General features: G+C 41.6%; 50 protein-coding genes (2 of these 50 only partly in view). 37 read left to right on the top strand and 13 right to left on the bottom strand.

The annotated features are described in order from the left end of the window. A protein-coding gene (locus FLP08_RS01185) for a SusC/RagA family TonB-linked outer membrane protein (protein WP_238388426.1) crosses the window boundary here: on the bottom strand, positions 1 to 326 show its start. Its footprint begins 2596 nt before the window's first position; only the first 326 of its 2922 coding nucleotides appear in the window; the start codon lies at positions 324 to 326; its stop codon lies off the left edge, out of view. 224 nt (positions 327 to 550) lie between these two features. Here FLP08_RS01185 and FLP08_RS01180 point away from each other — a divergent pair, with 224 nt between their 5' ends. The 34 genes from FLP08_RS01180 to argH all read left to right on the top strand — a co-directional run bounded on the left by FLP08_RS01180 (position 551) and on the right by argH (position 42318). Beyond that, the gene (locus FLP08_RS01180) at positions 551 to 1579 is read left to right on the top strand and encodes a LacI family DNA-binding transcriptional regulator (protein ID WP_156273206.1); all 1029 of its coding nucleotides are present in this window, start codon (positions 551 to 553) and stop codon (positions 1577 to 1579) included. A gap of 127 nt (positions 1580 to 1706) precedes the next feature. After that, on the top strand, positions 1707 to 3227 hold the full coding sequence (locus FLP08_RS01175) for an MFS transporter (RefSeq protein ID WP_156273204.1): 1521 nt from the start codon (positions 1707 to 1709) through the stop codon (positions 3225 to 3227). Then, complete coding sequence (gene pgmB / locus FLP08_RS01170; RefSeq protein ID WP_156273202.1) at positions 3214 to 3879, top strand: beta-phosphoglucomutase; 666 nt, start codon at positions 3214 to 3216, stop codon at positions 3877 to 3879. Before FLP08_RS01175 ends, pgmB begins: the two co-directional genes overlap by 14 nt. Further along, positions 3879 to 6185 carry a glycoside hydrolase family 65 protein gene (locus tag FLP08_RS01165; protein ID WP_156273200.1) on the top strand — a complete coding sequence of 769 codons (2307 nt, stop codon included), beginning with the start codon at positions 3879 to 3881 and terminating at the stop codon, positions 6183 to 6185. The genes pgmB and FLP08_RS01165 overlap by 1 nt, the downstream gene beginning before the upstream one ends. A 54-nt stretch (positions 6186 to 6239) precedes the next feature. Next, the gene (locus FLP08_RS01160; protein WP_156273198.1) at positions 6240 to 8099 is read left to right on the top strand and encodes a glycoside hydrolase family 13 protein; all 1860 of its coding nucleotides are present in this window, start codon (positions 6240 to 6242) and stop codon (positions 8097 to 8099) included. A gap of 27 nt (positions 8100 to 8126) precedes the next feature. Next, the gene (locus FLP08_RS01155) at positions 8127 to 9572 is read left to right on the top strand and encodes an alpha-amylase family glycosyl hydrolase (RefSeq protein WP_156273196.1); all 1446 of its coding nucleotides are present in this window, start codon (positions 8127 to 8129) and stop codon (positions 9570 to 9572) included. 125 nt (positions 9573 to 9697) lie between these two features. Continuing rightward, positions 9698 to 10684 (top strand): 6-phosphofructokinase, encoded by a 987-nt coding sequence (pfkA, locus tag FLP08_RS01150; RefSeq protein ID WP_156273194.1) that lies wholly within the window; start codon positions 9698 to 9700, stop codon positions 10682 to 10684. Positions 10685 to 10699: 15 nt separating this feature from the next. Next, on the top strand, positions 10700 to 11698 hold the full coding sequence (gap, locus tag FLP08_RS01145; protein WP_156273192.1) for a type I glyceraldehyde-3-phosphate dehydrogenase: 999 nt from the start codon (positions 10700 to 10702) through the stop codon (positions 11696 to 11698). A 98-nt stretch (positions 11699 to 11796) separates the two neighbouring features. Next, positions 11797 to 12657, top strand: coding sequence for a BadF/BadG/BcrA/BcrD ATPase family protein (locus FLP08_RS01140; RefSeq protein WP_156273190.1), 861 nt, complete (start codon positions 11797 to 11799; stop codon positions 12655 to 12657). 196 nt (positions 12658 to 12853) lie between these two features. Next, the gene (locus FLP08_RS01135) at positions 12854 to 13951 is read left to right on the top strand and encodes a sensor histidine kinase (RefSeq protein WP_162430871.1); all 1098 of its coding nucleotides are present in this window, start codon (positions 12854 to 12856) and stop codon (positions 13949 to 13951) included. An 86-nt stretch (positions 13952 to 14037) separates the two neighbouring features. Continuing rightward, positions 14038 to 15576 carry a YifB family Mg chelatase-like AAA ATPase gene (locus FLP08_RS01130; RefSeq protein ID WP_156273186.1) on the top strand — a complete coding sequence of 513 codons (1539 nt, stop codon included), beginning with the start codon at positions 14038 to 14040 and terminating at the stop codon, positions 15574 to 15576. A gap of 456 nt (positions 15577 to 16032) precedes the next feature. Continuing rightward, on the top strand, positions 16033 to 17196 hold the full coding sequence (locus tag FLP08_RS01125) for a DUF2891 domain-containing protein (protein ID WP_156273184.1): 1164 nt from the start codon (positions 16033 to 16035) through the stop codon (positions 17194 to 17196). Continuing rightward, positions 17193 to 18413 (top strand): Nramp family divalent metal transporter, encoded by a 1221-nt coding sequence (locus tag FLP08_RS01120; protein ID WP_162430869.1) that lies wholly within the window; start codon positions 17193 to 17195, stop codon positions 18411 to 18413. The genes FLP08_RS01125 and FLP08_RS01120 overlap by 4 nt, the downstream gene beginning before the upstream one ends. Beyond that, the gene (pxpA, locus tag FLP08_RS01115; RefSeq protein ID WP_156273182.1) at positions 18413 to 19153 is read left to right on the top strand and encodes a 5-oxoprolinase subunit PxpA; all 741 of its coding nucleotides are present in this window, start codon (positions 18413 to 18415) and stop codon (positions 19151 to 19153) included. Before FLP08_RS01120 ends, pxpA begins: the two co-directional genes overlap by 1 nt. Beyond that, the gene (pxpB, locus tag FLP08_RS01110; RefSeq protein ID WP_156273180.1) at positions 19153 to 19884 is read left to right on the top strand and encodes a 5-oxoprolinase subunit PxpB; all 732 of its coding nucleotides are present in this window, start codon (positions 19153 to 19155) and stop codon (positions 19882 to 19884) included. Before pxpA ends, pxpB begins: the two co-directional genes overlap by 1 nt. Then, positions 19874 to 20743, top strand: a complete 870-nt coding sequence (locus tag FLP08_RS01105) for a 5-oxoprolinase subunit C family protein (protein ID WP_156273176.1) — start codon at positions 19874 to 19876, stop codon at positions 20741 to 20743. Before pxpB ends, FLP08_RS01105 begins: the two co-directional genes overlap by 11 nt. Positions 20744 to 21388: 645 nt before the next feature. Further along, positions 21389 to 21985: a hypothetical protein gene (locus FLP08_RS01100; protein WP_156273174.1), complete on the top strand. Its 597-nt coding sequence runs from the start codon at positions 21389 to 21391 to the stop codon at positions 21983 to 21985. A gap of 59 nt (positions 21986 to 22044) precedes the next feature. Beyond that, positions 22045 to 22851 (top strand): sensor histidine kinase, encoded by an 807-nt coding sequence (locus FLP08_RS01095; protein ID WP_156273172.1) that lies wholly within the window; start codon positions 22045 to 22047, stop codon positions 22849 to 22851. Beyond that, the gene (locus FLP08_RS01090; RefSeq protein ID WP_156273170.1) at positions 22826 to 23458 is read left to right on the top strand and encodes a response regulator transcription factor; all 633 of its coding nucleotides are present in this window, start codon (positions 22826 to 22828) and stop codon (positions 23456 to 23458) included. Before FLP08_RS01095 ends, FLP08_RS01090 begins: the two co-directional genes overlap by 26 nt. Before the next feature lie 85 nt (positions 23459 to 23543). Further along, complete coding sequence (locus FLP08_RS01085; RefSeq protein WP_162430867.1) at positions 23544 to 25067, top strand: GNAT family N-acetyltransferase; 1524 nt, start codon at positions 23544 to 23546, stop codon at positions 25065 to 25067. 740 nt (positions 25068 to 25807) lie between these two features. Then, the gene (gene ilvD, locus FLP08_RS01080; RefSeq protein WP_156273168.1) at positions 25808 to 27481 is read left to right on the top strand and encodes a dihydroxy-acid dehydratase; all 1674 of its coding nucleotides are present in this window, start codon (positions 25808 to 25810) and stop codon (positions 27479 to 27481) included. Between the two features lie 11 nt (positions 27482 to 27492). Continuing rightward, complete coding sequence (ilvB, locus tag FLP08_RS01075; protein ID WP_156273166.1) at positions 27493 to 29226, top strand: biosynthetic-type acetolactate synthase large subunit; 1734 nt, start codon at positions 27493 to 27495, stop codon at positions 29224 to 29226. Further along, entirely contained in the window at positions 29226 to 29765 is a 540-nt protein-coding gene (gene ilvN, locus FLP08_RS01070) for an acetolactate synthase small subunit (RefSeq protein ID WP_156273164.1), read from the top strand. Before ilvB ends, ilvN begins: the two co-directional genes overlap by 1 nt. After that, positions 29762 to 31231 carry a ketol-acid reductoisomerase gene (gene ilvC, locus FLP08_RS01065; RefSeq protein ID WP_156273162.1) on the top strand — a complete coding sequence of 490 codons (1470 nt, stop codon included), beginning with the start codon at positions 29762 to 29764 and terminating at the stop codon, positions 31229 to 31231. Before ilvN ends, ilvC begins: the two co-directional genes overlap by 4 nt. Continuing rightward, positions 31231 to 32505 carry a threonine ammonia-lyase IlvA gene (gene ilvA, locus FLP08_RS01060; protein ID WP_156273160.1) on the top strand — a complete coding sequence of 425 codons (1275 nt, stop codon included), beginning with the start codon at positions 31231 to 31233 and terminating at the stop codon, positions 32503 to 32505. The genes ilvC and ilvA overlap by 1 nt, the downstream gene beginning before the upstream one ends. Positions 32506 to 32963: 458 nt before the next feature. Beyond that, the gene (locus FLP08_RS01055; RefSeq protein ID WP_156273158.1) at positions 32964 to 33605 is read left to right on the top strand and encodes a GNAT family N-acetyltransferase; all 642 of its coding nucleotides are present in this window, start codon (positions 32964 to 32966) and stop codon (positions 33603 to 33605) included. An 89-nt stretch (positions 33606 to 33694) separates the two neighbouring features. Continuing rightward, positions 33695 to 34882 (top strand): argininosuccinate synthase, encoded by a 1188-nt coding sequence (argG, locus tag FLP08_RS01050; RefSeq protein WP_156273156.1) that lies wholly within the window; start codon positions 33695 to 33697, stop codon positions 34880 to 34882. Further along, positions 34879 to 35844 (top strand): N-acetyl-gamma-glutamyl-phosphate reductase, encoded by a 966-nt coding sequence (argC, locus tag FLP08_RS01045; protein WP_156273154.1) that lies wholly within the window; start codon positions 34879 to 34881, stop codon positions 35842 to 35844. Before argG ends, argC begins: the two co-directional genes overlap by 4 nt. 80 nt (positions 35845 to 35924) lie before the next feature. Next, on the top strand, positions 35925 to 36719 hold the full coding sequence (proC, locus tag FLP08_RS01040; protein ID WP_156273152.1) for a pyrroline-5-carboxylate reductase: 795 nt from the start codon (positions 35925 to 35927) through the stop codon (positions 36717 to 36719). A gap of 2 nt (positions 36720 to 36721) precedes the next feature. After that, positions 36722 to 37867 (top strand): aspartate aminotransferase family protein, encoded by a 1146-nt coding sequence (locus tag FLP08_RS01035; RefSeq protein ID WP_156273150.1) that lies wholly within the window; start codon positions 36722 to 36724, stop codon positions 37865 to 37867. 167 nt (positions 37868 to 38034) lie between these two features. After that, on the top strand, positions 38035 to 38985 hold the full coding sequence (locus FLP08_RS01030) for an N-acetylornithine carbamoyltransferase (RefSeq protein WP_156273148.1): 951 nt from the start codon (positions 38035 to 38037) through the stop codon (positions 38983 to 38985). A gap of 89 nt (positions 38986 to 39074) precedes the next feature. After that, positions 39075 to 39851 (top strand): acetylglutamate kinase, encoded by a 777-nt coding sequence (gene argB, locus FLP08_RS01025; RefSeq protein WP_156273146.1) that lies wholly within the window; start codon positions 39075 to 39077, stop codon positions 39849 to 39851. Next, positions 39851 to 40918, top strand: coding sequence for a M20 family metallo-hydrolase (locus tag FLP08_RS01020; RefSeq protein WP_156273144.1), 1068 nt, complete (start codon positions 39851 to 39853; stop codon positions 40916 to 40918). Before argB ends, FLP08_RS01020 begins: the two co-directional genes overlap by 1 nt. A 122-nt stretch (positions 40919 to 41040) precedes the next feature. Then, positions 41041 to 42318: an argininosuccinate lyase gene (argH, locus tag FLP08_RS01015; RefSeq protein ID WP_156273142.1), complete on the top strand. Its 1278-nt coding sequence runs from the start codon at positions 41041 to 41043 to the stop codon at positions 42316 to 42318. 273 nt (positions 42319 to 42591) lie between these two features. Here the strand turns inward: argH and leuB are convergent, their stop codons facing one another. Genes leuB through FLP08_RS00995 form a run of 4 tightly spaced genes read right to left on the bottom strand, consistent with a single transcriptional unit; the run spans position 42592 to position 46898 of the window. After that, on the bottom strand, positions 42592 to 43707 hold the full coding sequence (leuB, locus tag FLP08_RS01010) for a 3-isopropylmalate dehydrogenase (RefSeq protein WP_156273140.1): 1116 nt from the start codon (positions 43705 to 43707) through the stop codon (positions 42592 to 42594). Then, positions 43704 to 44336 carry a 3-isopropylmalate dehydratase small subunit gene (leuD, locus tag FLP08_RS01005; RefSeq protein ID WP_156273138.1) on the bottom strand — a complete coding sequence of 211 codons (633 nt, stop codon included), beginning with the start codon at positions 44334 to 44336 and terminating at the stop codon, positions 43704 to 43706. Before leuD ends, leuB begins: the two co-directional genes overlap by 4 nt. Further along, complete coding sequence (leuC, locus tag FLP08_RS01000; protein WP_156273136.1) at positions 44337 to 45719, bottom strand: 3-isopropylmalate dehydratase large subunit; 1383 nt, start codon at positions 45717 to 45719, stop codon at positions 44337 to 44339. Positions 45720 to 45725: 6 nt separating this feature from the next. Next, the gene (locus FLP08_RS00995) at positions 45726 to 46898 is read right to left on the bottom strand and encodes a 2-isopropylmalate synthase (RefSeq protein WP_156273134.1); all 1173 of its coding nucleotides are present in this window, start codon (positions 46896 to 46898) and stop codon (positions 45726 to 45728) included. Positions 46899 to 47046: 148 nt separating this feature from the next. Between FLP08_RS00995 and FLP08_RS00990 the strand changes: the two genes are divergently transcribed. Both FLP08_RS00990 and FLP08_RS00985 read left to right on the top strand, forming a co-directional pair. Beyond that, the gene (locus FLP08_RS00990; RefSeq protein WP_156273132.1) at positions 47047 to 48591 is read left to right on the top strand and encodes a hypothetical protein; all 1545 of its coding nucleotides are present in this window, start codon (positions 47047 to 47049) and stop codon (positions 48589 to 48591) included. A 10-nt stretch (positions 48592 to 48601) separates the two neighbouring features. Then, positions 48602 to 49477: a DMT family transporter gene (locus FLP08_RS00985; RefSeq protein ID WP_156273130.1), complete on the top strand. Its 876-nt coding sequence runs from the start codon at positions 48602 to 48604 to the stop codon at positions 49475 to 49477. Here the strand turns inward: FLP08_RS00985 and FLP08_RS00980 are convergent. The 4 genes from FLP08_RS00980 to panB all read right to left on the bottom strand — a co-directional run bounded on the left by FLP08_RS00980 (position 49474) and on the right by panB (position 52982). Continuing rightward, on the bottom strand, positions 49474 to 50214 hold the full coding sequence (locus tag FLP08_RS00980) for an energy transducer TonB (RefSeq protein ID WP_162430865.1): 741 nt from the start codon (positions 50212 to 50214) through the stop codon (positions 49474 to 49476). The two genes, FLP08_RS00985 and FLP08_RS00980, sit on opposite strands and share 4 nt — an antisense overlap. Positions 50215 to 50440: 226 nt before the next feature. Then, positions 50441 to 51283: a KPN_02809 family neutral zinc metallopeptidase gene (gene ypfJ, locus FLP08_RS00975; RefSeq protein ID WP_156273126.1), complete on the bottom strand. Its 843-nt coding sequence runs from the start codon at positions 51281 to 51283 to the stop codon at positions 50441 to 50443. A gap of 68 nt (positions 51284 to 51351) precedes the next feature. Next, positions 51352 to 52053, bottom strand: coding sequence for an RluA family pseudouridine synthase (locus tag FLP08_RS00970; RefSeq protein WP_156273124.1), 702 nt, complete (start codon positions 52051 to 52053; stop codon positions 51352 to 51354). Between the two features lie 110 nt (positions 52054 to 52163). After that, positions 52164 to 52982, bottom strand: coding sequence for a 3-methyl-2-oxobutanoate hydroxymethyltransferase (gene panB / locus FLP08_RS00965; RefSeq protein WP_156273122.1), 819 nt, complete (start codon positions 52980 to 52982; stop codon positions 52164 to 52166). 64 nt (positions 52983 to 53046) lie between these two features. On the opposite strand from panB, the gene FLP08_RS00960 reads away from it, so the two are divergent. Continuing rightward, entirely contained in the window at positions 53047 to 53505 is a 459-nt protein-coding gene (locus FLP08_RS00960) for a nuclear transport factor 2 family protein (protein ID WP_156273120.1), read from the top strand. Here FLP08_RS00960 and FLP08_RS00955 read toward each other — a convergent pair. The 4 genes from FLP08_RS00955 to FLP08_RS00940 form a co-directional block, all read right to left on the bottom strand. Further along, a complete protein-coding gene (locus FLP08_RS00955; protein ID WP_156273118.1) occupies positions 53502 to 54536 on the bottom strand; it encodes a formylglycine-generating enzyme family protein in 1035 nt (344 codons plus the stop codon). The genes FLP08_RS00960 and FLP08_RS00955 overlap by 4 nt on opposite strands. A gap of 92 nt (positions 54537 to 54628) precedes the next feature. Beyond that, entirely contained in the window at positions 54629 to 55633 is a 1005-nt protein-coding gene (locus FLP08_RS00950; RefSeq protein WP_156273116.1) for an alcohol dehydrogenase, read from the bottom strand. A gap of 128 nt (positions 55634 to 55761) precedes the next feature. Next, positions 55762 to 56457 (bottom strand): CPBP family glutamic-type intramembrane protease, encoded by a 696-nt coding sequence (locus tag FLP08_RS00945; RefSeq protein WP_156273113.1) that lies wholly within the window; start codon positions 56455 to 56457, stop codon positions 55762 to 55764. 14 nt (positions 56458 to 56471) lie between these two features. Next, positions 56472 to 57671: the 3' portion of an L-serine ammonia-lyase gene (locus tag FLP08_RS00940; protein WP_156273111.1), read on the bottom strand. Its footprint extends 234 nt past the window's final position; only the last 1200 of its 1434 coding nucleotides appear in the window; the start codon falls outside the window, past its right edge; its stop codon occupies positions 56472 to 56474.

The raw sequence follows: 57671 nt of genomic DNA, 5'->3' as shown, positions 1-57671 counted from the left end.
CCTATCACCAGGACTTCTTCAAGTGCAGAAGAATCTTCCTCCAGCTGAACATTGATTGTGGACTGGCCTGTGTAGGTAATTTCCTGGTTGGCGAATCCTAAAAAGGAGAAGGTTAATACATCACCTTCTGAAATATTATCGATGGTATAATTACCATCAAAATCTGTTGTGGTACCATTAGAGGTACCCTGAACAATGACATTTGCACCTGGAATCGGCAGATCTGTGCCTGCTTCGGTCACAGTACCGCTAACGGTGTTTTGGGCAAAAAAGCTCATTGGCAGCAGTAATAGCAGATACAATGTGCTTTTAAATAAAGTTCTCATAAATTTTCTATTGGTTTTTACTAAGATTTAACCTTATATTTTTACTTCCTCGAGGTTAAATGTATGTAAATTGTTTCCCAATATTCGGCGAAATCCCGCCAGCACTGCGACGAAAACGTTTTCGTGTTGAAAACTTTTTGTAGTTGCGACATCAATAACATAAATATGGTAAATTTGATGGATTCAAAATTTGAGCTACCCTAAATACAGAATATCGGAACTAAATGAAGCCAAAACTTACCCTAAAAAAGATTGCGAAAGAATTAGATGTTTCCATATCTACTGTTTCAAAAGCACTGCGCGATAGTCCCGAAATTGGGGAGGAAACCCGCGAAAAGATCAAGGCTTTTGCCAAACACTACAATTACAAACCCAATAATATTGCCCTTAGCCTTAAGAACCGGAAGACCAAGACCATAGGGATCATTATCCCGGAGATCGTACATCACTTTTTTACCACCGTTATTAGTGGTGTAGAAAAGGTTGCTAATGAAATGGGCTATAATGTACTGGTGTGTCTTTCAGATAACTCCTTCGATAAAGAAGTACTGAACATGGAAATGCTGGCCAACGGGAGTACAGATGGATTCATTTTGTCCCTGGCAAAAGAAACCATGCAAAAGGAGGATTACCATCATTTGCTGGAAGCGATCAACCAGGGAATGCCGCTTGTGCTTTTCGATAGGGTGATAGACCAGATCGCCTGTGATAAGGTGATCATAGATGATGTGACCGGTGCGAAAAAAGCCGTGCAATACCTAGTAGACCTTGGCTGTAAAAATATCGCCCTGATTTCTACTGTAGACTACGTAAGTGTTGGGAAACTCAGGACCAAGGGTTACAGAGAAACCCTTGAGGAAAATAATATCCCGGTGAACGAGGATCTTATTTTAAAGATCGAGGAGATGGAAGACTCAGAAACCGAGATCAAGGATTTCCTAAAGAATAAGGAGATCGACGGTATTTTCGCGGTGAACGAACATTTCGCCATTTCGGCCATTAAAAGTATACAGGAGCAGGGCAAAAAAGTACCAGAAGATGTATCTGTAATTGGTTTTACAGATGGGGAGCTGTCCAAACGTTTTATCCCGAGTTTGACCACGGTAAGCCAGCACGGAATGAGGATAGGAGAAGAGTCGGCGCGTCTGCTCATCGAGAAACTGGAAAGAACCCCTACAGAAGAAGATTATTATAAAACGATCATAGTAGAAACAGGCCTGGTAGTGAGAAACTCAACTAAATCAAAGAAATAGACGGTTCATTTTAAAAAAATTTTATATTTGCCCCAGTTAAAATTTATCAGAACTTATATTTTTACTTCCTACCTGTTTTAAGTTTTGATAAGTCTTAGTGCTTATCGTGATCATTAAAATTTACGATATGCGTAAACGTACCTTAAGCTTTTGGGAGATCTGGAACATGAGTTTTGGATTCCTGGGGATCCAGTTCGGGTTCGCCCTTCAGAATGCTAATACTTCAAGAATCTTTGAAACCCTTGGTGCAAGCGTCGAGGAGATCCCTATTTTATGGATCGCGGCTCCTGTAACAGGTCTGGTCGTGCAGCCAATTATTGGTTATTTCAGCGATCGTACCTGGACCAGACTGGGAAGAAGAAGACCTTATTTTCTCATTGGAGCCATCCTGTCTTCCATAGCCTTATTCATTATGCCTAATTCACCCACTTTATGGGTGGCTGCGGGTACTCTATGGATCATGGATGCCTCTATCAATATTTCTATGGAACCTTTCAGGGCCTTCGTGGGGGATAACTTGCCAGACCGGCAGCGTACCCTGGGATTTGCCATGCAAAGTTTTTTCATTGGAGTAGGAGCTGTAGTGGGATCCTTATTACCTTATATGTTCACCAATTGGTTCGGTATAAGCAATACCGCGCCTGAAGGCGTGATCCCAGATTCTGTAAAGTGGTCTTTCTATGTAGGGGGCGTGGTCTTTTTCCTGGCAGTATTATGGACGGTGATCCGGTCCCGGGAATATTCACCTGAAGAACTGGAGGCCTTCGAAAAGGAGAAGCTTAAGAACAAACCTGAAAGAGTTGAGGTTGTAGACAAGTCTAAAAATATCAGGAACCAGTTCATTGCCGGTGCAGTGATGGCTGCGGTAGGAGTTATCGTTTCTTTCCTGATCTATGAAAACGGACTTACCAAGGAACTTTATATTCTCTTTGTAGGCCTTATCGTGGCCGGACTGCTATTCATGATCGTTTCTTCCCTTCGAAAGAAGGAGGTGCGTAACGGCTTTACCGTTATAATCACAGATATGATGAACATGCCCCCGGCGATGAAGCAATTGGCCTGGGTGCAATTCTTTTCCTGGTTCGCCCTTTTTTCTATGTGGATCTATACCACTCCGGCAGTGACCGGGCATGTATTTGGTACCAATGATACCACTTCAGAATTATATAACGATGCGGCAGACTGGGTTACGGTAATGTTCACCGTTTATAACGGGGTTGCCGCGGCGGTAGCTTTCCTGTTGCCTGTAATAGCAAGAAGGACCAGTAATAAGGTAACGCATTTACTTGCCTTAACCATGGGTGGTCTGGGTCTTATCTCGGTCTATTTCCTTGGAGATAAAGTAGGATTACTCCTGGCGATGGTTGGCGTTGGTGTGGCCTGGGCAAGTATATTGTCCATTCCTTACGCCATGCTTTCCGGAGCCTTGCCTTCAGCAAAAATGGGTTACTATATGGGAGTTTTTAACTTCTTTATCGTGATCCCACAAATCGTGGCCGCTACTATCCTCGGGTTTCTGGTAAAGGAACTATTTAATGGAGAACCTATCTACGCTTTGATCGTGGGAGGTTGTTCCATGATCTTATCGGGACTTTTAACTTTAAGAGTTCAAACAAACAAAAGAATAAATATAGATGAGCAATCATAAAGCATTCATATTCGACCTTGACGGTGTAATTGTAGATACGGCGAAATTTCATTTTCTGGCCTGGAGAAAACTGGCCAATGATCTTGGGTTCGATTTTACTGAAGAGCAGAATGAGCAGTTAAAAGGAGTAAGCAGAGTAGATTCTTTAAAAAAGATCCTCGAATGGGGAAATATGGAGCTTTCTGAAGAGGAGTTTCAAAGGCAGATGGCCATGAAAAATGAAAATTACTTATCTTATGTGGATAAGATGGATGCCAGCGAGATCCTTCCGGGAGTAGAAAAGATACTGGATTACCTTACAGAACAACAGGTGCCTTACGCCCTGGGTTCGGCCAGTAAGAATGCCCGCCCTATCTTAAAAAAAATAGATCTGTACCACAGGTTCGATGCCATAGTTGATGGGACAGATGTGAGCAAAGCCAAGCCCGATCCTGAGGTTTTCCTGATCGCGGCAGATAAGCTTAACGCACAACCAAAGGAGTGCGTAGTGTTTGAAGATTCGGTAGCCGGAGTACAGGCGGCCAATATCGGAAAAATGACCAGTGTTGGAATTGGAGAGAAAAATGTGCTTGGTGAAGCAGATTATGTTTTTCCAGATTTCACTGAAATAGATTTAAAGTTTATAGACAAATTATTGAATAACGAGAAGTAATGAATCAAGATTATATTAAACCTGATGCGTGGTCGATCATAGAAGAAGAGTTTGACCCGGGACGAGTAAAATCTTCTGAAAGTTTATTCAGTATTGGTAACGGGGCCATGGGGCAGCGTGCCAATTTTGAGGAACACTATTCGGGGCCCAGTTTCCAGGGAAGTTATATTGGAGGAGTGTTTTACCCAGACAAGACCAAAGTGGGCTGGTGGAAGAACGGTTATCCAGAATATTTCGCAAAAGTGCTTAATGCACCAAACTGGATTGGTATTAATATTTATGTGAATGGCGAAGCTCTGGACCTCCATACCTGCACCAAGGTGGATAATTTCAGAAGGGAGCTTAATATGAAAGAAGGTTTCCTGGCCAGGTCTTTTGAAGCTAAAATGCCAAATGGAATTGAGGTTGAGGTAAAGGCGATTCGTTTTCTTTCTATAGTGCAGGATGAACTGGGAGCCATCAAGTTCGAGGTGACTCCTATGAATCAGGATGCGCAGATAAAATTTGATCCTTACCTGGATGCGGGGATCACTAATACAGACGCGAACTGGGAAGAAAGGTTCTGGAAGACCTTGGAAGTAAAAGCCGATAAGGGACGCGGCTATGTGGTTTCTAAAACCCTGAAAACCGAATTCCATGTAGGAACTTATATGCAGTCTGAGATCTTTAAATCTGGTGAAAAACTGCAACTATCTCCTGAAGTTGCAACCACAGACGATAAAATTACCTTCTCTTACGTGCTTGATGCCAAAAAAGGTGAGACAGCCGGAATTGTGAAATACGCCGGGTATGTAACCGATATGAATCATAAACGTTCAGACCTTGTACAGGCAGCTTCGATGGTACTGGATAGGGCGGTGAAAAAAGGTTTTGATCAGCTTAAGCAGGAACAAAAAGACGCCTGGGCGGCTATCTGGGAGATGGCAGATATTACTATTTCTGGAGATGTAAAGGCACAGCAGGGAATCAGGTTCAATATTTTCCAGCTTAACCAGACCTATCTTGGTAAGGACGAAAGGCTGAACATAGGGCCTAAAGGATTTACCGGTGAGAAATACGGAGGTAGTACTTACTGGGATACTGAGGCTTACTGTATTCCCTTCTATATGGCGACCAAAGACCAGAACGTCGCGAGGAAGCTACTTACCTATAGATATAACCATTTGGAAAAGGCCAAGGAGAATGCTGCCAAATTAGGATTTTCTAATGGAGCAGCCCTGTATCCTATGGTGACCATGAACGGAGAGGAAAGCCATAACGAATGGGAGATCACTTTTGAGGAGATTCACAGGAATGGAGCCATGGTATTTGCCATATATAATTATGTAAGGTTTACCGGAGACTTCAGCTATATCCCGGAGAAAGGCCTGGAAGTTATGATCGCTATTGCCAGGTTCTGGCATCAGCGCGCTAACTTCAGTAAGGCAAAGAACAAATATGTCATCCTTGGGGTTACCGGGCCTAACGAATATGAAAATAACGTAAACAATAACTGGTATACTAACTATATCGCCAAGTGGTGCATTGAGTATTGCCTTGAAATGATAGACAAGGTAAAGGATGCTTACCAGGAGGATTATACCCGTGTGATGGGCTTGACCTCACTTAATGAGGGAGAGATGTCTGACTGGAGAGAGGTAGCCGAAGGCATGTACTTCCCACATTCTGAAGAGCACGGAGTATACCTGCAGCAGGACGGATTCCTGGATAAGGAGATCATACCGGTTTCCCAGCTGGACAAAAAGCAACGCCCTATCAACCAGAAATGGAGCTGGGACAGGATCCTTAGATCTTGTTATATCAAGCAGGCAGATGTGCTGCAGGGATTCTATTTCTTTGCAGATCATTTCAGCAAGGAGGAGCTTAAGAAACATTTCGATTTCTACGAGCCACTAACGGTTCATGAGTCTTCTCTTTCTCCTTGTGTTCACAGCATACAGGCTGCTTTGCTAGGTAGAATGGAGCAGGCTTACCAATTTTACCTGAGAACTTCCAGGCTGGATCTGGACGATTATAATAAAGAGGTAGAAGAAGGTTGCCATATTACCAGTATGGCCGGTACCTGGATGAGTATCGTAGAAGGTTTCGGCGGAATGAGGGTTGAGAACGACCAGCTTTCGTTCAAGCCGCAGATCCCGGAACAATGGAAGGCCTACTCTTTTAAAGTAAATTTCCGTGACAGGATACTTAAGGTGAATGTATCTGCAGATAAGACTGAGTTCTCTATGGAAGGCAGTGACTCCCTGGAGATCCTGGTAAATGGTAAAGCGGTTGAAGTGTTACCAGATTCAACAGTAAGCGCCTAAATAGTATGGGCTTTCTGATCTTTCAGAAAGCCCTTTTTTTGTAAAAGACCTCAAATGAAAAAAATATTTTTCCTTTTAATTTTTCTGCTTGGTTTGAATGCTTTTTCTCAAATAGAACGGGTGGAACCACCTAATTGGTGGGTGGGATTCGAAGAACCGGGGCTTCAGCTCATGGTTTATGGCAAGGACATTAGTAAAGCTGTACCTGCCCTGGATTATGAAGGAGTAAGCATAGTGAAAACTCATAAAGCCGATTCCCCCAATTATTTATTCATAAACCTGCATATCTCGGCAAATGTAAAACCAGGTACTTTCAAACTCAATTTTGAGATGCCTGATGGATCTACTGAAACTTATGACTATGAATTAAAAAAACGATCAAAGCCAGCGGAAGAATATGTAGGTTTTGATAATACTGATGCGATCTACCTGATCACTCCAGATCGTTTCGCAAATGGAGATACCTCCAACGATATAGATGAAAGCCTGAACGAAAAGACCATTAACCGTGAGGATCATTATGCCCGCCACGGGGGTGATATTAAAGGTATCATAGATCACCTGGATTATATAGATGAAATGGGTTTTACCGCCATCTGGTCTTCTCCCTTGCTCATTAACGACATGAAAAATCAATCCTATCACGGGTATGCCATGACCGATTTTTACAGGGTAGACCCTAGGTTCGGAACCCTGGAAGAGTATAAGGAACTGGCCGATAAAGCCGGTGAAAGGAATATAAAAATTATCATGGACCAGGTAGCCAATCACATTGGGCTGGAACACTGGTGGATGGAGGACCTTCCATTTAGCGACTGGATCAACTACCAGCAGCGCTACGAGAATGGGGAGAAAATGATCTTTTCGAACCATAAAAGAACCACTAATCAAGATCTTTATGCTTCAGAATACGACAAAAAGAGGATGAGCGATGGCTGGTTCGTAGATACGATGCCAGATCTTAATCAGCGCAATCCCTTTATGGCTAGATACCTTATCCAGAATAGCATCTGGTGGATTGAGACCCTTGGCCTTGGCGGGATTCGCCAGGACACCTATCCTTATCCCAACAAGACTTTTATGAGCGACTGGGCCGGGGCGATCATGAAGGAATATCCTAAATTCAATATCGTTGGCGAGGAGTGGAGTTACAATCCCTTGCTTATTAGATACTGGCAGGATGGAGTGGAAAATGGTTATGATTCTAACCAGAAAAGCACCATGGATTTTGCCCTGCAGGCCAAGATCGTGGAAGGGCTCAATGAAGATGAAGGCTGGGAAAAAGGCCTGCATAAATTGTACGAGGGCCTTTCAAATGATTTCTCCTACGAATCTCCCGAGAATATTCTGATCTTCCCGGATAACCACGATATGAGCAGGATCTACACTCAGCTTAAGGAGGATATTCCTAATACGAAAATGGCGATCAGCTATATATCGGTTTTGCCGAGGATACTTCAGATCTACTACGGAACTGCGATCTTAATGGATGATTCTGAAAAGCCAGGAGACCATGGCCTGATTCGTACAGATTTCCCTGGAGGCTGGAAAGATTCGAAGGTGAATGCCTTTACCGGGGAAGGACTTTCCGTGGAACAGAAGGATATGCAGAAATTCATGAAAAACATCCTGAACTACCGTAAAAATTCTGAAGCTATAAAGCGAGGCAAAACCATTCATTTTGCCCCGGAAGATGGAGTTTATCTTACTTCCAGGATCTCGGGCGATGAAAAGGTCGTGCTTATCCTGAACAAAAATGAAAAGCTTTTTGACCTTCATCTTAAAAGATTCGAGGAACTGGACCTAAAAGGCACTACAATGAAGAATCTTATTTCCGGAGAAAAAATAGAGTGGAAAGATAAAATACGACTACCCGAGAGAGGTCCATATTTCTTCACCACTAAAATGAATTAAAAACTTAGATAACCTAAATAAATACAAATGAAAAAGATTGCCCTGATTTTAATGCTGATCAGTTTTCTGGTCTCCTGTAAAAATGAACCTAAAAATGACCCGGAACAGGAAACTAAAAAAGATAGTTTAAGCCTGGCCCCGGTGAGCAATGAAATGCTCGAATCTGCCGTGATCTACGAGGCAAATATCAGGCAGTATTCGCCTGAAGGTAGCTTTGATGCTTTTACCAAGGATATTCCACAGCTTAAGGAACTTGGAGTGAAGGTGATCTGGTTAATGCCTATGTACCCTATTTCTGAAAAGAACCGTAAAGCGACCGGGGACAAGGATGTGGAAGATATTAAGGATCCCGAGGAAAGAAAGAAGTATTTAGGAAGCTATTATTCCATTTCAGATTACTCTGCGGTGAATCCGGAGCATGGGAATATGGAAGATTTCGATGAGCTGGTACAAACCGCCCACGAGAATGGGATGTATGTGATCCTTGATTGGGTGGCCAACCATACGGGCTGGGACCATGAATGGATCACCGAGCACCCGGAATACTATACCAAGGATAAGAATGGCGAGATCACAGATCCTATTAACGACGAAACGGGGGAGCCGTGGGGCTGGACAGATGTTGCCGATCTTAATTTCGACAACCAGGAGATGCGCCAGAAAATGATAGAAGAAATGCTTTTCTGGGTTAAGGAGCATGACGTAGATGGTTTCAGGGCAGATGCCGCACACTCGGTACCAACAGATTTCTGGGAAACCGCTGCCTCCGAAATTAGAAAGGAAAAGCCTGTATTCATGCTGGCTGAAGCCGATAATCCGAAAGACCTTTTTCACAATGCTTTCGAAATGGGGTACAACTGGGAAGGTCATCACTTAATGAACAGCATTGCCAAAGGTGAAAAGAATGCGAAAGACTGGGATGATTATATGAAGAAGATCGATACCAGCTTTCAGGATGATGATTACCTGATGAATTTTGTGACCAACCATGATGAGAATTCCTGGGCCGGTACGGTAAGAGAGCGAATGGGAGAGGCTTCAGAAGCCATGCTTGCACTTACCTATACCCTGCCGGGGATGCCACTGATTTACAGCGGGCAGGAATACGATTTGGATAAGAGGTTATTGTTCTTCGAAAAAGATACCATCCCAAAAACCAAGGGCAAGGTATACCCGCTTTTAGAAAAACTGGGTAGGCTAAAAAATTCAAATCCAGCATTGCATGGCGGTAAGAAGGCTGCCACATATACTGATGTAAAGACTTCAGCTGAAGAAAAGGTTCTTGCCTTTAAAAGAGAGAAGAATGGACAGGCACTATATTATATCGCCAACATGACGAATCAACCTGTTTCATTTAAGGTGGAAGCAGAAGGAGATTTTAAAGATTATATGAACGATTCCAACTTTTCTATTTACAAAGATCAGCAGGTGCAGTTTAAGCCCTGGGAGTATAAAATTTTGATAAATAATTAATTAAAGTCATAAATATTTGCAAAAAGCCACTTTATAGTGGCTTTTTTTATTAGTTATTAACCGAAAACGTTTTAGTTTTTTCCGAAATTAGGTTAATGATTTTAAAGGGGTTAGTTTTGAAGTAAATGGGTGAAAAAATAAGAAACATTGCGGTTCTAACTTCCGGGGGAGATGCCCCGGGAATGAATGCTGCAATAAGAGCAGTCGTACGTGCATGTTCTTTCTATAAATTAGACTGCACCGGCGTATATAGGGGGTATCAGGGGCTTATTGAAGCCGACTTCGAAAAACTCGATGCCCGTTCTGTAAGGAATATCATTAATAAGGGAGGAACCTTCCTTAAATCAACGCGTTCAGAAGAGTTCAAAACCAAGGAAGGCCGTAAAAAAGCTTTTGATAATCTTAAGGCGAACAATGTGGACGCCCTTATTGTTATTGGGGGCGACGGAACCTTTACCGGTGGCCAGTTATTCAGCCAGGAATTCAATTTTCCTATTGTGGGGATCCCGGCGACTATAGATAACGACATCAATGGAACCGATTATACTCTTGGATATGATACTGCTTTGAATACCGTTGTGGAAGCCATAGATAAGATTCGCGATACGGCCAGTTCTCATAACCGGCTTTTTCTTATCGAGGTGATGGGGCGCGATGCCGGAGATATTGCTTTAAACAGCGGTATAGGGGCTGGAGCCGAAGAGATCCTTATCCCTGAAGAGAATCTTGGCGCAGAACGACTGATTGATTCCCTGCGAAAGAGTAAGAAATCTGGAAAGACCTCCAGTATCATTGTAGTAGCCGAAGGCGAGAAAAGCGGAAAGAATATTTTCGAACTTGCCAGCTATATCGAGGAAAACCTTGACGAATACGAAATAAGAGTTTCGGTTCTAGGGCATATCCAGCGTGGTGGTTCACCTAGCTGTTTTGACCGCGTCCTGGCCAGTAAACTGGGAGTAGGTGCTGTAGAGGCCCTAATGGACAATAAGACCGAGATTATGGTAGGCATTCACCACCAGAAAGTGGTACATGTAGACCTGGTTACCGCCATTAAAGGCGAAGCCAAAATAGATAAAGAATTGCGAAGGGTGGCAGACATCACTTCGGTATAATTAAAAACCAAAGAAATGAGTACAAAAATTGGAATTAACGGATTTGGGCGAATTGGAAGAATTGCTTTTCGAATTGCTGCTCAAAATGAGAATGTTGAAGTTGTAGCTATAAACGATCTTTTAGACGTAGATCACCTGGCATATTTATTAAAGTACGATTCTGTACACGGGAAATATAATGGTACCGTTGAAGTTAAGGATGGAAACCTTTTCGTGGACGGGAAGAAGATCCGAGTAACTTCAGAAAAGAATCCGGCCGACCTTAAATGGAAGGATGTTGAAGCTGAGGTAGTACTGGACTGTACCGGGATCTTTACAGATAAGGACAATGCAAAGGCACATTTAGATGCAGGAGCCAGAAAAGTTGTTATATCTGCACCGTCTAAAACAGCTCCTATGTTCGTAATGGGAGTGAACCACCAGGATGTAAAGGCAGACGATCATATCGTTTCTAATGCCTCATGTACTACCAACTGTCTTGCGCCGCTAGCCAAAGTGATCGACGATGAGTTTGGACTTGTAGAAGGGCTTATGACCACTGTTCATGCCTCAACTTCTACACAATTCACCGTGGATTCTCCATCTAAGAAGAACTTTAGACTGGGAAGAAGTGCAATGGCTAACATTATCCCTAGTTCAACCGGGGCTGCCGTAGCGGTAACCAAGGTAATTCCTTCTCTTAAGGGAAAACTTACCGGGATGGCTTTCCGTGTTCCAACTACAGATGTATCTGTGGTAGATCTTACAGTTCGTACAGAGAAGGCTACTTCTTACGATGAGATCAAGGCTGCTTTCAAAAAAGCTTCTGAAGGTTCACTTAAAGGAGTGATCTCTTATACTGAAGAAGAAGTGGTAAGCCAGGATTTTGTTTCAGATGCTCACACCTGTAATTTCGATGCTGGTGCCGGGATCGCACTGAACGATAATTTCTTCAAGCTAATTGCATGGTACGATAACGAGTACGGATACTCCGCGAAGCTTATCGACCTTGCTGCTCACGTAGCTTCTCTATAATATTTTTAAGTCTGAAATAAACCGGGTATCACGAGATTAAATTGTAAATTTATTCGACTGAACCGGGTTTATTTCAGGTTTTATTTAATCAAAGACAAATGATTTTAATCGCTGATGGAGGTTCCACCAAATGTGACTGGATACTTCTGAATAATGAAGGAGAACAGGTTTTCAAGACCAGGACCAAAGGATTGAATCCTGCTGTGTTCAAAGAACCGGTCTTGGAAGAGAGACTGGCAGAAAACCCTGAACTTGCCGAGGTGAAGTCTAAAGTGGAAAAGATCCATTTTTATGGCGCCGGTTGCGGAACTCCTACTCCCAGAGAATTATTAAAAAGCATTATCGCCAATTACTTTACCAATGCTGATGAGGTACTGGTAATGGAAGATATGGTGGCAGCAGTGTATGCGGCTACTACCGAGCCAGGGATCGTCTGCATCCTTGGTACAGGTTCTAATTCCTGCTATTTCGACGGGAAGGATATCCACCAGGCCGTAGATTCTCTTGGCTATATCTTAATGGATGAAGCCAGTGGGAATTACTTCGGAAAAAGACTTATCCGCGATTATTATTATAAGCGTATGCCTCCAGAGGTGGCCCAGAAGTTCGAGGAGAAGTTCGACCTGGATTCAGATACCATTAAAATGAACCTTTACAGGAAGGAAAATCCTAATACCTACCTGGCTCATTTTGCTGAATTCATCTTCACCAACGAGCGTAATGGCTATTTTTACAAGCTACTGCATGAAGGCCTTACCGATTTTGTGCATTCAAGGGTGCTTTCTTATCCTGAGGTAACTTCGGTACCCGTGCATTTTATTGGTACCATAGCTTTCTTTAGCGAAGATATTATCCGCTCGGTTTTACAGCCTTACGGGATAGAATTAGGAAATATCGTAAGGAGACCGATCGATGCTTTGATCGAATATTACCGACAGAATATTATCAAGGTTTCCTAAATACTCATTTTACAGGAATAATTTAAAGCCACGCATCTGCGTGGCTTTTTTATTTACCTTAAGAAAAATTTCAGTTTAAATTAAGATTTAAACTTACAAACCTTTGAAAATCAAAAAAATATGTTAATTTAATAGGCTCTACGATCATCACATGTACGCTGCTTCAAAAATATTAAAACTTCATAGCGCTGAAATAATGCAGAACTGGGAGGCTCAGGTAAAAAAAGAGATCCCGGCTTCTAATATTTCCAGCAACAAGGCCCTTCGCAACAGGTTGCCGGAGGTGCTGAATGATATAGCAGAGATGTTCAGCGAGTACAACGAACTGCTTGAAATAGAAAAGCACGAGAAATACGGCAAGATCATCAAAAGTAGTTTTGATCACGGCAGAAATCGTGCGATTTCAACACACTATACCCTTAAGCAAATCCTCAAAGAATACGTGATCTTTCACAAGGTGCTTACTGAGACCCTAGAGAATAATAATGTGTACTCCAAGGAAGTAGGAATTACCCTTAAATATACCCTGGAGACCGCAATGCTTACTTCTGCAAGTTCCTTTAGTGATTCCTTGCAGGAGATGAGGGAAAAGCTGATCGGTACTTTGGCCCATGATATTCGAAATCCTATTTCCACGGCCTATTTTGTGCTGGATGTGATAAATGCCAGTGACGATAAGGCGAGGCTGGAAAACCTTAAAAAAATTGGGCTGCGCAGCCTGAAAAAATCCCTTGATCTGGTAGATGGGCTTCTGGACGCCATTAGTGTGAAAGCAGGTGAGGGTATCACCCTTAATTTTTCTGAAATTGATCTGGTAAAGGAAATAAATTGGGTTTACCAGGAAGCTACCGAGATCTTTAATAATAAGGTCACTTTCGATTGTAATTGCGAGGAGGTTATAGGTGTTTTTGATCCTACAGCAATTCGCAGGGTGGTAGAAAACCTGGTCACCAATGCCGTGAAATATAGTGCTCGGAATTCAGTTATTACTATGAAAATGGAATGTATAGATGATGAGGTAACCATTAAAGTGCATAATATCGGGAAACCTATAGATAAGGACAGTCAGTCACAGATATTCGAATTTCTTAACCGCGGGGTTAGATCTAATTCTACCGACCTGGAAGGTTGGGGGATGGGTCTTACCCTGGTGAAAAGTGTGGCCATGGCTCATGGAGGTAATGTAGACCTGGAAAGTTCTGAAGAAAATGGCACCACCTTTTGCATCAGTCTGAAGACAAATTTCAACAAACCCGGTAAGGTCCGAACCGAATTGAATTTTTCAGAAAATTGAAAGATCCTTATTAAATAATAGAACGAGAATAGAAAATAATCATCTTAATCCTTCCAAATCCCTGCCTTTGGATAATCTAGAAATTTATGCTTGTAAAAGTATATGGCAGTGCTGTGTTTGGTGTGGAAGCTACCACCATTACCGTTGAAGTAAATATAGCCTCGGGAATAGGCTACCACCTGGTTGGTCTTCCCGATAATGCCGTAAAAGAATCCAGTTATCGTATTGCCGCGGCCTTACAGAACAATAATTATAAACTTCCTGGGAAAAAGATCATAATAAATATGGCACCGGCAGATCTACGTAAGGAAGGTTCTGCCTACGATCTTACCTTTGCCCTGGGTATTCTATCTGCCTCGAAACAAATAAAGGCCGAGGATATTTCTAGCTATATCATCATGGGAGAACTATCCCTGGATGGCAGTCTCCAACCCATCAAAGGAGCTCTTCCTATTGCTATACAGGCAAGAAAAGAAGGCTTCAAAGGTTTTATACTTCCCGTCCAGAATGCCAGGGAAGCTGCCATAGTTTCCGGGCTGGAGGTTTATGGGGTTGAGAATATCACCCAGGTCATCGATTTCTTTGATAAAGGTAAACCACTCGAAAGGACAGAGATCAATACTCGTGAGACCTTTTACAATAATCTGAACGAAATTGAACACGATTTCGCCGATGTTAAAGGCCAGGAATCGATCAAGCGTTGTATGGAGATAGCCGCGGCCGGTGGTCATAATATCATCCTTATTGGGCCACCGGGTGCCGGGAAGAACATGCTGGCCAAGCGCCTGCCAACCATTCTGCCACCAATGACCTTGCAGGAGGCTCTCGAAACCACAAAGATCCATAGTGTTGCAGGTAGGATAAAAGATAATATTGGTTTAATGTCGCAAAGGCCTTTCCGCAGTCCTCATCATACCATTTCAGACGTAGCCCTTGTCGGCGGCGGGGCTTATCCTCAACCAGGAGAGATCTCACTTTCGCATAACGGGGTGCTGTTCCTGGATGAGCTGCCAGAATTCAAAAGAGGAGTGCTGGAGGTCATGCGGCAGCCACTCGAAGATCGCGAGGTGACCATCTCCAGGGCGAAATTTACGGTCACTTATCCTTCCAGTTTTATGCTTGTTGCCAGTATGAATCCCAGTCCCGGTGGATATTTTAATGATCCCGGCGCGCCGGTGACTTCTTCAGCTTCAGAAATGAACCGGTACCTCAGCAAAATAAGCGGACCTCTTCTGGACAGGATCGATATCCATATCGAGGTGACCCCGGTTCCCTTTGAAAAATTGAGTGAAGAAAGGAGGGGAGAAAGTAGTGTTAAGATCAGGGAGCGCGTGATCAGGGCCAGGGACCTGCAATCGCAAAGGTTTAAGGAGCTGACGCATATTCATTACAACGCCCAGATGGGGCCACGACAGATCCGTGAATTCTGTGTGCTGGATGATGTTTCCAAAACTCTCCTGAAAACGGCAATGGAGCGACTAAGCCTTTCCGCCAGGGCCTACGACCGAATCTTAAAGGTAGCCAGGAGTATCGCAGACCTGCAAGGCAGTGAGCTAATTCGGCCAGATCATATTAGTGAAGCTATCCAGTATCGAAGCCTGGATCGTGAGGGCTGGTTAGCATAAGTAAATTCTTTACTGAAAAATGAAATATAGAGCGATGCTTCCGAATAGGAGTATAAAGCCAGAAAATATTTTGACCTTTTGTCGATATTGAGGAGTGTACCAATTTCCATAACCTTTTAGGGGATTATAGAACATGCCAGTGAAGTAAATTGCGGCAAAACCAACGATATAAAGAAGAATCAGAGTAATCATTTTTATATCTGTTTACTTTAAATTTACTAAAATCCAATAATACATGAAATCGATTTTAATAGTTTTTTTGAATGGTTGAATCACTAAAACTTCAATAGATTAATGGCAAAATGCCTCTAATTTTTACCGGGGTAAGACCAAATGTATACTGAATATCTTGAGGTTTAATTAACTAAACCTTTCTACCTTTTTTATATTTTTGGAAAGACCGTAAAACCAATCTACGATTTCCGAAAAAGTTCGGGAAGCGACAACCTAAAACCGATGAAGAGAATTTTTCTATTGATTATCTGCCTGGCAGTGATCTCCTGCAAAGGGGATAAGTCTACAGATACCGAAGAAAGTACCCCAATTACTGATAGTATAAAAGGAGAGGACCTGTTGCCTGATGGCCTGGTAACTGCCGAAACTGTGGTACTTAATCTTGAACAGGCTAATAAACTGGTTGAGTTACCTCTTAATTGTATTGAAACCGAATACCCGAATAAGTTAGGGCAGACCCTGGAAAATAAGGAAGCTTTAGGGGAACCTCATGAACTGCATCCCGCTTTTTATGGTTGTTTCGACTGGCACTCCTCCGTACACGCTCATTGGTCCCTGGTAAGCCTATTGAAGCAATTTCCTGATATCGAAAAAAAGGAAGCAGTTAGGGAAGCCTTGAAGAATTCTCTTTCTGAAGAAAATATACAGGGAGAATTGAAATATTTCCAACGTAAAGAGAGCGGATCTTTCGAAAGAACCTATGGCTGGGCGTGGTTGCTCAAACTTGCCGAAGAATTAAAAACCTGGGAAGATCCTCTTGGTCAGGAACTTTCAGCCAACCTGCAGCCTTTGGCCGACCTTATCGTTGAAAATTATAAGGAATTTCTTCCTAAACTTAATTATCCTATAAGGGTAGGAGAGCATACCAATACGGCTTTTGGCCTTAGCCTGGCTTACGATTATGCAGAGACCACCGGGCATACAGAGCTGGCAGAGCTAATTAAAAAGCGAGCACAGGACTTTTATTTAAAAGATGATAATTGCCCAGTTTCTTGGGAACCGGGAGGATATGATTTTCTTTCACCGTGCCTAACGGAGATCGATATTATGAGAAGAGTATTACCTAAAAACGCCTTCAGCCTATGGGTAGACGATTTTATGCCACAACTGAAGACCAAGGATTTTGAAATGGAGGTAGGAGAAGTTTCAGATCGAAGCGATGGTAAATTAGTGCACCTAGACGGACTTAATTTTAGCAGAGCCTGGATCTTCTATGGCCTCGCACATCAATATCCAAAACAATTCGGCCATCTTAAGAGCCTCGCCAACGAGCATGTGGCTTATTCTTTCTCCAATGTGGTTGGAGATAGTTATGAAGGTGGGCATTGGCTGGGAACTTTCGCTATTTACGCCTTACAGGAGGCTAGGAAGAAAGTGAGCGAGTGAGAAACTTCCTGAATAATTTAGGGCCGGGCATACTTGTTTCTGCAGCTTTTATAGGCCCTGGGACAGTTACGGTTTGTAGTCTGGCCGGGGTAAACTTTGGATATTCAATGCTTTGGGCCCTGTTGATCTCTGTTTTCGCCTGTATCGTTCTGCAGGAAATGTCGGCACGATTAGGCCTGATCTCCGGCAAAGGTCTAAGTGAATGCATCAGGGAAGAAATTGAAAATCCGGCTTTTCGTTTTTTAACCCTTGCTCTTATTTTTTTTGCGATCGTACTGGGAAATGCGGCCTACGAAGCCGGGAATATCAGTGGAGCAGTTTTAGGGATGGAAGCTGTATTCTCTTCAGTCAGCTTTCAATTGGGAGCTATAAATCTCAATCTCTGGAGTCTTCTAATTGGCGGGATCGCCTTTTTTTTGCTTTTCCTGGGGAGCTATAAAAAACTAGAAAAGATCTTTATAGGCCTGGTGCTACTAATGAGCATAGCCTTTTTGCTCACGGCGGTTTTGACCAGACCAGATCTTTCTGAAATATTTAAAGGTTTTATACCAGGATCTATTGATGCAGGATTGCTTACGATCATTGCCCTGGTAGGAACTACCGTGGTACCCTATAATCTTTTTCTGCATGCTTCCCTGGTAAGCGAAAAATGGAGTGGCCCAAAATACCTTGGGGCAGTTCGAAAGGAACTCGCCTTCTCTCTATTTCTTGGAGGAACTGTTTCCATGGCCATTGTAATATGCGCTGCCGCTTCTAATATTGAAAACATAGAAAGTGCCGCCGATCTCGCGGTGGGCCTGAAACCTTTATTTGGAAGTTCGGCTACCCTTTTTCTTGCTATAGGTTTACTTGCTGCCGGGATCACCTCTTCTATCACCGCCCCTTTGGCTGCCGCCTACGTAGTGCAGGGTTGCCTGGGATGGAAAGGAGGCATGAGCTCTAAAAGGTTTAAAGCGATCTGGATGAGCATTATTATCCTTGGGGTAATATTTTCTTCCCTGGGAATAAAACCTGTAGAGATCATTCAATTTGCCCAAATTGCTAACGGACTCTTGCTGCCAATCATCGCAATTTTCTTATTTTGGATAGTGAACCAGGCTTCTGTTCTGGGAGAACACAGGAATACACTGGTACAGAATATCATAGGATTTATCGTGATCGCTCTGTCAGTTTTCCTGGGTGCAAAATCGATATTCAGTGTAATTCAGAATTTATAATGGAAAGAACTATACACATAAACTGCGACTTGGGCGAAGGAGGGAAGTATGATGAAGAACTTATGCCCCTAATTTCTGCCTGCAATATCGCCTGCGGCGGTCATGCAGGAAATCTTGAAACCATGCATCGCACCGTAAGGCTGGCCATGGAGCATAAGGTAGAGATTGGCGCGCATCCTTCTTATCCAGACAGGAAAAACTTTGGGAGAGATTCTATTGAGATGAGCGAGGAAGACCTCCGGCTTTCTATTGAAGGGCAGGTTTTAAGCCTGAAGCAGATCGCAGAATCTGAAGGCGGTGAGCTTACTCACGTGAAGCTGCATGGAGCCCTTTATAATGATGCCGCAAAAGATGAAAAAATTGCCAGAAGTGTCATTGAATGTCTGGAAGACCTGGATGCCGATTTTAAACTTTTTGTACCCTTGCATTCAAAAATCTCAGAGCTGGCCATGGGGAAATTCGACCTTGTTTTTGAGGCCTTCGCAGACCGTAATTATAATACAGATTACAGCCTCGTTTCTCGCGCCAAAGAAAATGCATTGATCACAGAAAAGCAGCGTGTTTTTGAGCATGTTTTTTCTATTTATAATGATAAGAAAATTCATACGGTTTCGGGGCCAAAGATAGAGGCGAAAGCAGATACATTTTGCCTGCATAGTGACACCCCATCTTCCATAGAGATCATTAAATTTCTTCATAAAAAATTAGCCGAAAAAGGAATAGGAGTAAAGAATTCTTAATGGCAGAATTTCCAAAAATATCACCTCTGGGAGATCGCGGTATCCTCGTTAAATTTGGCGGAGATATCAGTGAAAACCTGCTGGAGGAAGTACTGTATTATAAAAATATTCTGGAAAATTCAGAGTTTAAACAAAAGGTTGAGGTTGTAAACACATATACCTCGTTATTAATTAGTTACATGTTTACTATAGAAGATGTCTATGGTGAAGTTTTGAGGGTAAAACGGCTGGTGAGTGGTGCTAATATACCAAAAAATAATAAGTATAAGATTTTCAGCTTACCGGTATGTTATGACGAGGAATTTGGTTTGGATCTACAGCATATATCTGAGCAGAATAATTTAAGTATTGAGGAGATAATCCAACTGCATACTGCCGCGGAATACCGTATTTATTTTACTGGTTTCTTACCTGGTTTTTTATACCTGGGCGGTCTCGATGAAAAGCTTAAAATTTCCCGTAAAAAATCACCGAGAAAATCGGTAGAAAAAGGCTCTGTTGGTATAGGTGAAAATCAAACCGGGATCTACCCAAAAAACAGTCCGGGAGGATGGCAGATCTTAGGTAAATGTCCGGTGGAGCTATTCAATAAAAATGAGGCTATTCCCAGCCCATTTTCTGCTGGAGATAAAATAAAATTCGAGGCCATTTCAAAAGAAGATTTTTATAAAATCCGTGATGAAGTTCAAAGTGGAAATTACTCCTTAAAATATCATGAGCATGAAGGCTGAAATTGAGGTTGTACAACCCGGCCTGTTTTCAAGTATTCAGGACCTGGGAAGATTCGGGTTTCAGAAATATGGAGTTCCCCATAGCGGTGTGATGGACAGGTACGCCATGCGTATTTGTAATCTAATCCTTGGTAATTCACAGGAAGCCGCGGTCTTGGAGATCACTATGCAGGGGCCGCAATTAAAATTTAGCGCTCCAACCAGAATCTGTATAAGTGGCGCCGACCTGTCACCACAACTTAACGGTAAAGCGGTTAGCCTGAATGAACTGATCTACATTAGTGAAGGAGACGTGCTAAAGTTTGCAGGTCGCAGGTCCGGCTTTCGGGCCTATATTGGCATTTCTGGTGGATTTAGGACCGAAAAGCTTATGGACAGTCGAAGTTGGTACGAGGGTTTGACCGAGGAATTCAGGCTGCTCAAAGGAATGAAATTGACATATAAAGCAGAAGAATTTTCAGATATCGAAACCCACTCTTCATTAAAAATAGATTCAGAATATTTAGCAGAAGATGAGATCGAGGTTTATCCTGGACCCGAGTTCAGCCAGTTAAGCTTTACCCAGAAGAACCAGTTGTTCAATTCCCTGTTCAGCACCAATGAAGATAGCAATAGGATGGCGGTTCAGCTTAAAGAAGGATTAAAGAACGAGCTAAAACCGATTATAACCGCGCCGGTACTGCCGGGTACGGTACAATTAACCCCATCTGGTAAGATCATCGTACTAATGCGGGATTGCCAGACCACCGGGGGTTACCCGCGCATCCTTCAGTTGTCGGAATACGGGATACAGGTCTTATCCCAGAAATTACCCGGAGAAAATTTGAGTTTTCAGAAAAAGGATTATTTGGAATTTTAGGAAATAACGGACCAAAATAAAAAAGTGTCACCGTGGTGTACTGCTATAGAAAAGACCCTACTCAGAACTATAACGAACCTTGGTTGACACTTTTTTGCCCCAAAACACTTTAGCTTTACTAAAATGACTAACACAAATATAGAATCAGTACCTATGTAGGTAAAGGGGAATTTTCCCCTTTCTGGACTTCAGATAAGAAAACCATTCGGAATAACTTCAATTTTAACACTTAACCGATCAATTTTTTCATAAAAACATGAAAATAGTGGAAAATAAAATTTCGAAGGATGATGCTAAGAAACTTTGTAGTAACTGTATAGGAAAAAGCGCGCAACCCGGGAATCCTGGTTAAATACGAAATTCTTTGCGGGGATGATTTCATTTTTATTTACCCTATGCTTATCCTGGGATTTTTATGGATTATAAATTCAAGTAAACTTATAGTAACCTAATGTTGCAAAAATCCTGATATCTTTATTCGGTAGTTAATCTTTTTGAATAATGAAATTGATCGAGTTTCTATTAGAAACTAAGCTTTATATAGGCACAATCTTTGAAATTACAGCGGCTCTGTCCGGGATCTGGTATTTAAAAAAATCAGATTATACAGCGCCTGAGATAAGATATTTTGTGTATTATCTAATTTTGATTGTTTTTCTTGAAATCTATGGGTATTTACCAATCTGGGCCTGGCTGGAGGATTATAAGATCCTTTCATTTTATGAAAATACAGTTTTTCGCAGGAATCTCTGGTGGGGTAATAGTCTTAAAATTATAACCACCCTTTGCATATCCTGGATTTTTATTAAACAAATTCAAAATGAAAAAACAAAAAAATGGCTTATCACCATTCTATATATTTTTCCTGTCTTTAGTATCCTGAGTTTTTTAACCATTGGAGAGTTTTTTCATGCTTATGACCCATATGTGGATATTTCTAAAACTTTTATCCTGCTCATCTGTGTAGGCTTATATTACCTTCAAATTCTGAAGTCAGATGAGATTCTTGATTTTTTTAAAGATATTCGGTTTTTTATATCTGTAGGTATAGTAATCTGGGAGTTAGGTATGGTGCCGCTTGGTCTTTACAGTGGCTTTTTTAGCCTGGAAAATCCTTTATATATGGAACTGGATAGAATAGTGCACCAATATGCAAACATATTTCTGTATTCTGTGTTTGCGATTGGCTTTTATGTAGACTACCGTTATAATTCACATATATCGAAAAAAGCAGTTATGTAGCTGTTTCCGAAATACTCTCAATTTTATGTATACTTGTTATATTAATCGATTACCAAAGCATGCTTCGTAAAGAAGAGATCTTATTAATAATTTATTTTATTCTGGTGATTTTTTTCCTTGCCGGATTCACCGTGGTTTTCTTTATCACTTATCAAAGGCGAAAAAATAAGATCCTGAAAGAAAAATTTGAAGCTGAACAAAATTTCAAGACAGAACTTTCTAATGCCCGCCTGGAGATTCAGGAGGCCACGCTTAAAAATGTAAGCTGGGAGCTTCATGATAATATTGGGCAGTTACTTTCAGTGGCCAGTATGCAGCTTAATTTACTGAATAAAAAAGTTGCCGAGGAGAATCAGCATGGTTTAAAGGAAGTAAAAGACCTGGTGGCTAGTTCTTTGTCTGAAGTCAGGTCGCTTTCCAGGTCTTTGAATAACGAGGTGATAGATTATGTGGGCTTACAGGCTTCAGTAAATAATGAGATAGACCGGTTTAACCGGCTGGAGGTAATTGAGGCCAGCATGGAAATTGAAGGGCAGCCCTATGAAATTGCTCAGGAGGATAGCATCATTCTTTTCAGGATACTTCAGGAATTCTTTTCCAACGTTATTAAATACGCCGGGGCTTCCCAATTATGGGTGAAATTCAGCTACAAAGAAGGATATATGGAAATTTCTGCAGAAGAGAACGGCCGTGGATTTGATATCGAGCAACAGCAGTTAGGTTCTGGTCTTTTAAACATGCGCAGCCGTGCTGCCATGATAGGGGCCAATTTAACCTTAAATTCTTCTGTTGGTAAGGGAACTTCGCTATATTTACGATATCCAACCAAGACCATCAAAAATGAACAAGACGATCATAATCGTTGACGATCATAGACTTTTCGCACAATCTCTTCAGATCCTGGTGAATTCTTTCGAGGGTTTTGAAGTCATTAAGGCCTTTAAGAATGGGGAAGAGCTGGTTAAATATTTCCAGGAAGGTAATGTGTCTCCAGATATCATTCTTTTAGATATGCGAATGCCGGTGATGGATGGAATGGCAACCATGGAGTGGCTAAAGGAAAATCATCCCAACCAGAAGGTATTAACCTTGACGGTAGACCAAGAAGATGAAACCATCATTAAAATGCTTCGGCTGGGTTGCAGGGGGTACTTATTAAAGGATATAGACCCGGAGGAATTCGAACACGCCTTAAATGCCATAGATAGGACCGGTTATTATTCTAATAAGACCATTTCTGAGGCGCTTAGCCGGGAAGAAAGAAAGCAGAAATATGAAGAACTTACCGAAAGGGAATTGGAATTCCTGGGGCACGCCTGCAGTGAGCTTACTTATAAGGCTATCGCGGGCGAGATGAACCTTAGCCCCAAGACCGTGGAGAACTACCGGGAAAGCCTTTTTAGCAAGCTGCATGTCAAGAGCAGGGTGGGCCTGGTGATCTTCGCCATAAAAGAAGGTATCTGCGAAGTTTAAGAATACTTTAAACCAATTCTGTAATTTCAGGATTCCTTAAATGCGTATTCTGCAGTATCTTCGTGTATCAAAAAATTAGATTGCCGTGATAGATTCAGCAAAAATTGAACTAAGAAACTTACAGGTCAAGGACTACGAGGAGTTAAAGATCTCCATGGTGAAGAGTTATAAGGCCATGCCAGATGAATACTGGAGCAAGGGAGAGATAAAGACCCTGATCAATAAATTCCCTGAAGGCCAGCTGTGTATCGTGATAGATAATAAGATCGCCGGATGCGCGCTTTCCATCATAGTGAACTATGATAAGTTTGACGATAACCATACTTACGAGGAAATTATTGGAGGCGAAAATTTTTCTACCCACACCAAAAATGGGAATGTGCTCTACGGAATAGATGTTTTTATACATCCGGAATTTCGCGGAATGCGATTGGGACGCCGACTTTACGAGGCCCGAAAGGAACTATGTGAACACCTTAACCTGAAATCGATCATTTTTGGCGGAAGGATCCCTAATTACTCCAAATATGCCGAGGAGCTCACCCCGAAAAAATATATCGAAAAGGTAAAACTACAGGAGATCCACGATCCTGTTCTTAGCTTCCAGCTTTCCAATGATTTTCACGTGAAAAAGGTGATCAAGGGATATTTACCCGGCGATCATGAAAGTAAGGAATACGCCACCCTGATGGAATGGAACAATATCTATTATTCCAAACCTCAGAAGCTGGTGAATACCACCAAAACTGTAGTGAGGCTTGGGCTGGTGCAGTGGCAAATGCGTTTATTTAAAGATTATGATGCCCTGGTTTCTCAGATCGAGTTCTTTGTAGATGCAGTTAGTAATTACCAGAGCGATTTTATTTTGTTCCCCGAACTGTTCAACGCGCCCCTGATGGCCCAGTTCAATCATTTAACCGAACCTGAAGCCATCCGCGGTTTATCCAGTTATACCGAGCGCCTGCTGGAAACCTTTCGCGAGTTCGCTATCAATTATAATATCAATATCATCACCGGTAGTATGCCTATGCCTGAAGGGGAACATATGTACAATGTAGGTTTCCTTTGCAGGAGGGACGGTAGTTATGAGCGTTATGAGAAACTTCATATCACTCCGGCTGAAGAAACTGCCTGGGGAATGAAAGGCGGTAATAAACTGGAAACCTTCGATACAGATTGTGGAAAGGTCGGAGTGTTGATCTGTTATGATGTGGAATTCCCAGAGGTTTCAAGGATACTGGCTGAAGAAGGAATGAACATTCTTTTTGTTCCGTTCATGACCGATACCCAGAATGGTTATTCCAGGGTTAAGATCTGTGCCCAGGCACGTGCAGTAGAAAATGAATGTTATGTGGCTATGGCCGGCTCTGTAGGGAATCTTCCGAAAGTTGATAATATGGATATACAGTATGCCCAAAGCGCGGTGCTGACTCCTTCAGATTTTGCTTTTCCAGTTAACGGCATCAAGGCTGAAGCTACACCAAACACCGAAAGCACTTTACTGGTAGATGTAGATCTCGATCTTTTAAAGGAGTTGCATAACTTCGGAAGCGTAAGGAATATGAAGGACAGAAGAAAGGATCTTTATTCTTTGAAAAAAAAGAAATAAAATATCTATTTATCATTTGTAAGGTTGTCATTCCAACGCAGGAGGAATCTCATGTTGGTTTATGTAGGAGTAAAAAGATTCTTCGCTTCACTGCGTTGCACTCTGAATGACAATTTAATTTCATTCCGACGAAGGAGGAATCTCTCGTTTAAGGAATTATCAATAAGGAGATTCTTCCCAACGCTTTCGCTTCGTTCTGAATGACAAAAGAATGTCTTACGTTACCCTGAACGTGATTCAGGTCTCTAATAAATTTATGTCTGGCCGAGCGGAGTCGAGGCTTCCTATCTATAATTCGATTGAATACCAAAATGTCACCCTGAACTCGTTTCAGGGTCTTTTCATTATAAGAATGGAGAATATTGAAATTAATGCATTGATATTTAGTTCTTTAAAAAATATTTCTCTACTTTACTACTATGTTTAAGTCAAATCAGAACATTATTGCATCTTTTATTATTGAGGTCATTTCGATTATCGAAAACCGACCCTGAAAGATGTGCGTTCTATCCAGTATAAATCAAAGCCATCTTTTTAGATGGCTTTTTTTATTCCCGGAACTTAAGTTTTGCTTAAATCAAATCCATTAGCTATCGTAATATTAAATGATATAAAATGCTGAAAAACAATAATTTATGATTTTCAAATCCGGATTGAAATTAATTGAGCACTTGTAAAGAGTCTTAAACAGTATAGTTAACCAAGTATTTTTAAATCTTATTGAAACTGAAAATCATATAATGAATACCAAATATAGCAGCAAAATAACACAAAGCGATTCCCAACCAGCCTCGCAGGCAATGCTTCACGCCATTGGACTAGATAGAGAAGATCTCAAAAAACCATTTGTGGGTATAGGAAGTACCGGTTATGAAGGTAATCCTTGTAATATGCACCTGAACGATCTTGCTAAAGAGGTGAAAAAAGGAACTCAGAATGCAGGATTGAATGGGCTAATTTTTAACACTATTGGAGTAAGTGATGGTATTTCCATGGGAACACCGGGAATGCGTTATTCACTTCCTTCCCGTGATATTATCGCAGACTCGATGGAAACTGTGGTAGCGGGAATGTCTTATGACGGGCTGGTAACTGTAGTTGGTTGTGATAAAAATATGCCCGGAGCTTTGATGGCTATGTTAAGACTGAACCGTCCTTCAGTCCTGGTCTATGGAGGTACGATCGCCTCTGGTTGCCATAATGGTAAAAAACTGGATGTGGTTTCCGCTTTTGAAGCCTGGGGATCTAAGGTTTCCGGTGAAATGCAGGAAGAAGAGTACCAGGCGGTGATAGAAAAAGCCTGTCCCGGCGCAGGAGCTTGTGGAGGAATGTATACTGCAAATACCATGGCTTCAGCAATTGAAGCATTGGGGATGAGTCTTCCTTTTAATAGCTCAAATCCGGCGACCGGACCTGAAAAAGTTCAGGAAAGTATCAAGGCAGGAGAGGCAATGGAATATTTGCTGGAAAAAGATCTTAAGCCTAAGGATATAGTAACTGCAAAATCCCTGGAGAATGCAGTTAGGTTGCTAACAGTGCTTGGAGGGTCAACCAACGCGGTGCTCCATTTTTTAGCAATTGCCAAAGCTGCTGAAATAAATTTTGGATTAAAGGATTTTGAAAGGATCTGTGAAGAAACTCCTTTCCTGGCAGATCTTAAACCTAGTGGGAAATATTTAATGGAAGATATTCACAGGATTGGGGGAATCCCGGCTGTGATGAAATATATGCTTGAAAAAGGATTACTTCATGGCGAGTGTATGACCGTTACCGGTAAAACGATTGCTGAAAACCTTGAAAATGTAGAGCCTTTGCCTTTTGATCAGGATGTAATTCATCCTGTGGAGAAACCTATCAAGGCCACCGGACACATCAGAATCCTATACGGTAATCTGGCTGTTGATGGTTCCGTAGCTAAAATTACGGGGAAGGAAGGCTTGGAATTTAAAGGGAAAGCAAAAGTATTTAACGGCGAATTTGAAGCTAACGAAGGGATTTCCTCCGGAAAGGTTCAAAAAGGAGATGTCGTCGTCATTCGCTATGAGGGTCCTAAAGGAGGTCCTGGAATGCCTGAAATGCTGAAACCAACTTCAGCAATAATGGGAGCAGGACTTGGAAAAGAAGTTGCCCTTATTACAGACGGAAGATTTTCAGGAGGAACCCATGGTTTCGTAGTTGGTCATATTACTCCTGAAGCCCAGGAAGGCGGTCTTATAGGTCTGCTTAAAGATGGTGACGAGATCAGCATCAATGCTGAAACCAATAGGATCGAGGCTCATTTGAGCGATGAAGAAATTAGTGAAAGAAAGAAAGCCTGGAAAGCACCTGCTTTCAAGGTAAGTGGAGGTGTACTCTATAAATATGCAAAAACGGTAGCATCAGCATCAGAAGGCTGTGTTACAGATGAATTTTAATATGGTGAATTATGCAGGTAAAAACAGCAAGTTTCGAGAAGGTAAACACTAAGAACACCTTGACCGTTTCAGGGGCTGAAGCGGTGATTAAATGTTTGCTTGAAGAAGGTGTAGATACTATTTACGGTTATCCCGGAGGGGCGATTATGCCTGTCTACGATGAACTGTATAAATATCAGAAAGAAATTCACCATGTACTTACCAGGCATGAACAAGGCGCTACTCATGCAGCTCAAGGATATGCCCGTGTCTCAGGAAGGGTAGGAGTTGCCTTAGCAACTTCAGGGCCGGGAGCTACGAATTTGATCACTGGCATCGCTGATGCTCAGATAGATTCCACACCCATGGTTTGTATCACCGGGCAGGTGGGATCTCATTTACTTGGAAGCGACGCTTTTCAGGAAACAGATATTGTTGGTATTTCCACTCCTGTTACCAAATGGAACTACCAGATCACCAAAGCAGAAGAGATTCCTGAGGTGATGGCAAAAGCCTTTTATATTGCTAAATCTGGGAGACCGGGACCTGTACTTATCGATATTACTAAAGATGCACAGTTCGCATCACTGGAGTTCAGTTATAAGAAATGTTCCGGAATTAGAAGCTATAAGCCCATTCCGGAATTAAACCTTCTGGAGGTGGAACGTGCTGCTGAAGTGATTAATAATGCGAAAAAACCCATGATCGTTTGGGGCCAGGGAGTGATCCTTGGAGAAGCGGAAGATCTTTTTAGGCAGGTTGTAGAGAAATCAGGGATTCCAGCTGCCTGGACAATATTAGGTTTATCGGCATTGGCTACAGATCATCCTTTGAATGTTGGAATGGTAGGAATGCATGGGAATTATGCTCCTAATATGCTGACTAATGAATGTGATGTGTTGATCGCTATCGGGATGAGGTTCGATGACAGGGTAACAGGGAATCTCGAAAAATATGCTAAACAGGCCAAGGTGATCCATTTCGAGATCGATCCAGCCGAAATAAATAAGAACGTAAAAGCAGATTATCCTGTTTTAGGTGATGTTAAAGAAAGTTTGAAAGCATTGCTAGAATTACTGGAGCCTAACTCCCATGAGGAATGGCACCAGAAGTTCAAGGATATGTATAAGACCGAATATGAAAAAGTAATAAAAGGAAATCTTGATGTAAATAAAAAGGATCTGGGAATGGCTGAGGTTATTCAACAGATCAACAACCAGTCTAATGGAGACGCGATCATCGTTTCAGATGTGGGACAGCATCAGATGGCCGCCTGCCGATACGCTAAATTCAATGGTACCAGAAGCAATGTGACTTCTGGCGGACTGGGAACAATGGGATTTGCGCTTCCGGCAGCTATTGGAGCAAAAATGGCCAAGCCAGAAAGGGATGTTGTAGCCGTGATCGGCGATGGAGGTTACCAGATGACCATTCAGGAACTTGGAACCATTTTCCAAACAAAGGTTCCGGTAAAAATTGTGCTTTTGAACAATGGTTTCCTGGGAATGGTAAGACAATGGCAGCAGTTATTTTTTGATAAAAGATATGCTTCCACAACTATGATCAACCCAGATTTTATTACGATTGCTAAAGGTTATCATATTCAGGCAAAACAGGTTACAGAAAGAAGTCAGTTAAAGGATGCTGTAAAGGAAATGATGGATAGCGATGAAGCTTTTTTCCTTGAAGTGAAAGTTGAACAGGAAGAAAATGTGTTTCCAATGATCCCAACCGGAGCGGCAGTTTCAGATATAATATTAGAGTAATGGAAAAAAAGAATTATACCGTATCTATATACACAGAAAACAATCTTGGATTACTATCAAGAATTGCGGCCATTTTCCTGAAAAGGCATATCAATATTGAGAGTATTACCGCATCGCCCAGCGAGGTGACTGAAGTAATGCGTTTTATCATCATCGTGAACGTTACCGAGGAACAGATCAAAAAGATCGTGGGTCAGCTTGAAAAACAGATCGAGGTGATCAAGGCATTTTATCATACCGATGCTGAAACCATTTACCAGGAAACCGCTCTTTATAAAATCAGGTCTCAGGACTTTTTAGACGATCACAATATCCAGGACTTCATTAAAGAAACCAATGCCCGCATTGTGACGGTTACCAAGGAATTTTTCGTGATCGAAAAGACCGGAAAACGAACCGAGGTAGATGCTCTTTACGAGACCCTGAAACCTTATGGATTGATGCAATTCGTAAGGTCTGGAACCATTGCGGTTACCAAAAACGAAATGCCAATTTCAGGAATATTAGAAAAATTTAATACCACAAACTCATTATCATGACCAACTATTTTAACAGCCTTTCATCCAGTGAAAAACAAGCCCAGTTAGCAACCTGCAGGTTTATGGAGCTTGAAGAATTCGATAACGGAGTAGATGCTTTAAGAGATAAGAAAATAGTCATCGTTGGCTGCGGCGCCCAGGGTCTCAATCAGGGACTCAATATGCGCGACAGCGGACTCGATATTTCATACGCTCTAAGAGAAGGAGCGATCAAGGAAAAACGTCAGTCTTGGAAAAATGCTACTGAAAATGATTTCAAAGTGGGAACTTATGAAGAACTCGTTCCCGAAGCAGACCTGGTTATCAACCTAACGCCCGACAAACAACATACTTCGGTGATCAAGGCCATTCAGCCTTACCTCAAAAAGAACGCGGTGCTTTCTTATTCTCATGGTTTCAATATCGTAGAAGAAGGCATGAAGATTCGTGAAGATGTTACTGTGATCATGGTCGCGCCTAAATGTCCTGGATCTGAAGTTCGTGAAGAATACAAAAGAGGTTTTGGGGTGCCCACGTTAATCGCCGTGCATCCTGAAAATGATCCACACGGGATTGGCCTGGAATGGGCAAAAGCCTATGCTTACGCCACCGGGGGTCATCGTGCCGGAGTTCTGGAATCTTCCTTCGTAGCTGAAGTGAAATCAGATCTAATGGGAGAGCAAACCATTTTATGCGGAGTTCTTCAAACCGGTTCGATCCTGACTTTTGATAAGATGGTTGCTGAAGGAGTAGATCCAAACTACGCCGCGAAATTGATCCAATATGGCTGGGAAACTATTACGGAAGCATTGAAACATGGAGGAATCACTCAGATGATGGACCGACTATCAGATCCGGCAAAATTGAGAGCTTATGAAATTTCCGAAGATCTTAAGAAAACCATGCGTCCACTTTTCCAGAAACATATGGATGATATCATTTCCGGTGAATTCAGCAGCCGCATGATGAAAGACTGGGCGAATGACGATAAGGAATTGCATACCTGGCGAGCTGAAACCGAGAACACCGCTTTTGAAAAAACAGAGGCGACTTCCGAAGAGATTTCTGAACAGGAATATTTCGATAAAGGTGTATTGCTGGTAGCATTTGTAAAGTCTGGCGTGGAACTGGCTTTTGAGACCATGGTAGATGCAGGAATCATTGAAGAATCGGCTTATTATGAGTCGCTTCATGAAACTCCGCTTATTGCTAACACTATCGCCAGGAAAAAACTATATGAAATGAATAGAGTGATTTCAGATACTGCAGAATACGGTTGTTACCTGTTCGATCATGCCGCAAAACCTTTGATCAAGGATTATGTGAATTCTCTTGAGCCTGAAGTTGCCGGCAAGAAATTCGAAGGTGGAAATGTTGATGAGCAGAAACTGGAAAAAGTGAATGCTGAAATAAAAAATCATCCTGTTGAGGAGGTCGGAGCTAAATTAAGATCTGCGATGACCGCAATGAAGAAAATATACGCGTAATGAATACTTTGCTGGAAAAAGATAAAACATATATACCAAGCCTCGAGGCTGTTAAACAGGCTGCTGAAAGAATTTCCAAAGTTGTTTTAAAAACTCCTTTAGCCGAATCCTTTACTTATAGCAAACGCTTTGAGGCCAATGTCATGCTGAAAAGAGAAGACCTGCAACAGGTTAGATCTTATAAAATTCGGGGTGCATATAACAAGATTTCCAGCTTGCCGCAGAAGCAATTAGAGAAAGGAGTGATCTGTGCCAGTGCCGGAAATCACGCCCAGGGAGTTGCTTTTGCCTGTAATAAATTAAAGGTTAAGGGAGTAATTTATATGCCCGGAACTACTCCGAAACAAAAGGTTGAGCAAACCCAGATGTTTGGAGGAGAATGGGTAGATGTGGTGCTTAAGGGAGATACTTATGATGATTCTTTTAAGAGTGCCATGAAACATATGGAAGAGCAGGGCCTTATATTCATTCATCCATTTGATGATGAAAAAGTAATAGAAGGCCAGGCGACCATAGCTTTGGAAATTCTTGAACAGGCTGATGAGTCTATAGATTATATTTTCGCTCCTCTTGGAGGTGGTGGATTACTCGCCGGAGTTTCTTCTATGTTCAAGGAGTTATCACCAAATACCAAGATCATAGGTATTGAACCTCAAGGTGCGCCCTCGATGAAAACTTCCTTGCGGGAAGGTAAGGTAGTGGAATTAGAGAATATTGAGCGATTTGTAGATGGTGCTTCTGTTCAGAAAGTTGGCGCCAGGAATTTCGCGATCTGTAAAAAGAATCTCGACGAAATGATCACGGTACCTGAAGGGAAGATCTGCCAGACCATTCTTGATCTCTATAACCAGGATGCAATGGTAGTAGAACCGGCTGGAGCAATGGCTATTTCGGCATTAGACCTTTATTCCGAAAAAATTAAAGGTAAGAACGTGGTTTGTATCGTTAGCGGAAGTAATAATGATATCATCAGGATGGCTGAGATCAAGGAAAGAGCATTGCTATATTCTGGATTGAAGCATTATTTCGTGGTGGTATTTCCACAGAGAGCAGGTGCTTTAAAGGAGTTTGTAGCTAAAGTTCTTGGACCCAATGATGACATCACTCATTTTGAATATTCCAAAAAACACAATAGATCTAATGGACCTGCGGTGGTTGGGATCGAGTTAAAAGACCCAAATGACTTTAAACCATTGGTGGATAGGATGAAAAAGAAGAATTTTTATGGAGAATATCTCAACGATAATCCAAATTTATTTCAATTTTTAATATAAAAAAATCTTAGGGCTAGGCCCTGAGTAACCGATTTACCTTTCCCTCTGGAGAGGTCGAAATTTCTTTTTGCAATTTCGGGAGAGGGAGGATTGAAAATTTTATTTATAAATTTTAAGTCCTGTAAATGCTTGTCAATTAAAATTTTGTATACATTTGCATTATGATTTCGATCAAACAAATAATATTACCCCGTTTCAATTTCAGGCCCCGCCGCCGCTTCTAGGTCGTGCCCCTGAAACCCTTTTCCATTAATATTATTTGATTTTTCCATTTTGATTTACTTAAACAGCATAGAATACCAACTTTATATCAGCACTTTTACTGATATATCTCCTATGCGCCGACGTTTTCCCCGTCGCACGTAAGTGCGTCTATATATCTATGGAACTTAGGTGAGTCCGGTTCCGCTCTCGAAACCCCCAAATCAAAACATTTTTTCAATTTAATTTCTTAGCAGATGAAAATTATCATTGCTAATAAATCTCATGCTTCTTACGCTGAGATCATTTGTAACTGTATCGAAGAGTCGGCCAAGGTCCGTGGAACCGGTATTGCCCGTAGGACTCCTGAGTACATCATTAATAAGATGGAAAAAGGAAATGCCGTTATAGCTCTTGAGGGTGAAAAATTTGCCGGTTTCTGCTATATAGAAACCTGGAGTCACGATAAATATGTGGCTAATTCGGGTCTTATTGTGCATCCCGATTTTAGAAATCACGGGCTGGCCAAAGAGATCAAGAAAGTGATCTTCAAACATTCCAGAACAAAATATCCCCATGCCAAGATCTTTGGGATTACCACCGGTTTGGCGGTTATGAAGATCAACTACGAACTGGGATATCAACCGGTTACCTTCTCTGAATTAACCGATGATGAGACCTTCTGGAAAGGTTGCCAGGGCTGTAAGAATTACGATATTCTAACAAGGACCGAAAGAAAAATGTGTCTTTGTACAGGGATGTTATACGATCCTGAAAAGAAAAAGGAGAAAAAGAAGACCCCTGAGAGCATCAGCAAATTAAACGATAAAGCTTTTCAGAGATTAAAACATATCAAACAAACCTTTTTCTATAAAAAGGAAAAGGCAGAGAAAGAGTAATTATTAAAATATCCGTCATCCTGAACTTGTTTCAGGATCTGTTGAGAAGCTGAAATAAATTCAGCTTGACGTTTGAAGAATACATACAAATGAAAAAAGTAGTTATAGCATACAGCGGAGGATTGGATACCTCTTATTGCGCGAAATATTTATCTGAAGAAGAAGGATTTGAAGTTCATGCGGTGAGTGTGAATACCGGTGGTTTTTCAGAAGAAGAAATCAAGAAGATAGGTGATAATGCCCAAAAGATCGGTGCCAGCAGTTATAAGAACATCGATGCCATTTCTTCCTTCTATCAAAAAGTAGTGAAATATCTCATTTTTGGAAATGTACTTAAAAATGATACTTATCCACTTTCGGTAAGTGCGGAAAGGATCATCCAGGCGATCGAGATCGTGAACTATGCTAAAAAAGTTGGAGCAAAGTATATCGCTCATGGAAGTACAGGCGCCGGAAATGATCAGGTGAGATTTGATATGATCTTCCAGATCATCGCACCAGATATAAAGATCATCACTCCAATCAGGGACAAACAGCTTAGCAGACAGGAAGAGATAGAGTATCTTAAGAGCAAAGGCGTAGAAATGAACTGGGAGAAAGCCAAATATTCTGTGAATAAAGGACTTTGGGGGACTAGCGTTGGAGGAGCAGAAACACTGACTTCGGAAAAAGCCTTACCGGAAGAAGCATATCCTTCTCAATTAAAAGATAAAGAACCAAAACAGGTAAAACTTAGTTTCACCAAAGGTGAGCTTACCGCAATTAATGGCGAGGAAAACTCTCCTGAAAAGAACATTGAAATTCTGGAAGGAATTGCCTCAAAATATGCTATTGGCAGGGATATACACGTAGGTGATACCATCATTGGAATCAAGGGAAGAGTTGGTTTTGAGGCTGCGGCTGCTTTGATCACGATCAAAGCTCATCATTTGTTAGAAAAACATACCTTGAGCAAATGGCAGCTTCAACATAAGGATTATACGTCGAACTGGTATGGAATGCACCTGCACGAAGGATTATATCTAGATCCCGTAATGCGGGATTTCGAAGCACAGTTTGAAAGTTCTCAGGCTAAAGTGACTGGTGATGTGTTCGTTACTCTTCATCCTTACAGATTTACCTTGGACGGAATTAAATCTCCAAATGATCTTATGAACAGTAGTTTCGGGAATTACGGTGAGGAGAATAAAGCCTGGACCGCAGATGATGCCAAAGGATTTATCAAGATCCTGTCTAATTCCGGCAAGATCTATCAACACGTAAACCAGGATTCATGATTGAAGCAGGAATTATAGGAGGCGCAGGATATACCGCAGGAGAATTGATCAGGATCTTACTCCATCATCCTGAGGTAAACCTGAACTTTATTTTTAGTACTTCTCAGCCCGGAAAACCTATTTATAGCATCCATCAGGATCTGATAGGCGAAACCGAAATTCAGTTCACCAATAAGATCAATACTGAAGTAGACGTTGTTTTTCTTTGTCTTGGGAATGGGAATTCGAAAAAGTTCCTTGCTGAAAATCGATTTTCTGAAAAGACGAAGATCGTTGATCTCAGTACTGATTTCAGACAGAAATCTGATGATCACTCCTTTGTTTATGGTCTTCCGGAATTGTACAAAGATGAGATCAAGTCGGCTGATTTTATAGCAAATCCCGGATGTTTCGCTACAGCGATCACCCTGGCAATTCTTCCTCTGGCTAAAAACGGACTTTTAAATGATGATGTTCATGTAAATGCGGTTACCGGAGCAACCGGAGCGGGAACTTCGCTTTCAGAAACTACGCATTTTACCTGGAGGGATAATAATTTCTCCGCTTACAAATCATTTGAACACCAGCATTTGAACGAGATCGGGCAGAGCTTAAAGCAGCTGCAGTCAGATCATAAAACCGAGGTGAACTTTATTCCGAATAGAGGAAATTTCTCAAGAGGAATCCATGCTACGGCTTACACAAAGTTTTCAGGAAGCCTGGACGAAGCCAAAAAGATTTATAAAGATTTTTACGCAGATACAGCCTTCACCTTTGTAACCGAAGAAGATCTGCATTTGAAACAGATCGTCAATACAAATAAATGCCTGCTTAGATTACAGAAGTTCGGTGATAAATTGCTGGTGACGAGTATAATTGATAATTTGTTGAAAGGAGCTTCCGGGCAGGCAGTGCAGAATATGAATCTGATGTTCGGCCTGGATGAAAAATTGGGCTTGAATTTAAAAGCGAGTTATTTTTAATAGACGTCATCCTGAACTCGTTTCAGGATCTCGGAGAAGCTGAAACGTGTTCAGATTGACGATTTAAATAGAATATTGATATGAAAATAGGAATTATTGGTGCAGGAAATCTGGGAGTCTCCATTGCGAAGGGACTCATTTTTAGCAATGCCTTTACCACGCTGTATCTGAGCAAACGTAAACTTGATGAGATTCAGGAGTTTTCTGAATATTCAAAAGTTACCGTAACTTCAGATAATCTGGAAGTTGTAAAGAATTCAGACATCCTGATCTTCGCCGTTCAGCCCACTCAACTGGAAAAGATACTTTACGAGATCAAAGATGAACTCACCGATAAACATGTCTTGATCTCTACCGTTACCGGGTTCAAAATTCCGCGGATGGAAAGCATCGTTGGCGAGGATCATTTTATCATAAGATCGATGCCCAATACCGCGATCGCTGTTGGTAAGTCGATGACCTGTCTATGCAGTAATGAAAAAGGACAGAAAAGGATCACGATTGCCGAAGCTATCTTCAATCGGTTAGGAAGCAGTATCATTATTCCTGAAAATAAAATGCAGGCTGCCACCGTGATCTGCGCCAGTGGAGTCGCCTTCTGGATGCGTTTGATACGCGCAACCACTCAGGGAGCAGTACAGCTCGGTTTCGATGCGAAAGACGCTCAGGAGCTCTCTATGCAAACCTGTCTGGGGGCTGCAAGTCTGTTGATCGAATCTGGGAAGCATCCTGAAGAGGAGATCGATAAAGTGACTACGCCTAGAGGATGTACCATTGAAGGTCTCAACGAAATGGAACACAACGGACTTAGTTCCTCTTTGATCAAAGGGATCCAGGCCTCATTCAAAAAAATTAATAATATTTCAGATCAGTAATTATGCAATTATTTGATGTTTACCCACTTTATGATATCACGCCGGTAAAAGGTGAAGGCTGCTATGTTTTTGACGAATCCGGAAAAAAGTACCTGGATCTTTATGGAGGCCACGCGGTGATCTCTGTTGGGCATGCACATCCGGAATATGTGAAATCTATTCAGGAACAGGCTGCGAAACTAGGATTCTATTCGAATTCGATCAAAAATCCACTACAACAGGAACTTGCTGATAAACTGGAAAAAGTTTCGGGAGTTAAGGATTATAGTATCTTTCTGTGTAGTTCAGGAGCTGAAGCGAATGAAAATGCCTTAAAGGTTGCCTCTTTTGAAACCGGGAAAGACAGGATCATCTATTTTGAAAATGCTTTTCACGGAAGGACCTCTGGAGTTGTCGCTATTACCGATAATGAATCTATTAAGGCTCCTTTCAATCTTGGCCATAAAGCGACAAAGCTGGCTTTTAATGATACTGAATCTTTGAAAAAGGAGATCGAAAAGGGTGATGTGGCCGCGGTTATTTTTGAAGTGATTCAGGGAGTTGGAGGACTGGATGAAGCTGAATCTGAATTTTACAGATCGGCGGCTGAATTATGTAAAGAAAATCAGGTCACGCTCATTGCAGATGAGGTACAATCAGGTTATGGGAGAACGGGTGATTTTTTCGCATTTCAGAAACATGGCATAAGACCCGATATCATAACCATGGCCAAAGGAATGGGCAACGGGTTTCCGATTGGAGGAATCCTGACCGATAATAATATACAGCCGAAATACGGAATGCTGGGAACCACTTTTGGCGGAAATCATCTTGCCTCTGCCGCGGGAATCTCAGTTCTGGATATTATCCAAAACGAAAATTTGATGGAAAATGCTTCAGAGGTTTCAGAATTTGTAAAGGCAGAAGCTGTTAAAATTCCGGAGATCAAAAAGATCAAAGGAAGAGGCTTGATGATTGGATTGGAATTCGATTTTGAGATCGCAGCACTCAGGAAAGAACTTTTATTTGAACACCAGATTTTTACTGGGGCATCTTCTAATAAAAAGTTACTGCGTATCCTGCCACCATTGAATATTAAAAAAGAACATTTTGAAAGTTTTTTTGAGGCATTAAAAAAGGTTTTAAAAGAGCAACATCATAAAGTTTAAAATCATCCTGTCCCGATGCTTCGGGAGTTTCAGGATCTATAGAGAAGCTGAAACAAGTTCAGCTTGACGAAAAAATAAAATAGAAGAATGTCATTTCGAACGAAGTGAGAAATCTAAGATTCCTCAGCCGTAAACTTCTTCGGAATGACAACTAACTAAATTCTAAAATGAAGAACTACATCACATTATCAGACATCGATCATGTCGAAACAATCATCAGGGAAGCAAGAAGCCTGAAATCTAAAAATGCATCGTCTAAGCCGGGAAAAGGAAAAACCCTGGGAATGCTTTTTTTCAATAACAGTCTGCGTACACGCCTAAGCACTGAAAAAGCTGCAAAGTTATTGGGTATGGAAGTAATGGTGATGAATGCTGATAAAGATGGCTGGGCCCTGGAGTTTGAGGATGGTGCGGTGATGAATTCAGATAAAGCTGAGCATATCAAAGAAGCCGCGGCCGTACTTTCTCAATATTGCGATATTATCGCAGTGAGAGCTTTTCCCGGACTAAAGGATAAGGAAAAAGATGAATCTGAACATGTGCTGAATAGTTTTAAAAAATATGCTTCCGTGCCAATTGTGAATTTGGAAAGCGCGACTGGTCACCCATTACAGGCTTTGACGGATGCTATCACCATTCAAGAATTTAATAAAGCTGAAAGGCCGAAAGTTGTTTTAAGCTGGGCGCCACATCCAAAAGCTTTACCGCAATCTGTCGCGAATTCTTTTACAGAAATGATGCAGCGCCTGGAAGTCGATTTTGTGATCACCAATCCGGAAGGATATGATCTTGCGCCACATATTAGAAATGGGGTGAAAGTGGAACATGATCAGGAAAAGGCACTTAAGGATGCAGATTTCGTCTATATAAAGAACTGGAGTAGCTATGAGGATTATGGTCAGGTTTTAAATGTAGAAAAGAACTGGACCGTGGATCAGGCAAAATTGAAAAACACCAATAATGCGAAGGTTATGCACTGCCTCCCGGTGAGAAGAAATGTTGTCATTGCAGATGATATTCTGGATAGCGAAAATTCGATCGTAATTCACCAGGCTAATAACAGGACTTTTGCGGCACAGGCGGTTTTGAAGAGGATTCTGGAGTGTAGAAAGGAATAATTGAATGTCATTTCGATTGCAGTGAGAAATCTATAAGAGATTCCTCTGTCGATTTCTCCCTCGGAATGACACAGATACAAATAAAGGAAATGAAACAAACCCTGAAAGTCATAAAAATAGGAGGGAAGCTTATCGAAAATGAAGCTTCTCTGAATTCCTTTCTGGAAGATTTCGTGCAATTGGAAGGTCCAAAGATCCTGGTTCATGGCGGCGGTAATAAAGCTACGGAGGTCGCCGGAAAACTTGGTTTTCAGACTAAAATGGTTGATGGCAGAAGGATTACTGATAAAGACTCTATGGAAGTGATCACGATGGTGTACGGCGGACTTCTGAATAAAAGTATCGTTGCTCACCTCCAGGCCAGGAAACAAAATGCGATCGGGCTATGTGGTGCAGATGGAAGGGTGCTGATCTCAAAAAGGAGAGAGGTTAAAGAGATCGATTATGGATTTGTTGGGGATATAGAAAAAGTGAATTCAGATTTCATTAATTCAATTATTGCTCAGGATATGGTACCGGTATTTTCCGCAATTTCATGTACTGAGGAAGGTGTTTTGTTAAATACTAACGGAGATTCAGTTGCTTCAGAAATTGCGGTTGAGATGAGTAAATCTTATGAAGTAAAGCTTTATTACTGTTCGGAGAAAAAAGGTGTTTTGACCAATATTGAAGATGAAGAATCTGTAATCATGGAATTGAATTCTGATAATTATAAAGAACTGGTAGCTTCAAAAGTGATCACAGACGGAATGTTGCCAAAACTTCAAAATTGTTTTGAAGCAATAAATAAAGGCGTTTCTGCGGTAATTCTGGGAGATGCCGAATTATTGAAGAAGAATTCTATCCATACCAAAATTGTGAAATAATGCAGTTAGAGCAACTTCAGCAAGAGGCCATAGAACTACTTAAAAATCTGATCTCGACTCAGTCATTTTCCGGCGAGGAGGATAAAACAGCCGCTCTGCTTGAGAATTGGTTCAAACGGTATAAAATTCCGCATAAGAGGTTTTTAAACAACGTCTGGGCCGTTAATAAACATTTTGAGAAGGACAAGCCTACACTTTTACTTAACTCTCACCACGACACGGTAAAACCGAATTCGGCCTATACTAGAGATCCCTTCAAAGCAGAGATCGAAAATGGCAAATTATATGGATTAGGTAGTAACGATGCCGGCGGATGCCTTGTTTCCCTGTTAGCGACCTTCACCTTTTTATATTCAGAAGAAAATTTAAGTCATAATATTCTATTTGCGGGAACGGCTGAAGAGGAGATTAACGGTAAGAATGGAATTGCCGCGTTACTTCCGGAAATTCCTAAAATCGATGTTGCTATCGTAGGAGAACCAACTCTTATGAATCTAGCGGTTGCTGAAAAGGGCCTGGTAGTTTTTGATGCGGTGGTGCAAGGAACTCCTTCGCATGCTGCGCATCCAAATACTGATAATTCCATCTATAAAACAGCCAAAGTTCTGGAGTGGTTTGAAAACTTCAAACTGGAAAAGGTTTCTAAAAACCTTGGAGAAGTAAAAGTGACCGTAACCCAGATCAGTGCCGGGAGTCAGCATAATGTAGTTCCTGCAAAAACGCATCTGGTCATCGATGTTAGGGTAAATGATAAATATAGCAATAAGGAGATCGAGCAGATCTTAAAGGATAAAGCTCCGGTCGACGAGATCAATGCCCGGAGTTTACGATTAAATTCGTCTTCAATTCCGTTGGATCACGAATTGGTTAAAGCAGGGATAAATCTGGGAATGGAAACTTATGGTTCTCCAACCTTGAGTGATCAGGCGATGTTAAGCTGTCCGTCTTTAAAGTTAGGTCCGGGTGATTCTACCAGATCTCACTCAGCAGATGAATTTATTTACGTAAAAGAGATCGAAGAAGGAATAGAAAAATATATAAAGCTGCTTGAAAAAGCGTTGAAGTAATTGCACTTCGCCAGGCTCAATGCAACAGCATTAATAGGAACAATACGTCAAGCTGAATTTGTTTCAGCTTCTCATGAGATCCTGAAACGAGTTCAGGATGACGAAATATTAAATTTGATAATATGAAACTCTGGGATAAAGGTATTTCAATAGACAAACAAATAGAAAAGTTCACTGTTGGCAATGACCGCGAACTGGATATGCATCTGGCCGAATATGATATTCAGGCTTCCAAAGCACATGCAAAAATGCTGGGTAAAGTCGGTATCCTGAGACAACAGGAAGTTGAATCATTGCTTGCAGAACTTGATGTATTGAAAGATCAGCTTGAAAAGGGAGAGTTTGAGATCGAACAGGATTTTGAAGATGTTCATTCTAAGATAGAATTCGAACTAACCAAAAAACTCGGTGATACCGGAAAAAAGATCCATACTGCCAGATCAAGAAATGACCAGGTTCTGGTGGCCCAGCAATTATATTTTAAAGAGAATCTGCGACAGATCTCAGGAAAAACAAAAAGCTTGATTGATGTTCTTCTAGGCCTGGCCGATGAGCATAAGGAAAAGGTCCTTCCTGGCTACACCCATCTTCAGGTAGCCATGCCGTCATCTTTCGGGTTGTGGTTTTCAGCTTATGCCGAATTGTTAATTGATGATCTTTATTTATTGGAAGCCGGATTAAAAATAGTGGATCAGAATCCTTTAGGCTCGGCAGCCGGTTACGGCTCATCATTTCCTATCGACCGGGAATTTACCACAAAAGAATTAGGCTTTTCGACTCAGAAATTCAACGTGGTCGCGGCACAGATGAGCAGAGGAAAATGCGAGAGAACGGTAACTTCTAATGTCGCCTCTCTGGCCAATACACTTTCCAGGTTTGCAATGGATATCTGTTTGTATATGAGTCAGAACTTTGATTTCATAAGCTTCCCCGATGAGCTTACCACAGGTTCCAGCATTATGCCGCATAAGAAGAATCCGGATGTTTTTGAACTGGTGAGGGGAAAATGCAATAAACTTCAGGCTATTGCTAATGAAATGATCCTCATCACCAACAATCTGCCCAGCGGTTACCACAGGGATTTTCAGCTCATTAAGGAGAATAGTATTTATGCCGTTGAAAATATGAAAGAGATACTCGATGTTTTTACGCACTCCATCGCCCAGATCAAGGTAAAGGATGTAGATCTTAAGGATGAAAAATATAAATATTTGTTTACGGTAGACAGTATTAACGAACTGGTGATAAACGGAAAATCATTCAGAGATGCTTATAAGATAATAGGGGAGCAGGTTCAGAATGGAACATATGAGGCTTCAGAAGGAATGAAACATACACATTCAGGAAGTAAGGACAATCTTTCCCTGAACATGATCAAAAATAAGTTGCAACAGCTTTAGTAATTGAATTTCAATCGATTGTGATTATGATCACGATTTTTCGGGAGAGGAAACTATAGTATGGAAAGATTCTTCACTTCGCTAACGCTTCGTTCTGAATGACATTGGTTGTCATTTCGATTCCAAAGTTTCGGGAGAGGAATCTGGCGAATCTAAAGATTCATCACTTCGCTTTGGCTTCGTTCTGAATGACAAAGTTCTTTTAGTAAAAAAGCCTCCTGAAAATTTCAACTTTCAGGAGGCAGCTTTTTAAAAACAATTATGAACTAATTCCTAAATAATGGTCATTTGTCCCAGGTTGAGGTTTTCATTGTTTACGATATGACCTTCAGTATCGCTGATCACACTTTCCAGAAAATCTCCAACTCTTTCAGTTGAATAATGATTGTCTTTATTGATATCTATAGTACAAACATTCAGTTTAATGCTCAATTCTACGGCCATTCTCACCGTTTCAGCTTCTTTCTTTAGTCCTAAATGATCCAGCATCATCGCTGCTGATAGCACGGAAGCTATAGGATTCGCAATTCCCTGGCCAGCAGCCTGCGGATAGGATCCATGAATAGGTTCAAACAGGGCATTTTCAGTTCCAATAGAAGCAGACTCTAATAATCCGATACTTCCCCCGATCACACTGGCTTCATCTGAAATAATATCCCCGAACATATTTTCGGTAAGGATCACATCAAACTGTTTTGGATTCAGGATCATTTGCATGGCGGCATTGTCAACGAATAAATACTCAACTTTTACGCCGGGATAGTCTTTAGCGATCTCGGTCACAGTTCTTCTCCACAAACGGGAGGTCTCCAAGACATTGGCTTTATCGATCAGTGTTAATTTTTTTCTTCTTTCCTCAGCGGCTTTAAAAGCCAGGTGTGCAATTCGCTCAATTTCTTCTACAGAATAGGTGCAAAGGTCTGATGCGCTTCTACCATCTTCGGCAGTGCTTTTTTCTCCGAAATATATTCCACCCGTAAGTTCTCTGAAGATGACCATATCTGCCCCTTCAATATTTTCAGGCTTTAAAGGAGATTTGTGGATTAGGCTTTCATAAGCTCTAACCGGCCTGATATTGGCAAAAAGGCCAAGTTCTTTTCTAAGTTTAAGCAATCCCTGTTCCGGTCTTACTTTGGCTGATGGATCATTATCATATTTTGGATCTCCTATCGCCCCGAATAGCACAGCGTCAGATTTTTTACATAGTTCCAGTGTGGTTTCAGGCAATGGATCCCCCAATAAATCTATTGCGGCTGCACCCACTAAAGCTTCTTCAAAATTGAACTCATGATCAAATCTATCGGCAACAGCTCTCAGCACTTTCACTGACTGCTGCGTTATTTCAGGACCAATCCCGTCTCCAGGAAGTACAGCTATATTAAATTTCATATGTTTTCAGTTTGTAGGGTTTGTTGCGGTTCTGCCTGATTTCCGCTTCTCTTCTTCTCAAATTTCTTTATTACCTCCAGTTTACTGGTTAAAAAGTCGATATCGTCATATCCGTTAATAAGACAGGTTTTTTTATAAGGATCGATATCAAAACTTTCAGAATCACCTGAACTTTGGATACTTATCTTCTGTTCTTCTAAATCGATGACCACCTTTTCCTCGGCATCTTTTTCTACGGCGGTGAATAATTTATGAAGAAAATCGGGGCTTACCTGTACGGGTAATAACCCATTATTCAACGCGTTTCCTTTAAAAATATCAGCAAAATAGCTGGATACCACTGCTTTGAATCCGTAAGCTTTAATCGCCCAGGCAGCGTGTTCACGGCTGGAACCACATCCAAAGTTATTTCCTGCCAGAAGTATGGAACCCGAATATTTATCCTGGTTCAGCACGAAATCTTCATTTGGCTCTCCTGCTTTATTAAAACGCCAGTCCCGGAATAGATTTTCTCCGAAACCTTCCTTATCTGTTGCTTTTAGAAAACGGGCCGGAATGATCTGGTCTGTATCTACATTCTCAGCATCTAAAGGTACTACCGTATCTGTTAATTTTATAAACTTTTCCATTTAGTTCAATGTTTGAGTGTAATCTGAAATTTTACCTGAAATAGCGGTGGCAGCTGCAGTTAGCGGACTGGCCAGGATCGTCCTGGAGCCGGGCCCCTGTCTGCCTTCAAAATTTCTATTACTAGTAGAGACACAATATTCCCCTTCAGGAATTTTATCATCATTCATAGCTAGGCAAGCCGAACATCCCGGCTGTCTCAAGGTGAAACCGGCTTCTTCAAAAACCTTATCCAAACCTTCAGTTCTGATCTGTTCTGCAACCTGACGGCTACCCGGTACGATCAAAGCGTTCACATTTTCAGCTTTCTTCTTTCCTTTTATATAAGAGGCAGCGACTCGAAAATCTTCGATCCTGGAGTTGGTACAACTACCAATGAAAATATAATTTATCGGTTTCTCCAATAAGGTTTCGCCCGGCTTAAAATTCATATAACCTAATGCCTTGGCATCACTTTTATTACCTTCTACCGGAATAGACCCGGTAAGCTTGATGCCCATTCCCGGATTCGTTCCGTAGGTGATCATAGGTTCTATATCTTCAGCTTCAAAGGAATATTCCTGGTCAAATTCAGCTCCTTCATCGGTTTTTAAAGTTTCCCAGTGGGCTTTCATTTTTTCAAACTCAGCTCCTTTTGGAGCGAATTCCCGTCCTTCCACATATTCAATGGTTGTCTGGTCTGGAGCGATCAATCCGCCGCGAGCACCCATTTCAATACTCATATTACAAACGGTCATTCGCCCTTCCATAGACATCTCTTCAAATACATTACCTGCGTACTCGCAGAAATAACCCGTACCCGAATTTGTTCCAAGCTTGCTGATGATGTAAAGGATAACATCTTTCGGAAGAACTCCGTTTTTCAGTTTTCCATTAACATTCACCCGAAGTTTCTTAGGCTTTTCCACCAGTAAACACTGGCTGGCAAACACCTGGGTCACCTGACTTGTTCCAATTCCGAAGGCAATTGTACCGAAGGCACCATGAGTAGAGGTGTGGCTATCTCCACAAACTATGGTCATTCCTGGTTGAGTAATACCAAGCTCGGGAGCCATCACGTGAACAATTCCGTTATAAGGATGCCCTAAACCGTAAAGAGTGATATTGTTCTCTTCGCAATTCTGGCTAAGTTCCTTCAACTGTTTTCTGGACAGAAGATCCTTCACCGGCAGGTGCTGATCTTTTGTCGGGGTATTATGATCTGCCGTAGCAACGATCTGGTCCGGACGAAAAACCGGAATATTTCTTTCCTTTAATTCATTGAAAGCCTGTGGGCTGGTCACTTCATGTATCAGATGTTTATCGATATATAAAATGTCCGGCCCATTAGGTATGCTTTCCACAACATGGGAGTCCCATATTTTGTCAAATAAAGTTTTCTTCATAATCTATCAAGCAATTGCCCTGGAGTTCTTTTTGAATATGGCCATAATAGTGTGAATGTCATGATCTGCCACTTCTTTCTTAGCATCTGCGAAATTCAGGAATTCATGATAAACATGATCTAATTCAAGTTTGGTAAGATCGTATCCCATCTTCTTCGCTTTATAGGCTAAAGCAGCTCTACCACTACGGGCAGTTAAAACAATAGCCGACTCGGTGACCCCGACATCGGCTGGATTTATGATTTCGTATGTTTCTCTGTTCTTGATGACGCCATCCTGGTGTATACCTGAGCTATGCGCAAAAGCATTCGCTCCTACGATCGCCTTGTTAGGCTGGACGTACATTCCCATTTCCCTGGATACCATTTTACTGGTATCGTATAACAATTGTGGATTGATATCTGTATTCAATTGTAAATATGGATGCTGCCTCAAGATCATGACGACCTCTTCCAAGGCGGTATTCCCGGCACGCTCTCCAATACCATTTATGGTACATTCGATCTGTCTTGCACCGTTGGAAATACCAGCTATTGCGTTTGCCGTAGCCAAACCAAGATCATTATGACAGTGGCAGGAAATGATCACATTTTCAATCCCTACTACATTTTCCTTCAAATACTTGATCTTTTTACCATATTCTTCCGGAAGACAATATCCCGTGGTATCAGGAATATTCAATACGGTTGCGCCATTTCTCACCGCTTCGAAACATACCTTTGCAAGGAATTCATTGTCGGTTCTTCCGGCATCTTCCGCATAAAACTCAACATCATCAACGAAAGTTTTGGCAAAGGCAACCGCCTCTCCGGCTCGTTCAATAATCTCGGGTCTGCTGGATTTGAATTTATACTTTATATGGGAATCAGATGTTCCAATTCCAGTATGTATTCTTGGTTTACGGGCATACTTCAGCGCTTCGGCAGCAACCTTGATATCATTCTTAACAGCACGGGTAAGTCCACATACAGTTGCATTCTTAACGAGTTTAGAGATCTCGGTTACCGATTGAAAATCACCAGGACTTGAAACAGGAAAACCGGCTTCTATAACATCCACGCCCAGTTCATCCAGTCGCGCAGCAATTTTTAATTTTTGTTCAGTATTCAGTTTGCAGCCTGGGACCTGTTCGCCGTCCCTCAATGTAGTGTCAAAAATTTCTACCTTTTCAGTACGCATATGAGATTTATTTTACTTTATCTTTATCTAAAGTATCGGAATAAGAATGCCTTGACCATGCAGGATCGAAATGCGTTACGATACTAGAGATGGATATTTAGCCTCGTAACCATTTGTTTTACAGTGTTTTGCAAAATAATGATTTACAATGACCAATGACTTAACCGAAAATCTGTTTTCTTTAATAAAATCCCTTTCGGCTTCAGAAAAGAGACAGTTTTCCTTATATGTTGGTAGGATAGGAGTGAATTCAGATTCTAAATTTCTGAATTTATACAAGGTTATGTCGCGTCAGAAAAAATACGATGAAGCTGAAATTCTTAAAAGTACCAGTATAAGCAAGCTGCAACTTTCCAATGTAAAAACGCATCTTTATAAGCAGCTATTAATATCTCTCAGGCTGAATCCGGCACATCAAAGCATTCCGGTGCAGATAAGAGAACAACTGGACTTTGCTTATATTCTTTATCATAAAGGTCTTTACCAGCAAAGCCTGAAATTACTAGATAAGGTGAAAAGTCTGGCCTTGAATTACGAGGAAAAAAATGTCGCTTACGAAATTCTGGAGCTGGAAAAGATCATAGAATCCCAGTATATCACCCGGAGTATGAATAACCGGGCAGAAAGCCTGATCAGGCAAACTGAAGACCTGAACCGGCTTAATCTCATTTCCAGTAAACTTTCAAATTTATCCCTGGAACTGTACTCGATATTTCTGAAGATGGGCTATTGCAGAACAGAGGAGGAGGCTCAGGATATCAAGGATTATTTCAGGAAAAAATTACCAAAATATAATTTTAAGGATCTTGGTTTTAAGGAAAGATTGTGGCTGTGTAAAGCGCATCTCTGGTATAGTTTTCTTATTCAGGATTTCCTGGGGTGCTACCGGTATTCTATGAAGTGGAAGGATCTTTTTGTAGAGTATGAACATCTTATTCCTATTCACCCGGTTTCTTACTTGAAGGGGAACCATTATTTGCTGGAATCCCTGTTCTATTTAAATCATACCGATCTTTTTGAGGCAACCTTAAAAGAGCTTGAAGATTCCCTGCGCGATCCAAAGATCCCCCATAACGACAATATTTCGGCATTATCGTTTCTGTATGTTTATTCCAATAAGCTTAACCTTCGTTTTATGAAGGGTGAGTTTGGAAATTCAGACGAGCTGGTAGAAAAGATCAACCAGAAGATCACAAAATTTAAGGGACGAATCGACGAACACCATATCATGGTTTTCTATTATAAGATCGCCTGTTTGTATTTTGGAGATGGGGATAACCGAAAGTGTATTGAGTATCTTAAAAAGATCATCAATAATAAATCGCTGGAGATGCGAGAGGACCTCATGTGTTTCGCAAGAATTCTGAATCTTGTAGCGCATTATGAGGCTGGACTAGATTACCACCTGGATAGCCTGGTAAAATCTACCTATAAATTCCTTATTAAAATGAACGATATGCATGAGGTGCAGAAAGAAATGATCAAATTTCTAAGGCATCTTCCCAATGTATCTCCATTGGATATTAAGGACGAGTTCAGGAAGCTTCATGCAACCTTAAAAAAATTCGAAGACCATCCATATGAACGCAGGGCCTTCCTTTACCTTGATATCATCTCCTGGCTTGAAAGCAATATTGAGAACAGGCCGGTGAAAGAGATCATTACGGAAAAATTCAAGGAACTTTCAAGATAAATAAAGGGATTTGCAAGAAAAACAACGCTACCTAACCAATATTCTTCAATTAAATTTTGCGGTATTTTTAATTAGTACCTCCGGGGCCCTAGGCAGATATATCACTCTGGATCCTGTGGTAACCATATTCTACAGGTGCCTGCTGGCCGTGATCGTGTTCTATTTATATTGTCGCTGGAAAAGAATATCCTTAAAGGTGGAAAATAAAAGGGACCTTCTTAAAATGATCCTGGGCGGGATCTTGATGGGAGGGCACTGGGTAACCTATTTTTACTCTCTGAAATTTTCCAGTGTGGCCATTGCTTTATTATCACTGTTCACTTACCCGGTGATAACAGCCTTCCTGGAACCTATTCTTTTCAGTGTAAAATTCAATAAGATACATATCGGCCTAGGTCTACTGGTCCTCGCTGGAATCTATTTTCTGAGTCCAGAATTCGACCTGGAAAATGATTACTTCCTGGCGGTGATATTCGGAATTACCTCCGCATTTTTCTATTCCTTTCGTAACCTTTTAATGAAACGTGAGGTAGAGCGTTATAATGGCACGGCACTTATGTTCTACCAGATCCTGGTGGTGGCCATCTTTTTAATACCTTCGATCTTCTATAGTGAGTTCAAACTAGTTCTGGCCCAATGGAAACCCCTCCTGCTGCTGGCAGTTCTAACCACCTGTATCGGGCACACCTTATTCCTGAAAAGTTTCCGGAACTTCAGTATTTCTACGGCGAGTATTATGAGCAGTATTCAGCCTGTTTACGGAATCATGATCGGGGCTATTTTCTTGGGTGAGATCCCCGCAATGAAAACAGTGATAGGAGGCACCCTGATCATCAGCGCGGTGATCATCGAAAGCCTGCTGGCAGTACGAAAGAAAAAAGCCTAGCCTTTCCTGAAAACAACTGGTATAGTAAGGAATGTGTTCACTTGCTTTCCAAATAATTCGGTAGGCTCCCATGCCGGCATGGCATCTAAAACTCTAAGGGTTTCAAGGGTATAAAACCTATCTTCCGGGCTTTCAAGAATCTTATATTGAGCTACTTTTCCTTCTGTATCCAGGGTGAATTTCACAAGAACTTTATGGGTCTCACCGGTTTTGATGTACTCGGGCAGCCTGATGTTATTGCGCAAATAAGCTATAAGCGCATCTTTTCCTCCCGGGAAATTAGCTCTTTTAAAATGTGGAAAGTGTTCCAGTTCATTACCTTCTTCATCCCAAACATGACCATTGGTAAGTTTACCATTCTTGAACCTGTCTTTCCTGCGAATTTTTCCATTTTCGTGGTAAGCCACTAAATTCCCATCCAATTTACCATCCTTGTAATTTTCGGTATAAAACGGTTTACCGGAATCGTACCAGTGTTTGTGAATGCCTTGATAGACCCGACGCTCCTTTTTTGCATCCCAGTTGAAGGTCTTTTCTGTGACCATGATTCCCTCATGGTTATACTTCTGCGAAATAGAATCGTATTTTGAACCTTCGAAGGCATCCAGGATCTTGTAAGTTTCCACTTCCGGACTTTTAAAATCTACGATTTCAGAATTTACTGAATAGGCAATAGTATCCTGGGCATTGATCGCGGCTGAAACAAGACCGAAACCAAAAAGAAAAAATCTTTTCATTTTAAGAATTGAGAAATTAATAAGATCCAGGGTAGGGGCACTGGCAGCGCTGCAATAATACCACTTTTTGAAGAAAAATGTAAACCTGAGCATTTTGAAAAATGCGCGCTGTATTAAAAAGTTAGCTTTACCTAAAACGGTTTAGGAGCTTGCTGATTTAAAGTTAGAAGATTAGAGATAAAGCAAAGACCAATGGCTTAAACTGAAATAAAAAAATCCCTTTTTCTTAAAAGAATTCACTGAAGGTATCCCCCTGCCGGATATCCCCGGTCTTATAACCTTTCATAAACCATTTCATGCGCTGCTCAGAAGTTCCATGAGTAAAGGAATCCGGATTCACCCTTCCTGTGGTTTGTCGTTGGATGGCATCATCGCCAACAGCATTGGCTGCGCTTAAGGCTTCCTCGATATCGCCTTCCTCGAGATATTGTGAGTTATAATGGGTCCAAACCCCGGCATAAAAATCTGCCTGAAGTTCCAGGGCTACCGAAAGTTCGTTGGCCTGACTTTGTGTACCTCGTTGTTGTAGTTGTCTTACTTTTCCTGCTGTTCCCAACAGGTTCTGGACATGGTGGCCAACTTCATGGGCCATTACATAAGCTATGGCAAAGTCACCACCCTTGGCACCAAACCTGCGTCTAAGCTCCTCGAAAAAGGTGAGGTCCATATAGATCTTCTGGTCTCCGGGACAGTAAAATGGACCGCTGGCAGAAGAGGCTCCCCCACAGGCCGTTTGAACAGCATCAGAAAATAGAACCATTCCCGGTTCCCTGTATTGCATTCCGTTTTCAGAAAAAATATTATTCCAAACATCCTCGGTATCGGCCAGAACGGTGGCAGAAAAGTCTCCGAGTTCTTTTTCGGCTTCGGTTAGTTCCCGGGTTTCGGTAGTAGAGGTGGCAGGCTGTTCAAGTTGTTCCAATACAGAAACGTCGCCGTCACTAAGCACAAACTGGGCGATCACAAAGATCAATCCCAGGATTCCTCCACCTGCAATTAATTTACCCTTTCCCGAAGAACCCCTGCGGTCTTCCACGTTATCACTTTGTCTTCTGCCTCGCCATTTCATAACCAGATATTTTCTATTAAAAATACTAATTAATAGAATAGAAATTTGTGCCGTTGAAGAGGATTTTTTTAAAGGCAGGCGTCCCAGACAGGATCGGCCGGGGGAGGAGCTACGATATGTAAAGGTTCTTTTTTAACCGGATGGGTAAACCTTAATTCCCGGGAATGTAGATGAATACTCGCATCCTTATTACTTCGGTCAAAACCATATTTAAGATCGCCTTTGATGGGACAGCCAATAGCAGATAACTGACTTCTAATCTGGTGGTGTCTACCGGTATGAAGATCGACTTCCAGCAAATAGTAGTTGTCCAGTTTTTTAAGTAAGCGGAAATCCAAGATCGCTTTTTTACTTTCGGGAACTTCGTTATTATGAGCGTAAGATTTATTCTGTTTAGAATTCCTCTTCATATAATGAACCAGCTCACCTTCTTCACTCGGAGGCAGATTTTTTACTACAGCCCAATAGGTCTTTTTCGCTTTTTTATCCTGAAATAATTTATTCAGTCTTGGCAAGGCCTTGGAAGTTTTTGAGAAAACTACGATTCCACTGGTAGGTCTATCTAACCGATGAACTACGCCCAGATAAACATTTCCTGGCTTATTATATTTTTCCTTCAGGTAGGATTTTACCACTTCGCTTAAAGGTTTATCGCCAGTCTTGTCACCCTGGACAATATCACCTGGCCTTTTGTTCACGATGATAATATGGTTGTCCTCATGTAAAACCTGAAGATTATCCTTATTGGAAAGTGTTTTTTCTGAACCCAAATGTGATAAGTTTTTAGAAGATTTTTTCTGAAATCTTTCATCTAAAATGAAAATTTTCCAGCTTTCTAACTTCTAACTTCTAACTTCTAACTTCTAACTTCTAACTTCTCTTAGTATTGTTCTTCATCTGATGGAAAAGCCTTGCTTTTCACATCATCTCTATAATTCTGGAAAGCTTTGGTCATCTCTCCGTGTAGATCAGCATAACGTCTTAAGAACCTCGGGTTGAATTCGTGAGTCATTCCTAACATATCATGAACCACAAGAACCTGACCGTCTACACCATTTCCAGCACCTATTCCGATTACAGGAATAGTTACACTTTCAGCTACTTCTTTGGCCAGTTTTGCGGGCACTTTTTCCAAAACCAAAGCAAAACACCCCTGCTTTTCAAGCATTTTTGCATCAGCCTTCAGTTTTTCTGCTTCCTGTTCTTCCTTGGCTCTTACCGTGTAGGTTCCGAATTTGTAAATGGATTGAGGGGTAAGCCCTAAGTGTCCCATTACCGGGATACCGGCATGCAGGATACGTTTGATGCTTTCTTTTACCTCTTTTCCGCCTTCGAGCTTAACAGCATGGCCGCCGCTTTCTTTCATGATCCTGATGGCAGATCTAAGTGCCTCTTTAGGATCACTCTGGTAGCTTCCGAAGGGAAGGTCTACCACCACAAGAGCGCGGTTTATGGCACGAACTACACTTGTTGCATGATAGATCATCTGGTCAAGGGTGATAGGAAGGGTAGTTTCATGTCCCGCCATCACGTTACTGGCAGAGTCCCCCACAAGGATCACATCAATTCCGGCACCATCAACGATCTGGGCCATGGTGAAATCGTAAGCGGTAAGCATACTGATTTTTTCACCATTAGATTTCATATCTACAAGGGACTTCGTAGTGACGCGCTTGTATTCCTTTTTTGCAACAGACATAGCTCAATTTTAAATTTGAGTAAAAGTAGTAAATTCGTTGACCACATTCAAAACTACTTTCAGCATGCAAAAAATTGTCATAGCCCTTCTTTTACTAGTAAATACTACTGTTTCAGCACAAAATGAATCCAGGGAGCAAAGTCCTAAACAACTGGTTCAGGATTTTTTTGAGGCTTTCCATAAACAGGACACGCTGGCCCTTAGGAATTTGGCACAGAAGGGAGCAAAACTGGAATCTGTATCTATGGATGCTGAAGGAAATACGAAACTCAGTTCAGAAGAATATTCCAAATTTTTAAAAAGTATTGCTTCCATACCCGCCGAAGTCAGCTTCGAGGAAAAGCTTCATGAATTCAGGGTAGAGGAGAATGGCCTGCTGGCAACCGTGACTACTCCCTATTCATTCTATTATAACGGTGATTTCACTCATTGCGGGGTAAACAGTTTTCAGCTGGTTAAATTCAACGGAACCTGGAAAATAGTGTATCTTATAGATACCAGGACTACACAGGCTTGTGATTAAATATCCTTAACGCATCTAAAGCCGGTATGCTCCAGACCCGTATCTGGAGCTGAACTCATGCGTGCGGCATTCCTGTAACCGCTGCAGTAAGTTTCGCTGCATAAGAAGGAACCTCCACGAATAACTTTCTGCTGTTCCATATTTATGAAATCCTGGAAATAACCCTCTACTTTTTCCCTGGTCCTGGAATAGGCATCGGGATGATAGGTGTCCAGGCACCATTCCCAGACATTACCGGAAGTTTCATATAATCCGTAGGCATTGGCCGGGAAGCTTTGTACAGGAGCGGTTTTACCAAAATTATCCTCGGCCAAATTCCTTCTGGGAAAATTCCCTTGATAGAAATTCACCATTTCTGTAGCCCTTTCAAAATCATTACCCCAATGATAAATGAGAGTGTCGTTCCCTGCGCGGTTAAAGTATTCGTATTCAGCTTCAGTAGGAAGTCTTTTTCCCGCCCATTTTGCATAGGCCATGGCATCATACCAGGAAACCTGTACCACGGGATGATCCTTTTTGCCAATAATATCGCTATCTGGTCCTGTCGGATGTTGCCAGTTTGCACCTTTTACGAATTTCCACCACCATTCAGGATTATACGGATCGAAAACAAGGGCTCCGGGCTGATATTTTTCACCCTTAATCTCGAATGAGCGCTCGGCCGTAGTCACGTAACCTGTTTCATTTACAAATTCCCGAAACTGGGCATTAGTAACTTCGGTATTATCTACCCATATATCCTTAATGCTTTCTTTGTGTTTCGGGAATTCATCTTTTTTGGCGGTCTCATTATCTCCACCCATCTCATAAGTGCCACCGTGAATACGGGTCATCCCATGGGTAGAAGAAGAGTCTTCCCGGGTATCTATATAGGATATTTCTCTTAGATATTGCTCATGGTAATCGCTAAAAACAGGCTTTTGAACTTCCTTCACGACCAGAATAGGTTCACTTTTTCTATCCTCCTTGCAGGAAAATAATAAAATGGACAGACTGAAAAGTGTAAAAACTGCTTTTAGATTTGGGCGCATTTTGATCGAAATAATGCTTCAAATATAATTATAAAAAAACCGGAAAATCAAAAATTTGATCTTCCGGTCTCTCAAGGTTAGTATTAGTGGAGCTATGGTTTCAGCACCACTCTAAACCTTGCTTTATTGTTCATCATTTTTTCAAATGCCTCGTTAGCTTTGTCCAGAGGAAATTCTTCTATCATGGGCTTAGTGCCGGTCATGGCACTAAAGTTCAGTGTGTCTTCAGAATCCATGGCAGTTCCGCTGGGCCATCCCGCAGCCGATTTTCTACCCATTAACAACTGCATAGGAGAAACCTCGATCGGCTCACCGGTCGCAGCCACCATGAGTAATTTTCCATCGATCCCTAAACCATCTACTACGGCAGAAATGGCGTCGCTATGAGGAGCTGTGGCCAGAATAAGTTTAGCTCCGCCCAGTTTCTGAAGTTCTTCAGCCCCATCCTTATTTCCGGTATTGATAAAGTGATGCGCTCCTAGTTTACCTGCCAGGTCTTTTTTATCATCACTATGAGAAATAGCCACCGTGCGCATTCCCATTTTATTTGCATACTGGATCGCAAGGTGACCAAGCCCGCCTATTCCCTGGACGGCGACCACATCACCGGCTCTAATTCCGGAATTTCTAAGGGCGTTATAAACGGTAATCCCGGCACATAATAAAGGCGCGGCGTCTGCAGATGATAATTCATCGGGAATGGCTGCAATAGCTTCTTTGGGAGCGGTCATATATTCAGCATAACCACCATCATATGAGAGCCCGCTTACTTTTGCATTCTGGCAGTTAATGAAATCGCCACGGCGACAAGGCTCACATTCAAAACAATGTCCTCCATGCCAGCCCACGCCAACTCTTTGGCCTTTTTCCCAGTTGGAAACATTTTTACCTACTTCGTCCACGATACCTACAACTTCATGACCCGGGATACGGGGATATTCAAGGCCTGGAAAGCCACCTTCTTTTACAAAATTGTCACTGTGACAAATTCCGCAGGCTTCCACTTTGATAAGAACCTCATTTTCTGAAGGACTGGGTTTATCTACATCTTTTATAATAAAATCACCTCCGGCTTCCTCGATAACTGCTGCTTTCATATTAATCTATATTTGGTTAATTAAGCGAAATGAGTATGCCTCTCAAAAGAGACCAGTATCATTTCGGGTATCAATTTTTTGAGCACAGAAGTTACAAAACCTCTTACTTAAAGCGTTTTAAGGCTTTGTTAATTAATAGATAAGGTATAGGGCAGCAGGAAAATTAGCACAATAGAATTATTCATACTGTGTAAAAATATTGGCCAGATGAGGCTTTTGTTTTCCAGTTTAATCTTTCCGAAAAAGAAGCCGGCAATGATCCTTGGTACGATCATCATGATTAGAACCAGGTCTATGGTGAAGCTATCCACATAATTATAGATATGTACGAATCCAAACAGGATGGCTCCCAGTATCCAGATGACCAGATAATATCTATGAAACCAGTAACAGATCTTTCTAAAGCTTTCGTCCGAGATTAGTTCACCCAGGGAGTAATAACATAGGCCTGCACTTCCCAGGATCAAAGGGTATTTTAGCGCCCAGTAAGCATCTTCGGGAATAAGGATAGAGCCAAGAAGATAAATAAGGGCACAGATAAAAATTTTCAGGCTGTTAGCGGTAGGTTTAAGAATGCTTCTGAAAATACTTTCCTCGATTATTGGTGCGGCTACGGCGGCCAGGAATATAAATTTGAATGGATTCTCTTCCAGTATCTCCATAAGCTCGATCTGTTCATATTTCGTGAAATCAAGATCGAAAATAAAAATGTCTAGAATGCGAAGCAGGAAGAAAAAAATAAAATAGCACAGGATCATTAGTGCAAAATTCCTGAACAGGTTTTTTACCTTGATCCCAATGCTGTTATTTATCAGTAAATTCAAATTCTCTACGGAATTTAGCAGTCACTCAGGCTAACTTTTACGGCCAGACCACCCTCTGATGTTTCCTTATATTTTTTGTTCATATCCTTGGCAGTCTCCCACATGGTCTCTATGACTTTGTCCAATGGAACCTTCGCCTTACTGGCATCGCTCTCCATGGCGATCTCAGCGGCATTGATGGCTTTAATGGCTCCCATGGCATTTCTTTCAATGCACGGAACCTGTACAAGCCCGGCAATAGGGTCGCAGGTTAGTCCAAGATGATGCTCCATGGCGATCTCGCTAGCCATTAAGACCTGCTCGGGAGTTCCTCCCATTAATTCGGTTAAACCTCCGGCAGCCATGGCTGAAGATACACCAATTTCTGCCTGGCAACCACCCATAGCAGCAGAAATTGTAGCGCCTTTCTTGAAAAGACTTCCAATTTCTCCGGCAACCAACATAAATCTTTTCAGGTCTTCAAAGGTAGCCTCGTGATTTTCAATACACATATAATACATCATCACCGCAGGTACAGTTCCAGCACTACCATTGGTGGGTGCCGTTACCACCCTGCCCAGGGATGCATTCACTTCATTCACACTTAAGGCAAAACAGCTCACCCACTTCAGGATCTGGCGGAATTTTACCTCTGTCTGTCTAATGGCCGGGATCCAATCTTCAATTCCCGTATAGTTTGTATCGCCGATCAGGCGTTGGTGCATTTCAAAGGCGCGGCGCTTTACATTTAGTCCGCCAGGAAGCGTGCCTTCAGTATGACAACCTATATACATCGATTCCAGCATGACATCCCAGACCTGTTTGAAATTCGCCTCTATCTGTTCGTCCGTTCTAAGGGAACGTTCGTTTTCAAGTACGATTTCAGAGATCGTTTTGTTTTCCGATTTGCAAAACGCCAGCAATTCAGTTGCTTTTTCAACAGGAAATGGGAACTCCTGGAAATTCTTCATTTTCTTGCTTGCATTCTTCCTTTCCTTTTTCACCACGAATCCGCCTCCAATAGAATAAAAGGAAGAGGATGTTTTTTTGCCATTATCAAGACAGGCCCTGAAGGTCATTCCATTCGGATGGAATTCGAGGAATTTACGGTTGAACTTCACATCTTCAGCAATGCTGAAGTCTATATCTCTTTCACCATTGAAACTTAATTTTCCTGTTTCCCTGATCCTTTCGATTTCAGATTCCAGAATCGAAATATCCATGGTAACCGGGTC

Origin of the sequence: Christiangramia aestuarii (assembly GCF_009735585.1) — a bacterium.
In the GTDB taxonomy this organism is placed as follows: Bacteria; Bacteroidota; Bacteroidia; order Flavobacteriales; family Flavobacteriaceae; genus Christiangramia; species Christiangramia aestuarii.
Note: the sequence above shows the minus strand (reverse complement) of the source record. Positions and strands in the feature narration are given on the sequence as shown.

Excerpts from the sequence above, each read along its gene's own strand:
- leuD (WP_156273138.1), bottom strand. The coding sequence starts at position 44,336 with ATGGAAAAGTTTATAAAATTAACAGATACGGTAGTACCTTTAGATGCT.
- FLP08_RS01135 (WP_162430871.1), top strand. The coding sequence starts at position 12,854 with ATGCAGAACTGGGAGGCTCAGGTAAAAAAAGAGATCCCGGCTTCTAAT.
- argG (WP_156273156.1), top strand. The coding sequence starts at position 33,695 with ATGAAAAAAGTAGTTATAGCATACAGCGGAGGATTGGATACCTCTTAT.
- ypfJ (WP_156273126.1), bottom strand. The coding sequence starts at position 51,283 with ATGAAATGGCGAGGCAGAAGACAAAGTGATAACGTGGAAGACCGCAGG.
- FLP08_RS00955 (WP_156273118.1), bottom strand. The coding sequence starts at position 54,536 with ATGCGCCCAAATCTAAAAGCAGTTTTTACACTTTTCAGTCTGTCCATT.
- FLP08_RS01160 (WP_156273198.1), top strand. The coding sequence starts at position 6,240 with ATGAAAAAAATATTTTTCCTTTTAATTTTTCTGCTTGGTTTGAATGCT.
- pfkA (WP_156273194.1), top strand. The coding sequence starts at position 9,698 with ATGGGTGAAAAAATAAGAAACATTGCGGTTCTAACTTCCGGGGGAGAT.
- pxpB (WP_156273180.1), top strand. The coding sequence starts at position 19,153 with ATGGCAGAATTTCCAAAAATATCACCTCTGGGAGATCGCGGTATCCTC.
- pgmB (WP_156273202.1), top strand. The coding sequence starts at position 3,214 with ATGAGCAATCATAAAGCATTCATATTCGACCTTGACGGTGTAATTGTA.
- argB (WP_156273146.1), top strand. The coding sequence starts at position 39,075 with ATGAAACAAACCCTGAAAGTCATAAAAATAGGAGGGAAGCTTATCGAA.
- FLP08_RS00960 (WP_156273120.1), top strand. The coding sequence starts at position 53,047 with ATGCAAAAAATTGTCATAGCCCTTCTTTTACTAGTAAATACTACTGTT.
- argC (WP_156273154.1), top strand. The coding sequence starts at position 34,879 with ATGATTGAAGCAGGAATTATAGGAGGCGCAGGATATACCGCAGGAGAA.
- FLP08_RS00995 (WP_156273134.1), bottom strand. The coding sequence starts at position 46,898 with ATGCGTACTGAAAAGGTAGAAATTTTTGACACTACATTGAGGGACGGC.
- ilvB (WP_156273166.1), top strand. The coding sequence starts at position 27,493 with ATGCAGGTAAAAACAGCAAGTTTCGAGAAGGTAAACACTAAGAACACC.
- FLP08_RS01105 (WP_156273176.1), top strand. The coding sequence starts at position 19,874 with ATGAAGGCTGAAATTGAGGTTGTACAACCCGGCCTGTTTTCAAGTATT.
- FLP08_RS01130 (WP_156273186.1), top strand. The coding sequence starts at position 14,038 with ATGCTTGTAAAAGTATATGGCAGTGCTGTGTTTGGTGTGGAAGCTACC.
- FLP08_RS00950 (WP_156273116.1), bottom strand. The coding sequence starts at position 55,633 with ATGAAAGCAGCAGTTATCGAGGAAGCCGGAGGTGATTTTATTATAAAA.
- ilvA (WP_156273160.1), top strand. The coding sequence starts at position 31,231 with ATGAATACTTTGCTGGAAAAAGATAAAACATATATACCAAGCCTCGAG.
- FLP08_RS00980 (WP_162430865.1), bottom strand. The coding sequence starts at position 50,214 with ATGAAAAGATTTTTTCTTTTTGGTTTCGGTCTTGTTTCAGCCGCGATC.
- pxpA (WP_156273182.1), top strand. The coding sequence starts at position 18,413 with ATGGAAAGAACTATACACATAAACTGCGACTTGGGCGAAGGAGGGAAG.
- FLP08_RS01035 (WP_156273150.1), top strand. The coding sequence starts at position 36,722 with ATGCAATTATTTGATGTTTACCCACTTTATGATATCACGCCGGTAAAA.
- gap (WP_156273192.1), top strand. The coding sequence starts at position 10,700 with ATGAGTACAAAAATTGGAATTAACGGATTTGGGCGAATTGGAAGAATT.
- argH (WP_156273142.1), top strand. The coding sequence starts at position 41,041 with ATGAAACTCTGGGATAAAGGTATTTCAATAGACAAACAAATAGAAAAG.
- leuC (WP_156273136.1), bottom strand. The coding sequence starts at position 45,719 with ATGAAGAAAACTTTATTTGACAAAATATGGGACTCCCATGTTGTGGAA.
- FLP08_RS01030 (WP_156273148.1), top strand. The coding sequence starts at position 38,035 with ATGAAGAACTACATCACATTATCAGACATCGATCATGTCGAAACAATC.
- panB (WP_156273122.1), bottom strand. The coding sequence starts at position 52,982 with ATGTCTGTTGCAAAAAAGGAATACAAGCGCGTCACTACGAAGTCCCTT.
- FLP08_RS01125 (WP_156273184.1), top strand. The coding sequence starts at position 16,033 with ATGAAGAGAATTTTTCTATTGATTATCTGCCTGGCAGTGATCTCCTGC.
- FLP08_RS01140 (WP_156273190.1), top strand. The coding sequence starts at position 11,797 with ATGATTTTAATCGCTGATGGAGGTTCCACCAAATGTGACTGGATACTT.
- FLP08_RS01095 (WP_156273172.1), top strand. The coding sequence starts at position 22,045 with ATGCTTCGTAAAGAAGAGATCTTATTAATAATTTATTTTATTCTGGTG.
- FLP08_RS01090 (WP_156273170.1), top strand. The coding sequence starts at position 22,826 with ATGAACAAGACGATCATAATCGTTGACGATCATAGACTTTTCGCACAA.
- ilvN (WP_156273164.1), top strand. The coding sequence starts at position 29,226 with ATGGAAAAAAAGAATTATACCGTATCTATATACACAGAAAACAATCTT.
- FLP08_RS00990 (WP_156273132.1), top strand. The coding sequence starts at position 47,047 with ATGACCAATGACTTAACCGAAAATCTGTTTTCTTTAATAAAATCCCTT.
- proC (WP_156273152.1), top strand. The coding sequence starts at position 35,925 with ATGAAAATAGGAATTATTGGTGCAGGAAATCTGGGAGTCTCCATTGCG.
- FLP08_RS01020 (WP_156273144.1), top strand. The coding sequence starts at position 39,851 with ATGCAGTTAGAGCAACTTCAGCAAGAGGCCATAGAACTACTTAAAAAT.
- FLP08_RS01055 (WP_156273158.1), top strand. The coding sequence starts at position 32,964 with ATGAAAATTATCATTGCTAATAAATCTCATGCTTCTTACGCTGAGATC.
- FLP08_RS01180 (WP_156273206.1), top strand. The coding sequence starts at position 551 with ATGAAGCCAAAACTTACCCTAAAAAAGATTGCGAAAGAATTAGATGTT.
- ilvD (WP_156273168.1), top strand. The coding sequence starts at position 25,808 with ATGAATACCAAATATAGCAGCAAAATAACACAAAGCGATTCCCAACCA.
- ilvC (WP_156273162.1), top strand. The coding sequence starts at position 29,762 with ATGACCAACTATTTTAACAGCCTTTCATCCAGTGAAAAACAAGCCCAG.
- FLP08_RS01175 (WP_156273204.1), top strand. The coding sequence starts at position 1,707 with ATGCGTAAACGTACCTTAAGCTTTTGGGAGATCTGGAACATGAGTTTT.
- leuB (WP_156273140.1), bottom strand. The coding sequence starts at position 43,707 with ATGAAATTTAATATAGCTGTACTTCCTGGAGACGGGATTGGTCCTGAA.
- FLP08_RS01165 (WP_156273200.1), top strand. The coding sequence starts at position 3,879 with ATGAATCAAGATTATATTAAACCTGATGCGTGGTCGATCATAGAAGAA.
- FLP08_RS01155 (WP_156273196.1), top strand. The coding sequence starts at position 8,127 with ATGAAAAAGATTGCCCTGATTTTAATGCTGATCAGTTTTCTGGTCTCC.